At 58.5% G+C, this 51,622-nt stretch carries 75 protein-coding genes (2 of these 75 cut by a window edge); 30 read left to right on the top strand and 45 right to left on the bottom strand.

Annotation, left to right across the window (positions count from 1 at the left end; genetic code table 11):
• The 4 genes in view from AC3WOY_RS28775 to AC3WOY_RS28760 are tightly spaced (each overlapping or abutting the next) and all read left to right on the top strand, a layout consistent with a single transcriptional unit that may run on beyond the window.
• Positions 1-346: the 3' portion of a PRTRC system protein F gene (locus tag AC3WOY_RS28775; protein ID WP_492429985.1), read on the top strand. 809 nt of this gene lie to the left of the window's left edge; only the last 346 of its 1,155 coding nucleotides appear in the window; the start codon falls outside the window, past its left edge; the stop codon is at positions 344-346.
• A complete protein-coding gene (locus AC3WOY_RS28770) occupies positions 336-1,094 on the top strand; it encodes a PRTRC system protein B (RefSeq protein WP_492429984.1) in 759 nt (252 codons plus the stop codon). The genes AC3WOY_RS28775 and AC3WOY_RS28770 overlap by 11 nt, the downstream gene beginning before the upstream one ends.
• Positions 1,091-1,735 (top strand): PRTRC system protein A, encoded by a 645-nt coding sequence (locus tag AC3WOY_RS28765; protein ID WP_492429983.1) that lies wholly within the window; start codon positions 1,091-1,093, stop codon positions 1,733-1,735. The genes AC3WOY_RS28770 and AC3WOY_RS28765 overlap by 4 nt, the downstream gene beginning before the upstream one ends.
• Positions 1,732-2,586 (top strand): PRTRC system ThiF family protein, encoded by an 855-nt coding sequence (locus AC3WOY_RS28760; RefSeq protein ID WP_492429982.1) that lies wholly within the window; start codon positions 1,732-1,734, stop codon positions 2,584-2,586. The genes AC3WOY_RS28765 and AC3WOY_RS28760 overlap by 4 nt, the downstream gene beginning before the upstream one ends.
• A 171-nt stretch (positions 2,587-2,757) precedes the next feature.
• On the opposite strand, the gene AC3WOY_RS28755 is transcribed toward AC3WOY_RS28760, so the two are convergent.
• From AC3WOY_RS28755 to AC3WOY_RS28645, 23 genes are all read right to left on the bottom strand, one after another.
• A complete protein-coding gene (locus AC3WOY_RS28755) occupies positions 2,758-2,994 on the bottom strand; it encodes a hypothetical protein (RefSeq protein ID WP_492429981.1) in 237 nt (78 codons plus the stop codon).
• Positions 2,995-3,237: 243 nt separating this feature from the next.
• Positions 3,238-3,663 (bottom strand): surface-adhesin E family protein, encoded by a 426-nt coding sequence (locus AC3WOY_RS28750; protein ID WP_492429980.1) that lies wholly within the window; start codon positions 3,661-3,663, stop codon positions 3,238-3,240.
• 103 nt (positions 3,664-3,766) lie between these two features.
• Complete coding sequence (locus tag AC3WOY_RS28745) at positions 3,767-4,018, bottom strand: hypothetical protein (RefSeq protein WP_492429979.1); 252 nt, start codon at positions 4,016-4,018, stop codon at positions 3,767-3,769.
• A 7-nt stretch (positions 4,019-4,025) separates the two neighbouring features.
• Entirely contained in the window at positions 4,026-4,244 is a 219-nt protein-coding gene (locus tag AC3WOY_RS28740; RefSeq protein ID WP_492429978.1) for a hypothetical protein, read from the bottom strand.
• Positions 4,245-4,260: 16 nt separating this feature from the next.
• A complete protein-coding gene (locus tag AC3WOY_RS28735) occupies positions 4,261-4,479 on the bottom strand; it encodes a hypothetical protein (protein ID WP_492429977.1) in 219 nt (72 codons plus the stop codon).
• An 11-nt stretch (positions 4,480-4,490) separates the two neighbouring features.
• Positions 4,491-4,709 (bottom strand): hypothetical protein, encoded by a 219-nt coding sequence (locus AC3WOY_RS28730; RefSeq protein WP_492429975.1) that lies wholly within the window; start codon positions 4,707-4,709, stop codon positions 4,491-4,493.
• 270 nt (positions 4,710-4,979) lie between these two features.
• Positions 4,980-5,267, bottom strand: a complete 288-nt coding sequence (locus AC3WOY_RS28725; RefSeq protein ID WP_492429973.1) for a hypothetical protein — start codon at positions 5,265-5,267, stop codon at positions 4,980-4,982.
• Positions 5,268-5,285: 18 nt separating this feature from the next.
• Entirely contained in the window at positions 5,286-5,573 is a 288-nt protein-coding gene (locus AC3WOY_RS28720; protein WP_492429972.1) for a hypothetical protein, read from the bottom strand.
• 64 nt (positions 5,574-5,637) lie between these two features.
• Complete coding sequence (locus AC3WOY_RS28715; protein ID WP_492429971.1) at positions 5,638-5,934, bottom strand: hypothetical protein; 297 nt, start codon at positions 5,932-5,934, stop codon at positions 5,638-5,640.
• Between the two features lie 484 nt (positions 5,935-6,418).
• Positions 6,419-6,667, bottom strand: coding sequence for a hypothetical protein (locus AC3WOY_RS28710; RefSeq protein ID WP_492429970.1), 249 nt, complete (start codon positions 6,665-6,667; stop codon positions 6,419-6,421).
• Positions 6,668-6,962: 295 nt separating this feature from the next.
• Positions 6,963-7,352: a hypothetical protein gene (locus AC3WOY_RS28705; protein WP_492429969.1), complete on the bottom strand. Its 390-nt coding sequence runs from the start codon at positions 7,350-7,352 to the stop codon at positions 6,963-6,965.
• 15 nt (positions 7,353-7,367) lie between these two features.
• On the bottom strand, positions 7,368-7,676 hold the full coding sequence (locus AC3WOY_RS28700) for a hypothetical protein (RefSeq protein ID WP_492429967.1): 309 nt from the start codon (positions 7,674-7,676) through the stop codon (positions 7,368-7,370).
• Entirely contained in the window at positions 7,673-7,912 is a 240-nt protein-coding gene (locus AC3WOY_RS28695; RefSeq protein WP_492429966.1) for a hypothetical protein, read from the bottom strand. The genes AC3WOY_RS28700 and AC3WOY_RS28695 overlap by 4 nt, the downstream gene beginning before the upstream one ends.
• A 20-nt stretch (positions 7,913-7,932) precedes the next feature.
• Positions 7,933-8,397, bottom strand: a complete 465-nt coding sequence (locus AC3WOY_RS28690; RefSeq protein WP_492429965.1) for a hypothetical protein — start codon at positions 8,395-8,397, stop codon at positions 7,933-7,935.
• 68 nt (positions 8,398-8,465) lie between these two features.
• Positions 8,466-8,894 (bottom strand): DUF7673 family protein, encoded by a 429-nt coding sequence (locus AC3WOY_RS28685; protein WP_492429964.1) that lies wholly within the window; start codon positions 8,892-8,894, stop codon positions 8,466-8,468.
• 12 nt (positions 8,895-8,906) lie between these two features.
• Entirely contained in the window at positions 8,907-9,191 is a 285-nt protein-coding gene (locus AC3WOY_RS28680) for a hypothetical protein (RefSeq protein ID WP_492429963.1), read from the bottom strand.
• A gap of 26 nt (positions 9,192-9,217) precedes the next feature.
• Complete coding sequence (locus AC3WOY_RS28675; protein WP_492429962.1) at positions 9,218-9,535, bottom strand: hypothetical protein; 318 nt, start codon at positions 9,533-9,535, stop codon at positions 9,218-9,220.
• Between the two features lie 20 nt (positions 9,536-9,555).
• A complete protein-coding gene (locus AC3WOY_RS28670) occupies positions 9,556-9,945 on the bottom strand; it encodes a hypothetical protein (protein ID WP_492429961.1) in 390 nt (129 codons plus the stop codon).
• 10 nt (positions 9,946-9,955) lie between these two features.
• On the bottom strand, positions 9,956-10,234 hold the full coding sequence (locus tag AC3WOY_RS28665; protein WP_492429960.1) for a hypothetical protein: 279 nt from the start codon (positions 10,232-10,234) through the stop codon (positions 9,956-9,958).
• 11 nt (positions 10,235-10,245) lie between these two features.
• Positions 10,246-10,512, bottom strand: a complete 267-nt coding sequence (locus AC3WOY_RS28660) for a hypothetical protein (RefSeq protein ID WP_492429959.1) — start codon at positions 10,510-10,512, stop codon at positions 10,246-10,248.
• A gap of 11 nt (positions 10,513-10,523) precedes the next feature.
• Positions 10,524-10,874, bottom strand: a complete 351-nt coding sequence (locus AC3WOY_RS28655; RefSeq protein ID WP_492429958.1) for a type II toxin-antitoxin system ChpB family toxin — start codon at positions 10,872-10,874, stop codon at positions 10,524-10,526.
• The gene (locus AC3WOY_RS28650) at positions 10,868-11,119 is read right to left on the bottom strand and encodes an AbrB/MazE/SpoVT family DNA-binding domain-containing protein (RefSeq protein ID WP_492429957.1); all 252 of its coding nucleotides are present in this window, start codon (positions 11,117-11,119) and stop codon (positions 10,868-10,870) included. The genes AC3WOY_RS28655 and AC3WOY_RS28650 overlap by 7 nt, the downstream gene beginning before the upstream one ends.
• Positions 11,120-11,329: 210 nt before the next feature.
• The gene (locus AC3WOY_RS28645; RefSeq protein WP_492429956.1) at positions 11,330-11,773 is read right to left on the bottom strand and encodes a hypothetical protein; all 444 of its coding nucleotides are present in this window, start codon (positions 11,771-11,773) and stop codon (positions 11,330-11,332) included.
• A gap of 507 nt (positions 11,774-12,280) precedes the next feature.
• Between AC3WOY_RS28645 and AC3WOY_RS28640 the strand changes: the two genes are divergently transcribed.
• From AC3WOY_RS28640 to AC3WOY_RS28620, 5 genes are all read left to right on the top strand, one after another.
• Positions 12,281-12,619, top strand: coding sequence for a hypothetical protein (locus tag AC3WOY_RS28640; RefSeq protein ID WP_492429955.1), 339 nt, complete (start codon positions 12,281-12,283; stop codon positions 12,617-12,619).
• 9 nt (positions 12,620-12,628) lie between these two features.
• Positions 12,629-12,943 carry a hypothetical protein gene (locus AC3WOY_RS28635; RefSeq protein WP_492429954.1) on the top strand — a complete coding sequence of 105 codons (315 nt, stop codon included), beginning with the start codon at positions 12,629-12,631 and terminating at the stop codon, positions 12,941-12,943.
• Positions 12,933-13,280 carry a hypothetical protein gene (locus AC3WOY_RS28630; RefSeq protein ID WP_492429953.1) on the top strand — a complete coding sequence of 116 codons (348 nt, stop codon included), beginning with the start codon at positions 12,933-12,935 and terminating at the stop codon, positions 13,278-13,280. Before AC3WOY_RS28635 ends, AC3WOY_RS28630 begins: the two co-directional genes overlap by 11 nt.
• The gene (locus AC3WOY_RS28625; RefSeq protein ID WP_492429952.1) at positions 13,277-13,609 is read left to right on the top strand and encodes a hypothetical protein; all 333 of its coding nucleotides are present in this window, start codon (positions 13,277-13,279) and stop codon (positions 13,607-13,609) included. Before AC3WOY_RS28630 ends, AC3WOY_RS28625 begins: the two co-directional genes overlap by 4 nt.
• A gap of 70 nt (positions 13,610-13,679) precedes the next feature.
• Positions 13,680-14,309 carry an H-NS histone family protein gene (locus AC3WOY_RS28620; protein WP_492429951.1) on the top strand — a complete coding sequence of 210 codons (630 nt, stop codon included), beginning with the start codon at positions 13,680-13,682 and terminating at the stop codon, positions 14,307-14,309.
• Positions 14,310-14,352: 43 nt separating this feature from the next.
• On the opposite strand, the gene AC3WOY_RS28615 is transcribed toward AC3WOY_RS28620, so the two are convergent.
• Positions 14,353-14,838, bottom strand: a complete 486-nt coding sequence (locus AC3WOY_RS28615; RefSeq protein WP_492429950.1) for a 3'-5' exonuclease family protein — start codon at positions 14,836-14,838, stop codon at positions 14,353-14,355.
• Between the two features lie 238 nt (positions 14,839-15,076).
• Between AC3WOY_RS28615 and AC3WOY_RS28610 the strand changes: the two genes are divergently transcribed.
• The 3 genes from AC3WOY_RS28610 (at position 15,077) to AC3WOY_RS28600 (ending at position 21,280) form a co-directional block, all read left to right on the top strand.
• Entirely contained in the window at positions 15,077-20,032 is a 4,956-nt protein-coding gene (locus AC3WOY_RS28610; RefSeq protein WP_492429949.1) for a helicase-like domain-containing protein, read from the top strand.
• A gap of 51 nt (positions 20,033-20,083) precedes the next feature.
• Positions 20,084-20,824 (top strand): hypothetical protein, encoded by a 741-nt coding sequence (locus AC3WOY_RS28605; RefSeq protein WP_492429948.1) that lies wholly within the window; start codon positions 20,084-20,086, stop codon positions 20,822-20,824.
• 120 nt (positions 20,825-20,944) lie between these two features.
• Complete coding sequence (locus tag AC3WOY_RS28600; RefSeq protein WP_492429947.1) at positions 20,945-21,280, top strand: hypothetical protein; 336 nt, start codon at positions 20,945-20,947, stop codon at positions 21,278-21,280.
• Here the strand turns inward: AC3WOY_RS28600 and AC3WOY_RS28595 are convergent.
• Complete coding sequence (locus AC3WOY_RS28595; protein WP_492429946.1) at positions 21,277-21,885, bottom strand: hypothetical protein; 609 nt, start codon at positions 21,883-21,885, stop codon at positions 21,277-21,279. The genes AC3WOY_RS28600 and AC3WOY_RS28595 overlap by 4 nt on opposite strands.
• Positions 21,882-22,280: a hypothetical protein gene (locus tag AC3WOY_RS28590; RefSeq protein WP_492429945.1), complete on the bottom strand. Its 399-nt coding sequence runs from the start codon at positions 22,278-22,280 to the stop codon at positions 21,882-21,884. Before AC3WOY_RS28590 ends, AC3WOY_RS28595 begins: the two co-directional genes overlap by 4 nt.
• 110 nt (positions 22,281-22,390) lie before the next feature.
• Between AC3WOY_RS28590 and AC3WOY_RS28585 the strand changes: the two genes are divergently transcribed.
• From AC3WOY_RS28585 to AC3WOY_RS28560, 6 genes are all read left to right on the top strand, one after another.
• Positions 22,391-22,684, top strand: coding sequence for a hypothetical protein (locus AC3WOY_RS28585; RefSeq protein WP_492429944.1), 294 nt, complete (start codon positions 22,391-22,393; stop codon positions 22,682-22,684).
• A gap of 183 nt (positions 22,685-22,867) precedes the next feature.
• Positions 22,868-23,029, top strand: coding sequence for a hypothetical protein (locus AC3WOY_RS28580; RefSeq protein WP_492429943.1), 162 nt, complete (start codon positions 22,868-22,870; stop codon positions 23,027-23,029).
• Entirely contained in the window at positions 23,026-23,520 is a 495-nt protein-coding gene (locus tag AC3WOY_RS28575) for a hypothetical protein (protein WP_492429942.1), read from the top strand. Before AC3WOY_RS28580 ends, AC3WOY_RS28575 begins: the two co-directional genes overlap by 4 nt.
• Before the next feature lie 59 nt (positions 23,521-23,579).
• Positions 23,580-25,700, top strand: coding sequence for an ATP-dependent DNA helicase DinG (dinG, locus tag AC3WOY_RS28570; protein ID WP_492429941.1), 2,121 nt, complete (start codon positions 23,580-23,582; stop codon positions 25,698-25,700).
• 41 nt (positions 25,701-25,741) lie between these two features.
• Positions 25,742-26,371, top strand: a complete 630-nt coding sequence (locus AC3WOY_RS28565; protein ID WP_492429940.1) for an AP2/ERF family transcription factor — start codon at positions 25,742-25,744, stop codon at positions 26,369-26,371.
• Between the two features lie 32 nt (positions 26,372-26,403).
• Positions 26,404-26,829, top strand: a complete 426-nt coding sequence (locus AC3WOY_RS28560) for a hypothetical protein (protein ID WP_492429939.1) — start codon at positions 26,404-26,406, stop codon at positions 26,827-26,829.
• Positions 26,830-26,873: 44 nt separating this feature from the next.
• Here AC3WOY_RS28560 and AC3WOY_RS28555 read toward each other — a convergent pair whose 3' ends face one another.
• Positions 26,874-27,059 carry a hypothetical protein gene (locus tag AC3WOY_RS28555; protein WP_492429938.1) on the bottom strand — a complete coding sequence of 62 codons (186 nt, stop codon included), beginning with the start codon at positions 27,057-27,059 and terminating at the stop codon, positions 26,874-26,876.
• 146 nt (positions 27,060-27,205) lie between these two features.
• On the opposite strand from AC3WOY_RS28555, the gene AC3WOY_RS28550 reads away from it, so the two are divergent.
• Complete coding sequence (locus AC3WOY_RS28550) at positions 27,206-27,787, top strand: ankyrin repeat domain-containing protein (RefSeq protein WP_492429937.1); 582 nt, start codon at positions 27,206-27,208, stop codon at positions 27,785-27,787.
• 37 nt (positions 27,788-27,824) lie between these two features.
• Positions 27,825-28,082 carry a hypothetical protein gene (locus tag AC3WOY_RS28545; RefSeq protein WP_492429936.1) on the top strand — a complete coding sequence of 86 codons (258 nt, stop codon included), beginning with the start codon at positions 27,825-27,827 and terminating at the stop codon, positions 28,080-28,082.
• On the opposite strand, the gene AC3WOY_RS28540 is transcribed toward AC3WOY_RS28545, so the two are convergent.
• Genes AC3WOY_RS28540 through AC3WOY_RS28520 form a run of 5 tightly spaced genes read right to left on the bottom strand, consistent with a single transcriptional unit; the run spans position 28,079 to position 32,676 of the window.
• Complete coding sequence (locus AC3WOY_RS28540; protein ID WP_492429935.1) at positions 28,079-28,939, bottom strand: hypothetical protein; 861 nt, start codon at positions 28,937-28,939, stop codon at positions 28,079-28,081. The genes AC3WOY_RS28545 and AC3WOY_RS28540 overlap by 4 nt on opposite strands.
• Positions 28,926-29,897, bottom strand: a complete 972-nt coding sequence (locus tag AC3WOY_RS28535; protein WP_492429934.1) for a diguanylate cyclase domain-containing protein — start codon at positions 29,895-29,897, stop codon at positions 28,926-28,928. Before AC3WOY_RS28535 ends, AC3WOY_RS28540 begins: the two co-directional genes overlap by 14 nt.
• A complete protein-coding gene (locus AC3WOY_RS28530; RefSeq protein WP_492429933.1) occupies positions 29,890-30,975 on the bottom strand; it encodes an AI-2E family transporter in 1,086 nt (361 codons plus the stop codon). The genes AC3WOY_RS28535 and AC3WOY_RS28530 overlap by 8 nt, the downstream gene beginning before the upstream one ends.
• On the bottom strand, positions 30,960-31,766 hold the full coding sequence (locus tag AC3WOY_RS28525; protein WP_492429932.1) for a hypothetical protein: 807 nt from the start codon (positions 31,764-31,766) through the stop codon (positions 30,960-30,962). The genes AC3WOY_RS28530 and AC3WOY_RS28525 overlap by 16 nt, the downstream gene beginning before the upstream one ends.
• On the bottom strand, positions 31,756-32,676 hold the full coding sequence (locus AC3WOY_RS28520; protein ID WP_492429931.1) for a restriction endonuclease: 921 nt from the start codon (positions 32,674-32,676) through the stop codon (positions 31,756-31,758). The genes AC3WOY_RS28525 and AC3WOY_RS28520 overlap by 11 nt, the downstream gene beginning before the upstream one ends.
• A gap of 199 nt (positions 32,677-32,875) precedes the next feature.
• Here AC3WOY_RS28520 and AC3WOY_RS28515 point away from each other — a divergent pair, with 199 nt between their 5' ends.
• Positions 32,876-34,090 (top strand): hypothetical protein, encoded by a 1,215-nt coding sequence (locus AC3WOY_RS28515; protein WP_492429930.1) that lies wholly within the window; start codon positions 32,876-32,878, stop codon positions 34,088-34,090.
• 16 nt (positions 34,091-34,106) lie between these two features.
• Here the strand turns inward: AC3WOY_RS28515 and AC3WOY_RS28510 are convergent, their stop codons facing one another.
• Entirely contained in the window at positions 34,107-34,325 is a 219-nt protein-coding gene (locus tag AC3WOY_RS28510; protein WP_492429929.1) for a hypothetical protein, read from the bottom strand.
• A 136-nt stretch (positions 34,326-34,461) separates the two neighbouring features.
• On the opposite strand from AC3WOY_RS28510, the gene AC3WOY_RS28505 reads away from it, so the two are divergent.
• The 3 genes from AC3WOY_RS28505 (at position 34,462) to AC3WOY_RS28495 (ending at position 37,344) form a co-directional block, all read left to right on the top strand.
• A complete protein-coding gene (locus AC3WOY_RS28505) occupies positions 34,462-35,706 on the top strand; it encodes a DNA methyltransferase (protein WP_492429928.1) in 1,245 nt (414 codons plus the stop codon).
• Between the two features lie 80 nt (positions 35,707-35,786).
• Positions 35,787-36,437 (top strand): DUF2939 domain-containing protein, encoded by a 651-nt coding sequence (locus AC3WOY_RS28500; protein WP_492429926.1) that lies wholly within the window; start codon positions 35,787-35,789, stop codon positions 36,435-36,437.
• A gap of 166 nt (positions 36,438-36,603) precedes the next feature.
• A complete protein-coding gene (locus tag AC3WOY_RS28495; RefSeq protein WP_492429924.1) occupies positions 36,604-37,344 on the top strand; it encodes an HD-GYP domain-containing protein in 741 nt (246 codons plus the stop codon).
• Between the two features lie 114 nt (positions 37,345-37,458).
• Here the strand turns inward: AC3WOY_RS28495 and AC3WOY_RS28490 are convergent, their stop codons facing one another.
• Positions 37,459-38,220 (bottom strand): hypothetical protein, encoded by a 762-nt coding sequence (locus tag AC3WOY_RS28490; RefSeq protein WP_492429922.1) that lies wholly within the window; start codon positions 38,218-38,220, stop codon positions 37,459-37,461.
• Between the two features lie 172 nt (positions 38,221-38,392).
• Between AC3WOY_RS28490 and AC3WOY_RS28485 the strand changes: the two genes are divergently transcribed.
• A complete protein-coding gene (locus AC3WOY_RS28485) occupies positions 38,393-38,776 on the top strand; it encodes a hypothetical protein (RefSeq protein ID WP_492429920.1) in 384 nt (127 codons plus the stop codon).
• 48 nt (positions 38,777-38,824) lie between these two features.
• Here AC3WOY_RS28485 and AC3WOY_RS28480 read toward each other — a convergent pair whose 3' ends face one another.
• The 4 genes from AC3WOY_RS28480 to AC3WOY_RS28465 all read right to left on the bottom strand — a co-directional run bounded on the left by AC3WOY_RS28480 (position 38,825) and on the right by AC3WOY_RS28465 (position 43,498).
• Positions 38,825-40,555 (bottom strand): methyl-accepting chemotaxis protein, encoded by a 1,731-nt coding sequence (locus tag AC3WOY_RS28480; protein ID WP_492429918.1) that lies wholly within the window; start codon positions 40,553-40,555, stop codon positions 38,825-38,827.
• 164 nt (positions 40,556-40,719) lie between these two features.
• Entirely contained in the window at positions 40,720-42,417 is a 1,698-nt protein-coding gene (locus AC3WOY_RS28475) for a methyl-accepting chemotaxis protein (RefSeq protein ID WP_492429916.1), read from the bottom strand.
• Positions 42,418-42,481: 64 nt separating this feature from the next.
• Positions 42,482-42,934 (bottom strand): cache domain-containing protein, encoded by a 453-nt coding sequence (locus tag AC3WOY_RS28470; RefSeq protein ID WP_492429914.1) that lies wholly within the window; start codon positions 42,932-42,934, stop codon positions 42,482-42,484.
• A 72-nt stretch (positions 42,935-43,006) separates the two neighbouring features.
• Positions 43,007-43,498 (bottom strand): chemotaxis protein CheW, encoded by a 492-nt coding sequence (locus AC3WOY_RS28465; RefSeq protein ID WP_492429912.1) that lies wholly within the window; start codon positions 43,496-43,498, stop codon positions 43,007-43,009.
• Between the two features lie 17 nt (positions 43,499-43,515).
• Here AC3WOY_RS28465 and AC3WOY_RS28460 point away from each other — a divergent pair, with 17 nt between their 5' ends.
• Positions 43,516-44,178: a hypothetical protein gene (locus AC3WOY_RS28460; protein WP_492429910.1), complete on the top strand. Its 663-nt coding sequence runs from the start codon at positions 43,516-43,518 to the stop codon at positions 44,176-44,178.
• 2 nt (positions 44,179-44,180) lie between these two features.
• Here AC3WOY_RS28460 and AC3WOY_RS28455 read toward each other — a convergent pair whose 3' ends face one another.
• The gene (locus AC3WOY_RS28455; RefSeq protein WP_492429908.1) at positions 44,181-44,633 is read right to left on the bottom strand and encodes a hypothetical protein; all 453 of its coding nucleotides are present in this window, start codon (positions 44,631-44,633) and stop codon (positions 44,181-44,183) included.
• 174 nt (positions 44,634-44,807) lie between these two features.
• Between AC3WOY_RS28455 and AC3WOY_RS28450 the strand changes: the two genes are divergently transcribed.
• A complete protein-coding gene (locus AC3WOY_RS28450) occupies positions 44,808-46,193 on the top strand; it encodes a hypothetical protein (protein WP_492429906.1) in 1,386 nt (461 codons plus the stop codon).
• A gap of 151 nt (positions 46,194-46,344) precedes the next feature.
• Here the strand turns inward: AC3WOY_RS28450 and AC3WOY_RS28445 are convergent, their stop codons facing one another.
• The 6 genes from AC3WOY_RS28445 to AC3WOY_RS28420 all read right to left on the bottom strand — a co-directional run bounded on the left by AC3WOY_RS28445 (position 46,345) and on the right by AC3WOY_RS28420 (position 50,084).
• The gene (locus AC3WOY_RS28445) at positions 46,345-46,551 is read right to left on the bottom strand and encodes a hypothetical protein (RefSeq protein WP_492429904.1); all 207 of its coding nucleotides are present in this window, start codon (positions 46,549-46,551) and stop codon (positions 46,345-46,347) included.
• Between the two features lie 806 nt (positions 46,552-47,357).
• Entirely contained in the window at positions 47,358-47,594 is a 237-nt protein-coding gene (locus AC3WOY_RS28440; RefSeq protein ID WP_492429902.1) for a hypothetical protein, read from the bottom strand.
• 26 nt (positions 47,595-47,620) lie between these two features.
• Complete coding sequence (locus AC3WOY_RS28435) at positions 47,621-47,851, bottom strand: hypothetical protein (protein ID WP_492429901.1); 231 nt, start codon at positions 47,849-47,851, stop codon at positions 47,621-47,623.
• A gap of 53 nt (positions 47,852-47,904) precedes the next feature.
• Positions 47,905-48,084: a hypothetical protein gene (locus AC3WOY_RS28430; RefSeq protein ID WP_492429899.1), complete on the bottom strand. Its 180-nt coding sequence runs from the start codon at positions 48,082-48,084 to the stop codon at positions 47,905-47,907.
• Between the two features lie 30 nt (positions 48,085-48,114).
• Positions 48,115-48,426 (bottom strand): hypothetical protein, encoded by a 312-nt coding sequence (locus tag AC3WOY_RS28425; protein WP_492429897.1) that lies wholly within the window; start codon positions 48,424-48,426, stop codon positions 48,115-48,117.
• A gap of 68 nt (positions 48,427-48,494) precedes the next feature.
• A complete protein-coding gene (locus AC3WOY_RS28420; RefSeq protein WP_492429895.1) occupies positions 48,495-50,084 on the bottom strand; it encodes an MFS transporter in 1,590 nt (529 codons plus the stop codon).
• A 717-nt stretch (positions 50,085-50,801) separates the two neighbouring features.
• On the opposite strand from AC3WOY_RS28420, the gene AC3WOY_RS28415 reads away from it, so the two are divergent.
• The 3 genes in view from AC3WOY_RS28415 to AC3WOY_RS28405 are tightly spaced (at most 15 nt apart) and all read left to right on the top strand, a layout consistent with a single transcriptional unit that may run on beyond the window.
• Positions 50,802-50,939 (top strand): hypothetical protein, encoded by a 138-nt coding sequence (locus AC3WOY_RS28415; RefSeq protein WP_492429893.1) that lies wholly within the window; start codon positions 50,802-50,804, stop codon positions 50,937-50,939.
• A 10-nt stretch (positions 50,940-50,949) separates the two neighbouring features.
• The gene (locus tag AC3WOY_RS28410) at positions 50,950-51,450 is read left to right on the top strand and encodes a hypothetical protein (protein ID WP_492429891.1); all 501 of its coding nucleotides are present in this window, start codon (positions 50,950-50,952) and stop codon (positions 51,448-51,450) included.
• Between the two features lie 15 nt (positions 51,451-51,465).
• Positions 51,466-51,622: the beginning of a hypothetical protein gene (locus tag AC3WOY_RS28405; protein ID WP_492429889.1), read on the top strand. It continues 380 nt past the right edge of the window; the window shows 157 of its 537 coding nt (coding positions 1-157); it begins with the start codon at positions 51,466-51,468; the stop codon falls past the right edge of the window.

Here is a 51,622-nt window from a genome sequence, read left to right as displayed (position 1 = left end):
GCTGTTTTTCAAGATTCACGCTCGAATTGGAAAGCGTGAGTTCGATGTGTTTTCATCATTAGGACTGAACGAATCCACCGATGATTACCTGCAACAGATCGCCCCCGCGGTCTTTGTCCGGTGGAACAACGCTGATCCAGTCACCGATATTTTCGACGATATGGCGCAGGCATATCAGAACGGCGGCGAGGGGTACTACGAGGGTGCGATGGGCTTTGATTGCTTCGCGCTGGATGACCCCGAAGCGATCCGCGAATGGATGAAGAAAGCGGATCGCTACTTCACCGTCATCGGGATGCTGGATCAACTGCTGTCACTTATTGAGGGATACAACGATGATGAATAACACCAGTGCGGTTCTCGTATCGAACGTCGAGGAAACGACGCTCAAGCTGTCCAAGGCCATTCTGATCTACGAACCGGCCCATCGCAGCGACACGCAGGGCTATGCCACGGTACACGGTGTGCAGGCAAACGATGGCCGGTCGCGTCCGCAGTTGCTTCCCGGCGTTCCGCTGACTCGCGCGGCGCTGACCTCGGCGCTGATCGGACTGTCCGCGAAAGAGTCGTTCGGCTTTCTTCCTGAGAACGTGCTGGCCGTGAGCGATGACTATATCGTGTGGTGGTGTCGGCCTCACAACCGGAACGTGTGGTTCAACACGGACGAGCCCATTGGTGCGCGTTGCGGCAATACGCCGCATCCCGGCTTGGTGTTCGCGGCGACCGATCACGGCTGGTCGGTATTCGCCGTCAAGGGCGACTCGCGCCCCACACCGGAAACGGAACTGTTCCAAGCGCCCTACTTCAACGTATGGGCGGGCGGGAAGATTTGCACCGGCAACGTCCAGCTCCCGTCCCACGCTGGTTTGAAGGAGCGCATGGACGGCTACGAAAAGGCGTTCTTTGAGAGCTATTTCACGCATCCCAATGTGCGAACCAAGGGCGGGCTGACAAAGTACCGCACCGGCCCTTATGCGCTCTGGAAGGCGCTGCTGGACAAGAAGTTCAAGACGTTCCCCGAGCATACCCTCGTCCCAACCAAGATGACGGCGGGGAAACTGGTCGAGCAAGTGGCGAAAGGCGACAAGCAATGAAGTACGCACCCCTTGACCTGATGCTGCAAAAGGTCGTTCCGGCCCTGCCAGTGCCGCTGCACGGCGCGTTCGAGCCGCTGGCCGCAGATGGGCATCGCTTTCTGATCGCCGGTAACGGCACGTTCATTGAAGTCAAGCGCCCCTGGATGCACGCGATCTGGCAGGACGGCACGGCGGGCAGTGCTGCCAAGCCCTACGGCCATGTCCAGCAACGCGTCACACTGGCGTTCGGCACGATTCCAAGGTGGATCACGGATGAATTCGAGCTGCGGGCGAGGCAGGCCGGAAACGTGGAAATCGCCGCTTGCGTTATATGGAATACGCAGACCAAATCCTTAGAATTGAAGGCATGTGAAGCGATTTCTGCCAGCTCCGCCGAGATTGTGTACCGGCGTCCGGCGCTGGCCGCCCACGAGAGCCTCGTGATTGACCTCCACTCCCACGGCTACGGCGGCGCGTTTTTCAGTCGCAAGGACAATGCCGACGATTCGGGAGAGGTCAAGATTGCGGGGGTGATCGGCAACGTCAACGGACGCGTGACATGGAGGTTCCGCCTCTGCCTTATGGGGCTGTTCGTGGACGTGCCGTTTGACCCGCTGGCCGCAGAAGCGCTTCCTGCCGACATGGAGGAATCAGAATGAACAACAATGCCTATCGCCTTCCCGCACGGATGCTCCAACGAACAGTCAAGGTGCTGCTTGTTGGAGCGGGTGGGAACGGATCGCAACTGCTGCCGGGACTTGCTCGTTTGCACCAAACGATGATCGCGCTCGGACACCCCGGCGGCCTTGATGTAACCGTGGTGGACGGCGATACCGTGTCCGAATCCAACGTCGGTCGCCAGCTCTTTTACAGGACTGACATTGGCTTGTCCAAGGCGGTAGTGCTGACACACCGGGTCAATGCCTGCTACGGGCTGAACTGGAAAGCGCACCCCACCTACTTGACCAAATCTGATGCCAAGAGCATCGGCCAGTTCGATGTGGTGATCGGCTGCGTCGATACGCGCAAGGCTCGGCGTATCATCCACCACGGCGTTAACGAGTCGTTCAATCCCGTCATTTGGCTCGACCTCGGCAATGAGGCGTTTTCGGGGCAAGTGGTATTGGGCGAGAGCGAGGGCAAAAGTGCGCTCAAGAAGGAGTACCACCGTCCTCCGGTCATTACTGAGTTTTACCCTGACATTCTGGATGGGGTGCAGGATGCTACCGCCGAGAAGGACAGCGGCCCAAGCTGTTCGCTGGCAGAAGCGATCCAGAAGCAAGCCGCCTTCGTCAACCAAATGTGCGCAACCCACGCGTTGAACATGCTCAGTAACCTGTTCCGCTTCGGTGAAATCGACCACAGCGCGGTGTTCTTCAATGCCAAGTCCGGCCACTGCTCACCCCTGCCGGTCAATGTCACCGCATGGGCACGGTTCGGCATCCAGCGCGATCCCCTCCCGTCCGAGGACACGGCCAAGGAAGCGGAGGTGATGGGTGAGGCGGCGTGACGCCCCCCACTTCCCCACGTATTCCGGTCTAGCGCGGATCGCACGATCATTGCCGGGTCTCGCTTGCGCGAAGCCAATCAGCTTTTGAAGCTCCTGGAGGCTTGCATTTCTCCAGGCAACGCTTTCGCCAGAGCTGGAATGTCGATGTTGAGTAGGGGCATGGCCGTTTTCCTAGATCGAAATAATGTGTGCTGCACTCAACGCCAGGACGACAAAGCACGAGATGACGAACAGGGATGAAAACAGCCCTGCCAATGCCTTCTTTGCTACTCCATCGGCAAATGCCGCCGAAAACCCGATAAACCGCTTGCCATCCTTCTTCGCGAGTATCAAGTTGAGTACACCAAATGCCGCCATCATCATCACGGTGAGTGCCAGGGCGTACAAAATAAAGAGAACCGTGCCCATGCTTTTCCTATCATTTGCCCGAGGGTGGATCAGGGTAAAGGCGCTCGCAAGTATCGACGATCTTTACCATCCTCTCTCCAGCGGCAACCATTGTGTCGATACAATGGTCCCGGCTCCTTTGTTGCGCCACATGCTGCGGAGTCAACTTCTCCGGAGATTTCCCGCATCCCGTCGTAGAAATGGCAATACAGGCGAGAACCCCAAAAGTGATGAATCGCATTCTTTTCCTATCAAAATTGAGTCTTATTTTTGTTTCTTCTGACCAATGCGATAATTGCAGACGTATTTGAAAATTTGTTCACCAACTGAATCTGGCTCGACATTGCGAAAGTTTACATCTTGCAGTTTTTCTGAAAAAACAATCTGAGGCTTGCCATGACTATCTTTATCAGGGAATACAGTCATTGACGCAACACCGGAGGATTTTTCAGAGCATGAGTAGTATTCAAGTCTTTTGGCAGATCTGTACTCAATGGTTGATTCTGGAAAATGTTGCGGACCACCATAAATCCAGCGAGACCAAGCCTTTCGGTATTTTCCTTGTTCTGTGACAGAGGATGCGTCTATGTCAACTGTGACGTATGGAGAGAGACCCATTGCCACAACCTCCCAGTTGGCCGCCCAAGCGTTAGCTGCGAAAAGATAAAGCGCGATTGCTATTGGTTTCATATTTTTCCCCTCATCGTTGCCGATTGACCTGCATCACATTCCGGGGCGCATTGCCCGGCGCTCCAACCCACTCCACCGGCAGGTTGACGGCAGCATCCTTTTTCTACTTTTTATTGTGCAGAAGCGTGCCAGCTGTTTCAGGCCCAAAATGTACGACATCCCCAGAATCACCGTCCATATAGTTGAACGATAACCCAAAGGATTCGCTAGACCACCAGGCATCGACAAGCATTTCGTCGTGTGGCTCTGATGAATTGCGAACGCGAACTTTGCAGCGCTCTCCGAGTTGGGAGCGATACGCACGCAGTGCGGTTTCTGCAGCAGCATCAATTATCAGTACATATGCTGGATTCATTGTTTTCCTATGCCTGTTGGATAATGAAATGCGTCTTCGCGTAGACGCTGTTGCAGTCCCAAACCTCGATGCCTTTACGGAAGAAGTGGGCGATCCCGTTCTTTACCGTCATCTTCGACTGCGGGAAAACGGCGTTGTGTCCGTTCATGATTGCCTGCATCTCATCCTTCTCCCGGCAAGTTGCCCAATACTCGCCGTCTGGAAGATGCTCTTGCTTGGTTCGCATCGCGTTTTTCGGTCTGTTAAGGATTCATCTTGAATTGACGCACCCAGCCGATGATTTCATCCAGTTGGGCATCATCAAGCTGCTTGCAATTTGCAAAGATGGACGCCGCAACGTTGTTTCGCATGGCTTCAGTAGTTGAGCCAACTCCTTCTTTCCCGTCCATGCCGGGTTTGCCTTCATCAGTAAGAACCCGGCGACCGTAGCGATCAACAAATTGATTGGCTGTAATTCGCATTCTGATTTCCTTTACTTGGTGCCGGTTCTACGTCGCATGCGGGTCGGTGCCGAGACTGCTAACTCTTTCAACTCCGGCCTGCGCTCGATCGCCGCCTTCAAAACATCCGCGGCTAGGGACTCAAGCGGCGACAAAGAGCTGAATCCAGATGACTGCATGACAAGCTTCCTTGCTGCGAGCCGAATCAGATCTGGCAGATCCTCATCCGGTATGTCGATCGTAATCTGCATCGTTTTCCCTAGCTTTGTGTCACTGCAAATCCGGAATGGGTAAGATCGACGGTAATGCTGCTTTCTACGCGATCCTTCCCCACATACTTTCTTGCCCAGGCCCGGCGTTGCTCGGGCGTCCTCTTCTCGCAAGTGCGCTCATGTCGCCGCTTCCATACCTTGCAGAGACCTTGCATGTCCCTGTTGAAGATAGTGAACAGCCGGTACTCTGCGCCGCAATGCTTGCAGGTCGCATAGCCGGTATTGTTAATCCCCATGAACGCGTTTTCCTCAGTTACCTGGAATAAAAAGGGCCACACCTTGCAGAAGTGCCGCTATCGACGCCGCTGTTGCTCCCCATTTGTTCCAACGTGATTGCTCAATTCCTGTCGCAAACGGGTCAATCTCGCCAATCGCAGAATCAACGACGGTAATCTGTGCATCAATCATTCCGCTAGCATCCACAGTCTCTGTTGGGCGAACGACTACGACCGACGCCTTGTACCAGAGGAACGCGGCAGCAATTGCCGCGATTGCAGCGATAGTGTTTAATGCTCCTTTGATGGCCTGAGGTGTCATTCTTCATTTCCTTGGATGTCACTGATTCAACTTTTCAATTTCGATCAGGCCGTTCTGCGCCCATGTCCTGAATGCCTTGGCTGACGCCTTCGCCTTCTCGAAGTTTTCCAAATCCTCAAGTGGCGTCATCTGTTCCATGATCTGCAAAATTACGGTACCAACGTCGACGTAGGAATCCAGCAATTTGCGACGCATAGACATGAATGTGATTTTCAGGTCATCTGACATTGGCGACTGGAGATCGGCATTCTTTTTCCATGTCTCTAAAAGTCTTTGTACTTCTGCCGCATTGAATTCGACTTGCATATGATTTTTCCTTGTCAGTTGAGGCCAAGCACCGTGCGAATCTCGTGCTGCTTTTCCTTTCCGGCTAATCGTCTTTGGATAAGCCGGTCATCATGATGTACCAGCCGCCAATATCACCCTCAACTCCGTAACGCCCGCAGATTCGTTTAAGGAAGCCTTCTTTTGCAGCCTCACTTACAAGGATCAGTTGGTTTTCTGCCCCATGAGCGGAGACGATTAGCTTTCCATTATTTGCCCGAACGCATTTGTAGCCTGCGAATTCAGTTTCCGTATCAACTGCTTGGTACAACGCATAAACGTCTTCGTGGCCGCTTGGCTCTGCTTCGTCAAGCCATTCATCAAATTCAAATGTCGTAGCCATGTTTTTCCTCGGTTTTAGAACCATTTCAGTAACACAGATGCGACCAACATCGCCGCGCAAACAAATACAGATGGCCGCAAGAAAATCAAAAGCCAATTGCGCATATCTGGTGGAAGCTGCTCATGCCGTCGCTTAAAGACCATCGAACCTGTACGCACCGTGGCTTTTCCTATCCTTTCGACGCGTCTTCCTCAGGGTGAAGGTCGCGTAGAGCAGCAAGAGTCAATAGTCCGAGGATAGAGAAAATTGGAAGTATGATCCCCCATGCTCCGGACCTCCCTTTTGCTCTTGCGTACGCCCAGAAGGCGTACCAGTAAGCCGTCATACATACCACCAGTACAGAGATGACGAGGATGTCGCCGTTATCCCAAATGTTTCCTTGTCCTCTGGAGCCGACAAAGCCCAGCAATCCGACGCTGGCGAGCCAAATTCCGGCGGCAATGTTTGCTTTTCTCTTATATGAGGCGAGCATTGGCCTCTCCCATCATTCAGCTAGGTTGAATAGAGACCGCGCCTTATCTGCGATGCGAGCGGCGACTGGCGCCAATTGCTCCGCCGTCGTTTTAGGGCCGACCTTTGAAACAACGCCGGACCAATTACAACCGTCGGCATCAGGCTCGGCTAACAGATACTGAACTGACAAGCTCGAACCTTCGCAATCTTCGACTTTTTGAACTTCTTGCGTGAGCCACTTGTTGAGTTCTTCGCGGGGCACTGCTTTACGATTCGCCATGCTGTTTTCCTTCACAATTGACTCATGAATGCAGTTTCAGTTATCCAGAAAATTCCTTCCATGGATCCTGTAACGGGGATTGCCACTCTTTGCCATCTGCGCCGAGCAATAACTCTATTGTCCATTTGTCGCCATGAAAATTGGTTACTCCCCAGTGGGAACCCACGACGTAAAGCTGCGGTAGAACCCATGTATAGAATATGTCGATATCTCCGTGTACACCGGCTTTAAACAGGCGCCGAGCAAGATCGAGAGGTAACATCACGTACTCGTAGCGCTCCCGATTTCCTTTGCCTTATGCGTGATTCTCTTGGGCACCGCCTTTTCGCAGACCGTGTACCACATGAATGAACTGCATTTCACGAACATCTGCCGGCGTCTGCTGAAGCGCAATCAATGTGTCCATCATTGGGATCGGCACAGAACTTTCCGAAAACTGCGCTGATGCCTTTACGGCGTCCCAAATTGGTACGAGTCGTTTAGGATCAAGCAAACATTCCTCGATCAAGCTGTTCGTGGCGTCTGATCCTTCCAGGTCGATTAGCGTCAAGACTGCTTCAAGAATGAGCGTAGCCCAGCGACGATGATGCTCAACAGGTTCGGCTGCTGCAATCTGCTCGGCCTTTTTGGCAATGTCGCTTCGCGCCCAAAACGTAGGAGTCAGTGTGACCAAACTTGCTTTCATTGTTTTCCTTCCCGTTCAGTGCGCGGCGTCGGCCAACGGCTTCATCACGCGCACAAGCTGGTAAGCCCACTTTGCGCCGTAGTCGATGGAACCCATAGCGTAGCGCTCAGCAGCCGTTACTTCGTCCATGCTGGGCGCGTGCAGCCCCATCTTTTGAGCCTGGTTGGCGCATTCACGAAATACGGCATTCCGCTCTGCTTTCATCCATTCGTCCGCGCCTCGGCTCTTGCGTTTTGCGGCTTCAGCTTGGAACGCCAGGTAGATGCTTTTGGCCGGCTCGTGGCGAGGCTCAAATATATCGCGCATGTCGTTTTCCTTGGTCACTGGACCTGCTGGCTGAGCAGTTTCTGGAGCTGAGCGACAAGCTCTTCGTCCTCCGGGCCAGCCTTGGGGTTGAAATAGATCACGACTCCACCGTCCTTCTGAATGCGCGCTGCCTCAGCTTGACAGAGGGCAGCCCACGTAGCAGATGAACCAACTGGCATTGAAATAGCGGCCCAATGTCCGGCGAACTCGCCGGATTCAATTTGAGGGTGATATTGGGGCTTGAAACTAAGCATGGCGGTATTTACTCGAAAACTCAGAGCTGATAGGCGACATTGACACCAAGAACTTGCTCCGCCGCGTTCGCTCGGCAAACGACGACTAGCTCAGGAACAGGTGCGTTTTTTGATTTCGCACGCGCCAAGTCGAATAGACGACCCTTATATTCAAATTGGCCGGCATCACCAGCAAACGTCAAATCGCACAGGACTCCTTCAGGCAGTGACTTTGGCTGATCGGTGCTTTTCGTCTGTAATAGCGGTTGAATGCGCGAGAAATTCTCTTTGTAAAATTCGTCGGCACGCATTTCAGTTTCCGCTTTCTTGGGGTAATCAAGAAGAACCTGCTCTACCTCTGCGGAGAGACAGGTATGGATGCCGTCTTGACCGAAAACTGCTGCATCAGTTTTCGCCCACCCTTCGAGTACAGCCGAATTCACAGCCTTATTGAATTCTTGATAGCTTGCCGCACCAATCGCTTTGTATACCGTTTGCTTTGTCATTCAATAACTCCCGTTAATCAATAATGCTACCCGCCAGGGCTGAACGTAAGTGCCTGATTTCCTTCCCGTTATTCAGCACGACGCCAGTTAAGGCCATAGTGATCTTTGAAACCCCAATCAGCAGCCAGTTGCTCCCAAATTTTGCCGCCGTTCTCGAAGTAGTTATGAACTTCCTTGAGCGGCTGCGAATCCATCTTCAGCACGGCTATGCAGTCATCGAACACCTCGAAGTCAAGGCGACGAAGATCGGTCATGTCAAATGGAAAACGATCACCGTTGTAGAGATTCAGGAGAAACCGCGCCACTACGCTGGACTGGCCGGTATCGCGCTGCGCGATGGGTAGCAAGCGGCGCAATGCGGCTTCGCCCTCCAGCCGGATCGCGGGTAGTTCACTGATGCGCTGATCGCGTTCACGAGCGCGTGCTTCCATCGCTGCTCGCATTTTGGCTTGTGCTTCAGGGTCCGGTTTGCGCAAAGGCGTGGGTTTGTGTTCCATAATCGTTTTCCTTTAGCTTTTCGTGCCTGTTCCGGGATCGAGACCGCGCCGCTTCAATTCGGCCACAACTTCTCTGTCGCGCCGCATCATCAGCTCTCGCCACTCGTTGCGGCTCATTGTTCCCCGGTCTTCAAATTTCTGGCGATCCAGCGGCGATCTAGCAAACGCCGAATCGAGCTGCTCTTTACTCCAATAGGAAAGCTTCAACTGGCGGTCGTCGCTGAGATACCACTTGATGCCCTCGTAGGCGCCGAAACATCCGAGTGCGACAAGTGCAACTATCAGTACATCGTCCATCTGCTTATCCTTGACTCTGTAACGGGTTAGGCAATCCGCCAGATGCGGAACCCCTGCGTCGTTTCCTTGATTACAAACTCCCAATTGGACGGAACCCGTCCATCGAGTGTTTGCGCCTTGTAGATCGCAGCATACGCACGTTTTTCATCGCACCATTCCGGCACTGCCATACTGTCGCCCACGCTCATGGACCCGAACGGCCAGATGATTCTTTGGCCGACATTCGGCCCCTTCGGCTTTCTTGGCGGGTCGGGCGGAAGCGGAATGTCGCTTTCGATCTTGGGCGTGAAACTCTTTGCCTTGCGAAGATTGCGGGCGGTCGGGAGCGTAGCTGGCGTTTCCACTTTCGGCGATTTCCTTTGCCTTATGCGTGATTCTCTTGGGCACCGCCTTTTCGCAGACCGTGTACCACATGAATGAACTGCATTTCACGAACATCTGCCGGCGTCTGCTGAAGCGCAATCAATGCGTCCATCATTGGGATCGGCACAGAACTTTCCGAAAACTGCGCTGATGCCTTTACGGCGTCCCAAATTGGTACGAGTCGTTTAGGATCAAGCAAACATTCCTCGACCAAGCTGTTCGTGGCGTCTGATCCTTCCAGGTCGATTAGCGTCAAGACTGCTTCAAGAATGAGCGTAGCCCAGCGACGATGATGCTCAACAGGTTCGGCTGCTGCAATCTGCTCGGCCTTTTTGGCAATGTCGCTTCGCGCCCAAAACGTAGGAGTCAGTGTGACCAAACTTGCTTTCATTGTTTTCCTCTTACTCCTTGTTGAAGGCACCGACCCTGCGGCCTTCACTGAGTAGATGCTTGGATTCATCCAGATAGCTGACGGATGTCTCCGAATAAATCGTGCCATCGCCGGAAAGATCAGGGGCATTAATCCCGACCTCGCGCAATTCTTGTGCTATCAAGATTGCTGCATTCTGCGCCGGGGTATTGGACGCCATTGTTTTGGCCGTCTTCACATCATCTCCGACGAACCGCAGACTCAACCCTCCGTCCGCCTGATCTTCGATTTCAATCACAATCATTGCCATGACGAATTCCTTTACAAGTCCGCCGGCCGATCGACCGGAGGTAAATCTTCCTCATCCAGGGAGGTCCAGGTTCGGACAACTTTCACAGGCTGGTCTTCGTCGTCGGTATCTCTGCACAGCTGAATTTGCCAATCCCAATTTACACGACCTGCCGCAAGTACCGTTTGCTGTACGGTCGCCGCCCGAGTGCCGCGCTGAATCACCACACGTTCGCCGTCGCCTCCAGGCTGGCAAATCAGGCCGGTAAAGAACTCATCGGGTTTAAGGCGAAAGGCCACGGGCGTTTTCCTTAGTTCAAAATCGCTTGCAGACGCGCAAGCGCATCCTCAACCACAAAGTCCGGTGCAACTTCCACCCTCTTCGCGCCGCGCGCTTCCAAGTCCATCGAGCGGATCATATTGACCAGCGCAACGCCTTGTGTCTCAGTCCCACTGCCTGCGAGCGGCACGGCGAAGCCTGCATATCGGGCAAAGTCACCGCCTTGGGTAATCGGTGCAACCAGTGCCACGCCAAGAGCATTGAACACAGCAGGCGACAAGACCAATGCCGGGCGAAAATCCCCTTGCTGCTCCCGTCCGGTCACTGGGTTAAGGCTCACTCGCACAATATCGCCACGATCAAACTTTATGCGCCTCACCATGCTTCGTTACCTACCGGCTTCGCGTCATCCCAGCCTTCCAAATCTTTTGGCGGCGGCGCATTCTGGTCACACTGCGCAATCAGTGCAGCAAGCGAATACGAAACTCGTTTCGGCTTGAGCATGACGCCGCCCTCGCGCACTTCAACGGCCAGCTTGTCGCCTGCGCTGACATTGAGCTGATCCAGTAGACCGGACGGCAGGCGAATCGCGGCACTATTGCCCCATTTCTGAATCGACAGTTCCATTTCAGCACTCCTTTAATGTGTCTACATTGTAGATACGGCGAGCATGCCTGTCAAGCGATTGTGTCTACAGTGTAGATACACTGAATGCGACTTGATTGCTTCTTATTCAGTGGCATTTACTCAGGAAATGGCGCAGAACCAGACTGAGAGCCGCGCCAATATTAAGGTTCTCGGAAAAGGGCGCGCTGCGATGGAGCCGTTAGACTACCGCTAACTGCACAATGCCGGCACCAGGAAGGCGGGCGTAACACCGCCATGTTCAAAGGCGTAGCCCGGAACAATCCCCTTGGGCGAGAACAGCACGTTCGCCAGTCCTACTGCTTCAACGCACCGCGCCTGCACGTGAGCCTCTGCGGCCAGCACAGTCGGACAGTCCACTCCACGCGGGCTGGTAATGATGCCAGCGTACGCCACCTGGCCTTGCTTGTAATCGAGGCCGAACATCGCTTTCGCGAACTTCAGGTACTGCGGCTGGTAACGCATTGGCATGCCTTGCGTGTTTTCCCGGTTCCCGCCGATCTGGCCGATGTAGACGTGATGGCTCTCGCCGACCACATAGATGAATTGCCTGGTGTGCCGGTTGGCTTCCCACAGTGCGTGGAAGGAGCTGTACTGAACCCAGGTGATCAAGGCAGTGATGATTTCGGTGTGCATGGTAAATCCTTTCGCAGACGGGGCAGCCCGTTGCTGCAAGTCATAGAGATCCCGGACCGGGCGTCGCGGCGCGCGGGCGAGCAAGAGCCTGTCCAAACGGACATGCTCGATCGTTAAAGCGGGGCAATGTCAGGTAGGTGTCATGGCAGCCTCTTATGCAATATCGATTGACGGATGTACTGTTGAAGAACCCTTGGTGAAGGTTATCTTCCCGTGCCCCTGCGGCCTGCTGCCGCTGCTGCCGCACCCACAAGAGCCACTTGGGGTGCTAAGGACGCAGTACTCAATCCATCTCGCTCGCAGCGGGTAAGGCGCGAGGTCATCGATATCGTTGGCTGTGTGCTCTGTCTTCACGATGCTGATTATTCAACCAGGTCGTGCGCCCGTCAATCCTGTTGTTGTCAGACCGTTACATCAGCGTCCTCCCCTCCCTCCCCGGCCGAAATTTGAAATTGCAGACGCGATCGGTATGGTGGTCATCGCCGTAACTGATTTTGAATTTGCCGTATGACTGCTAGAACCATCGCAACATTGATCAACCTGAAGACCGGAAAGACCCGCGCTGTCCGCACCGATGGTGCCATCCTGTCTCGACCGCCATTTGGCGATCTATGGGAAGTATCGGGCAGGGTGCCGGACGATTTGAACCCAACGGAGTACGTTGAACGCCGGCGAGCGACCGGATGGGTGGACTTCAAGCGGGGAATGATCCCGGCCTTGAGCGATGTCATGCAGCAGATCGAGCAACGATTCGCGCGGGCGACGGACGGCTGTACCGGCATTGCTCCTGACGGGCTGTGCAAGCACGGTTTCCCGGCGTGGCCGCGCGTCCTCAACTGCGCATAGGAAGGGAATATGCTGACCATCCACGTTCGCTACAACAATCGCCAGTTCCCGGAGCACTGCTCCGTGTGTGGCGAATTGCACCAAACGCAAGTAGGGTTCGTCGGCTTTGCCGGTGCCACCAGGGCGGCGGTTTGCGACTGCTGTATCGAGTCCGCTAACCTGATGTTCCATCGCAGAATGAAGTCGTTGTGGCGCGAGGTCGAAGACCTTCCTTTCCACGCCATTACAGGCAAGAGCCTGCTTACCCTTGTCTCCCCAAAGTTGCGCCTGCTTGGGCCGCTCAGTGGCGAGTGTCGCGTAGCTGAGGTGCTCCATGAAGTGTAAATGCGGAGAGTCGTTCTTCTGTTCCGTCACGCGACGCAGGCGCTCGGCCTGGGCGACGCCTTCCTGCCTTTCGACCTCCGAATGGACCCTTGCCGCCGCGCTTGTCGCTGCAGCACGCGGCGGTGCGTCGGCGTTTGTCTCGTTCCTTTACTCGCTGGCCCGTTATTCGAGGGAAGCACTGTGTCAGCGGGTGCTCGGCTATCCCGAAGCCCTCGTCTATCTGCAAAGCGAACGCTGGATTCGGGAGACGTTTTATCCCGGCTTCATGAAGCATCAGCTGCCGCAACTGGAGAAGGCGCTTTCGTCACACCTGGCGCAACTGGAGGGAACACCGTGACAACGAACGCGGCTGCAAGAAAAGGTGACTTGATTGTGGTGAAGGTGACTCATAAAGCGTTCTACCTCAAAGGCGGTACTCAGGTTTACGAGGACTTCCGCATAGGTGCGGTTTCAAGCGTGAGCCGCACGGAACCGGGAAGAATTGCCGCATGGACCTTGAATGGAGGACCGCATAAAGGCAGTCCGCAAGCCAGCTGGGTAGTCAGCCAGGAGCGGGTGGATGTCGACGCGGCATTGGCCGCAGTATCGAAAACGGCTAACAGCTTCGCGACGCTGCAACAGGCAGCGGACTTTCTTTCGCCGTTCAAGCGCATCGCCGCGGCGTGACTGCGTTTTGACCGCTACAGCCAAATAGTGTTATTTTTTGGTTTCTTAATTGTCAAAAGGAATATCCGTAATGGCTACGTACCGCCAGATTCAAGAAAGCTACGCCAAACTTGAGAAGGAAGCACAGAAGTTGCGTGCTGCTGCACTAAAGGCCATTCCGCAAATTCGCAAGCAGATCGAAAGATTCGGGTTGACCGCAGAGGACCTCGGATTTGGCGCCTCTGTCAAGAAGACCGATCCGGTACCGGCCACCGCGCCAGCACCGAAAACCGGCGCGAAGGGTAAAGCCGCCAAGAAAGCGGCCGGCATGGCAAAACCCGCTCCCAAGTATCAGGATCCGAAATCGGGCGCTACCTGGTCCGGCATGGGCAAGCCGCCGAGCTGGATTCGTGAGGCAAAGGACCGCGACGCGTTCCTGATTGCCGGAGGAAGCGGTGCGACGGCTGCTGCAGCGAAGCCGCAGAAGGCCAAGGCATCCAGCAAGAAGGTTGCCAAGGCACGTGCGCCGGCGAAAGCGCCAGCTAAAGGCAAAGCCAAGGCTGCGCCTAAAAAGGCTGGTGCAGTGAAGGCGAAGCCGGTTAAAACCACGGCAAAGAAGGCATCGGGGACGACAGCGAAGCCGGTAGCCCCATCCAAGAAAGGCGAAAAGAAGGCCGTGCCTGCCGTACCGGCGACGCTCGACGCGGGCACGCCTAGCTGATCTGTACGCTCCTACATTCGAGGCCGCCCGCGAGCGGCCTTTTTCATTTGTCTTGGGCAGTTGACACAGGGCGGGGCTGTTTGTGCGCAGGCATTTGAGCGGCCCGGGCTGAAATGTGTTGATCAAGCCGCATCAGTGCACGCGCATCCTCGAGCGCATTATGCGGTGTTGTCGACACCTTCGACACTGGCGGCAGATCCAGCTTGAGTACCATCGTCAAGTCAGGCACCTTGAGACAGCGGCCATTACCGAGCAGTAGTGCGCGCGCCAGGTGCACGATATCTTCCGGCCAATCCGCGATGATTTCGACCTTGTCGTAGCGTCGCAGGAATTCAGCAAGGCCCACCTGCAGTTCGGGCAATGTCACCGGCTCTTTGTTCAGGTGTGGCAGAACGTTCTGGGTCACCCAGGGGATCGGGTCGGCACACCCGACCGTCTCATACCACTCGCTACCGTCCTCGGTGACGATCCCCATGGCGATCAGGTCTCCCCCGAATCCATTGAACTCGCAATCCAACCATGCACGCATGAATCCTCTCTTTCACATCATTGCCTGACCTGCCGGCATGCAATGGAAAGCATATAGGGATTTGCGCGGAAGTCCATTCCCCACATTGCTGCGGTAGCGCCGCGACGCGGAAACGGCGCGAGCTTCACCAGCAAAAACCGAGTGGTTAGGACGCTGTTCCAGCATCGTGCCGTAATTGGAAAGTACACCATTCAAAGAGTAACTTGGGTGCAATTGAGTGAAAACACCCGAGGCAAAAATGCGTGTTCGCAAGACCTTCCCCGCAGATACCACAGGCTGGCTTCCCGGCTTTGAAATCGAGCTCGACGTAGGTACCGTCGCCCTCACGCCGATGGCAGAAGCGATCAATGACGCTTACCCGCCGGCGCCTATCGAACCCGAGCAGGCCGCTGAGCCGGTAGCACTGGGATTCCAAATCGATGCCAGCGTGCCGCTGGGTGGGGTATCGGCGAAAGAGATGGCACGTCGCAATATCGCCGCGATCCGCATGCTGCGCGAAATCGAGGCGGAAGGCCGCCCGGCAACCGAGGCCGAAAAGCGCATCCTGGTCCTTTACGCAGGCTGGGGCGGCGTCGCGGATATTTTCGTCAATCGCTGGGGCGACCCGGATAACTGGAAACCGCTATATGAAGAACTAGCAGGTCTGCTGACCGAAGACGAGCTCGACAGCGCGCGCGCATCGGTCAACAACTCCCACTACACGGACCCGTTGATTATTACGCACCTCTACAAGGTGCTGGCGCGACTCGGCTTCAATGGCGGTCGCATCCTTGAGCCGTCGGCCGGTATCGGGCATTTCCTTGGCTGTATGCCCTCCGATATGCAGGCAAGATCGCGTATTACCGCAGTCGAGATCGATTCCATCTCGGGCAGGATCGCCAAGCTCCTGTATCCAGGCGCGGATTTGCGCATTGACGGATTCGAGAAGGTACGCCTGCCGAACAACTATTACGACCTGGCCGTGTCGAACGTTCCGTTCGGCGACTACTCGGTATCCGATGCGGAATACGACAAATTCAAGTTCCTGATCCACGACTACTTTTTCGCCAAGGCCCTTGATAAGGTGCGCCCGGGCGGTATGGTCGCCTTCATCACCAGCATCGGCACGCTGGATAAACACCGCTCTGCCCTGCGCGCGCACCTGTCGCAACGTGCGGAACTGGTAGGCGCATTGCGGCTGCCGAAATGCGCGTTCAAGGGGATGGCGCGAACAGAGGTGGTGACCGACGCCATTTTCCTGCGCAAGCTGCATCCCGGCGAGATTGCATCGGACACTTCGTGGCTCAATGTCGAAACGACGAAGATTGGCGAGGGTTTCCACGCCAACGCGGTCGCCATGAACCACTATTTCATCTCGCGCCCGGAAATGGTCCTTGGCGAGATGCGCTACCGCTATAACCCGCGCGGCCACAACCTTGAAGTGGTGCTCCCAGAAGGCGAGACGCTTGAATCTCGGTTGGCCGGAGCCGTTGAACAGTTCCCGGCCGGCGCGTACGTCCCGGTCAACGACGCCACCAGCGACGAGCAGGCAGACGCGAACAGCGCCATCCTGGCGCCGGATTACGTCAAGCCGAATGCCTTTGTGGTGCAGAACGGGGTTCTCTACGTTCGCGCATCCGACGCCCTTATTCCGGTCACGGGTTTGAAAGCGGCGACCGAAGAGCGTGTGCGCGGCCTCATTGTCGTGCGCGACGCCATCAGGGCTGTTCTGGCAGCCCAAATCGACGGTACCGAAGACGATGCCGTTGAGACCTTGCGCGCCGATCTCAATACCGCCTACGATGCCTTCGTGGCCAAGAACGGTCCCATCAGCGACAAAACGAACCGCCGCGCGTTCTTCGGCGACCCCGACCTGCCGCTGCTGCTGTCTCTTGAAAATTACGACGAAGAAACGAAAACGGCGACCAAGGCCGAAGTGTTTTCGGTTCGTACCGTCAACGTGCCGCGCCGGATCGAATCCGCTGCCAATCCCGGTGAGGCACTGATCTATTCGCTCAATGAGCGCGGCCGGGTCGACCTCGGGTACATGGCCCGTCTGTTGGGCGGGTCGGCGCTGGAGCTGGCGGAGGAACTTGCCGGGGAAAGCCTGATTTTCCGCAACCCCGAATCCCGCCGGTGGGAGACCGCCGAGGAATACCTTTCCGGCAACGTGCGGGAAAAGCTGCTGGCCGCCGAAGCCGCCGCAGAGCTCGAACCGGCCTACGCCCCGAACGTTGCGGCGCTACGCGAGGTTCAGCCTGCAGACATTCCAGCTGCCGAGATCGATGCCCGTCTGGGCGCGTCCTGGATTCCGCCGTCGGACATCGAAGCGTTCATGGCCTATCTGTTGGAGGACAAGAACGCCCGCGTGCGCTTCTCTGCCCTGGTCGGCGCATGGTCCGTGGACTCCAACGGCTGGGGGCACCAGTTCGCCATCAACAATACACAGTCCTACGGCACGGCGTATGCACCGGCAACGAAGTTGCTGGAGGATGCATTGAACATGCGCCTGACCACGATCTATTTCGAGGATGACGACGGCAAGCGGCACGTCGATGTGGTCGAGACCGCAGCAGCGCGCGAAAAGCAGGAACGCATCAAGAACGCCTTCCGTACATGGCTTTGGGAAGACGACGCACGCCGGCACCGTCTTGTGCGTCTTTACAATGATCAGTTCAACAATATCCGCGTGCGCCACTATGACGGGTCGCGCCTGGTCCTGCCGGGGATCAATGCGATTATTACCCTCAACCCGCATCAGAAGGATGCCATATGGCGCGGGATCGTCGGCGGCAACCTGTTGCTTGCACACGCTGTCGGCGCGGGAAAAACGATGGTCATGTGCGCGATCGCCATGGAGCAGCGTCGCCTTGGCCTTGCCAGAAAGCCCCTGATTGCGGTGCCGAACCACATGCTGGAGCAGTTCTCCCGCGAGTTCCTTGCGCTGTACCCGATGGCGAACATCCTGGTCGCGAGCAAGGACGACTTCGAGGGCGATAAGCGCAAGCTGCTGGTCTCGCGCATTGCGACGGGCGACTGGGATGCCGTGATCGTTACCCATTCGACCTTCGAGAAGATTCCGATGTCGGCGGAAGCCATCGAACAGCAGATCGGCTGGGAGATTGCCGAGCTGGAGGCGGCGATCCTGATGGAGAGCAGCGGAGATGGCAGCCGCAAGCTCGTCAAGCAGCTCGAATCGGCCAAGAAACGCCTGCGCGCGCGCCTTGAAAAGATGGTCAAGGCGTCGAAGAAGGATGGGGTTGTGACCTTCGAAGAACTTGGCGTGGATTCGTTGCTGGTCGACGAGGCGCACCTTTTCAAGAACTTGTTCTACGTCACGAAGATGACCCGTGTTGCTGGCCTCCCGAACAGCAATTCCCAGCGTGCTTTCGACATGTACCTGAAATGCCAGTACATTTCGCGCCAGGCCAATTACAAGCGCGGCGTCGTGTTCGCCACCGCAACCCCGATCAGCAACTCGATGGCGGAAATGTTCACGATGCAGCGTTACCTCCAGTCGCTGATGCTCGAATCGCGCGGCGTGGCAAGCTTTGACTCGTGGGCGGCGAACTTCGGCGAGACGGTGACGGCACTGGAAATCGCGCCGGACGGCAGCGGCTACCGGTTGAACACGCGCTTTGCCCGTTTCTGCAACCTGCCGGAATTGATGCAGATGTTCCGCTCCGTCGCCGATATCCGCATGGCAGAAGATCTGGACCTGCCCGTGCCGACGATCGAGGGCGGCCGCCCGAGTGCCGTCGTTGCGCAGCCGTCGACCCTGCTAAGCGCCTACGTGGAAGAATTGGTCGAACGCGCCGAGGCATTGAAGCGCGGCGGCGTCGATCCGCGCGATGACAACATGTTGAAGATCACCAATGACGGCCGCAAGGCGGCGCTCGACATGCGTCTGATCGATCCCTGCTTCGCCGATGACGAGAACAGCAAGGCAAACAAGGCGGTCGATAACATCGTGCGGATCTATACGGAATACGCCGAGCAGCGTGCAACGCAGCTCGTGTTCTGCGATCTCTCGACCCCGACCAAGGACGGTACGTTCTCGGTCTATAACGATTGCCGTGAGAAGCTGGTACGTCGCGGCATTCCGCTCGCCGAAATCGCGTTCATCCACGACTATGAGACCGATGCGCAGAAGGCCAGTTTGTTCCGCGCGGTGCGCGATGGGAAAGTGCGCGTGTTGTTTGGCTCGACAGCGAAGATGGGGATCGGCACCAACGTGCAAACCCGCCTGCGTGCCATTCATCACCTTGATTCGCCGTGGCGTCCGGCCGACATCGAACAGCGTGACGGACGCGGCCAGCGCCAGGGCAATATGTTTGAAGAGATTGCAATCTATCGCTACATCACGGAGCGTAGCTTCGACGCCTTCATGTGGCAAACATTGGAGAGCAAAATTCGCTTCATCAGGCAGGTAATGAAGGGGGATTCCGCGCTGCGGACGATGGAAGATGCGGATGGGACGTCGCTATCCTATGCGGAAATCAAGGCACTGGCAAGCGGCAATCCGATGGTGATGGAGAAGTATGGTATCGACGCCGATGTGGCCAAGTATTCTCTGCTGAAGACGGCCTATCTCGACAACCTCTATCGCCTCAAGGACGAGATCGCGTCGATACCGCCCGTGCTGGACATGCTTCGCAAGCGGATTGACCGCGTTGGCGCCGACATGGCGGCAGTGCAGGACGTCTCCGGAGACAAGTTCTCGATTCGCCTACAGGGACGTGTGCTGAAAGACCGTTCCACTGCACTCGCAGAACTGGCCGATATGATCCGCCGTGCACGTAAGCATTCCAAGCTCGACGGCCGCAACAGGCGTGAGTATGTCGGCGAATTTGCCGGTCTCAAGCTGGCCATCGACACCACCGCCGGCGGCAAGCATGCGCCTGAAGTTGTGCTGGTGGGCGAGCACCATTATGCGATTACCGCAGACCGCAATACCGTGGGCACGATCATTCAGGTGTTGGAATACCGGGCCGCCAACCTCGCCGGCGTCCGTGAAGCGATGCAGAAGGACGTAGCGCACAAGGAGTCCCGACTTGAGGTGTTGCGCCGGGAGGCTGAGCGCCCGTTCGAGTACGAGGAGCGCCTGCAACACCTTGTTGCGCGCCAGGCGGAGATCAACGATCTGCTCGACTTGAACAAAGATCAGGGCCCGATCATGGATGAGACCGAAGAGGAAGAACTGGTGGCGGCGTAACGGTCCCGTCAGGTGCGTCGGAGATACTGCAACTTTGCATGAAAGGATGTCATGAGTTACCACTCCCCCATTGAAGCGCTGTCACAGTCGCTTTACGCGGCATGCTATGCGGACCTGCCGGTCATCCGGTACCGGGACCGCGACTGGCAGGCGCACCGCAGGCATATGGACAGTCTGAATCGCGAGGAGCGCGCGGCGCTGGTCGCCAAGGAATCGGCAACCGGACAGGTGCAGGGACCGTTCATCGACCGCGAGCGCCGTCCGGAGCCCCGCGACTGCGAGGTGGAGATGTTCCTGCAGACCTGGTCCTCCACCGCTTTGGGTTTTGGCGGCGTCGGCGGTCAGGCGATTACCAGCGCCTATACCGTGATCGTGCACTGCCCCCAGGCGCTGGCCAGCGCCGTGTACTTCGGCGGCAGGCTCGCGTACCTGGTGCCGTCGCACACGCCGCACGCAGCGCGCTTTGCCACCGATATCGTTGGCCACAGCCTTGTGGCATGCGCGGAGGCCGGCGCGGCGTACGGGGCAGTCAAGTCAGCGGGCAGTATCGAGCCCGCCCCTGCGCCGCAGGTGCTCGCCCAGCGTTTGGGCGTAACGATCGGAAGCGACGAATGGAGCGCATTTTCGCGGTTTGTTGAGTGCTTGAATGGCAACATTGACTGCGATGTTGGCAAAGACCTGATGCTGCGCATTGCAGAACTGGGGCTGGTGCAGCGAAAATCAGGTAATTCGTACGGGATAACGGCAGTCGGACGCGCCTTGCTGCGCGCCGGCGACGTCGCGCAAGCCTAGTCGGCCCGTTATTCCACCTTATGCGGCCAGTGGCCGCCGATGCTTTCGGAAGGGGTTGTGGTGATTGAAGGATTTGCAATAACGAGTATTCATAACGATATCCAGACCATGTGCAGTCACATGGAGCGGTTTATCGCGGCAGAAGAGGCCGGAGACGAGCCGAACGTCCTGGCCGAAGTCGCGAAAGTGTCGCTGTGGCGCCGCAAGATTGAAGACAGCTTTGATCAGATCCGCAACGCCACCGAAACCAAGGACGAAGGCCTGCCATGGGGCCAGATTTGCAACGCCAGCGTCCAGTTCGCGTCAATGACGCGCCAATTCTCCGGGGATGCCTTGGGGTTTCCGGCGGTCGCGGAGTGCCGCGATTTCCTGCCGCTGTTGCGGTCGTTCATGCCGGACCGGTTCCGCGAAATCATGGAGCTGGAGGCGCTGGCCGCGCAGCAGGCGGCTCCCTAGCCTGACTGGCTGCCCGCGCGGCTCATCTCGAGCAGCAGCTTGCGCACTTCAAGGGTGACCAGTCCGATGTAACCCGGTGAATCGAGGTCGACGCCGGGATGGATCGCCCGCAAGCGTTCCTTGGCCTGCTCCCGTAGTTTCGCCATCTCGGCAGCAGGAAGATCTGGCTGGGGTCTCCCAGCCATCGCGGCGCCCGGCCGCGCGAACGCTGCCGTTCCCCGTACCGCACGCTCGTCTTGCAGCCGTAACGCCGTTGCGCGCACTGCGCCTTCCCGCACTTGCCGCGCGCGTTCGACGTCATCGTGCTCGGTCTCCAGCATCGCCACCAGCGCCGCAGTGTTGTTCACAAGCGCCTCGCGCTCCTCCGCGCTTAGCAGGCGACCTTCGGACGAACCGAATCGCGGCGTTGAGGCGACGGCCGGCAAGTCGCCATACAACCGCTTGAAACACTCCGACCCGACAACCTTGATCGCGCCGTCATCGTGAATCACATGGATGCGCTTGTAGACGGCGTGACCGCACCCTTGAGCCTGGCATAACACGCGATCGGCCTTTGGCACTTCGAGCACGGTGATGAGATAGACGCTGGGTTTTTCAGCTGTCATGGTGCCTCGCTACCCTTGCCGAAAACGCGGGAGAGCGCACGGAATACACGCCGTGCGAACGGCTGCTCGTTCGCCGACCAGGTGCGCCACGTCCTGTCCTGCATGCCGCTCAGCGTTTTGTTGTCGTAGAGGCGGTACAGGTAGCGTGTGAGCAGACGGCAGGCATGACACACCCCTACTGCCTCTAGTACGCTCATGCGCGCCGAATGGGCGACCACGCTGCCGCGCACCTGATCATCCGGCAGCTCTTTGCCGCAGCATTTGCATTCACCCTTGAAGTCCTCCCACAGCGCCCCGTTTGCGAAACGGACAGGCATTTGGGCCGCAATGGGTTGCATTGCCAGCAGCTCCCGGTCACGGGCGGTCAATGGATGGCTTTTCGCGGCGTTCGTCATGCCCGCAATGGTAGCAGTTGGGGTGACTGTCCTCCATATGGGGCGGGTGCCCTAATTGGAAAATCGCCGCCCCGCCCCGTATGCTGAAAGTACTGTTTTAGGAGATCTGAATGAGCACCAATGCAAATCAGGGAAGGTACCTTGCCGCTGTCGTCTTTGGCGAGTCGCAGGCAACGCAAATCGCCGAGGGCCGCATTACCCGCGAGGTGGTAGGTGCGATGGTAGAGCGCCGTTTCCCGACGGCGGAAGAGCGCGACGCATACCTGCTCGGTGTCAATGACGCCAACGGGAACCAGAACTACTACCCGCTCGATGAAGCAGAACACGCTCGTATCTGCGAGAAGCGAGCGACTATGCAGCGTCGCGTACGCGTGCCGGCGGCAATGACGGCAGCAACGGCGTAGCGCAACCCCCGCGTGGGAAGGTAACATCTGCGTCTTCCCACGCTACTTCGTCTATCCCACGCCATGCGCCTTTTCACTGCCGCCCTCCTCGCCCTTCTCGCTAGCTCTACGGCGCAGGCGCAGGAACCCTTTGCCGCAACCCAACCATGTTCCGTGGAGGTTCCCGCCGGTGTGCAGGAAGTGTTGAACCGTCAATGTGCCGACGTTGCATGCTACGAGCGGCAAGTGCTCGAACTGAAGATGATGGTGATGACCTTCTCGGTGACAAGCGAAACATACAAGCAGGTGATCGATGCCCTCACCTCCCGCCCGGCGAATCCGTCCGGGCCTGCAACGGACCTATGACCTTTCTCAACCTTGCGCCCTGCTCTTCCCCCAGTATTCCTTGCCAGGAATGCGGCTCCCCTGCATTGGTCAGTGAGGACGATGCGGGCGGCAGTTATCGCGAAGTGATGTGCCTCTGCTGCGGTTTGACGGAATGGCTGCCGATGCGCGCAGCAGAAGGATCCGCAACGATCAGTGAGAAGGCCGACGGCGTGCTCTGGACCGGGTATCCCAACGGATCTGTTGTTGCGGCGCCTGTGAACCTGCCCTGCGACCTGGCGCAGGAAGCCTTTGACTCGCCGCAGTGGGCGTATGTCGTACACCGCGATCCGGCGGACAACGGTTTCTTGACCCAGCTCCTGCTCGGCAATCCTCCGTCTCACGACCACTGTGTCGCCAAACTATTAGAGGCCAACAGTGAGGGCGCGTTTCGACCTGAGTGGAGACCAGCTGGCGTTGGTCCGCTAGGCGTACTACGCAGAAGCAACGTGCCCTCCACGATCCACCGGTAATTGGAATAACGGGATCAAGTTTGTGAAACTGTCCAGTAACAAATCGAACTGGACAGATCATGAGCCTCGACGACGCCCTCAAGAATGAAATCCGCGGACTGCTGAAGAAGGTCAAGGCAGCAACCCCGGATTACCAGGTGCGTCCGGCCCAGCACCAGATGATAGCCGCTGTCGCCAATACCCTTGCCCGGATTGGTGACCCCGATCAGAAAGCGATCCTGGTGTGCGAGGCCGGTACCGGAACAGGCAAGACCAATGGCTACCTGATACCCGCCCTGCCGATCGCGCGCGCGCTCAAGAAGAAGATCGTCATTTCTTCGGCCACCATCGCGCTGCAGGAGCAAATCGTCAACCGGGACCTGCCGGCGATCGCGTCCATCTACGACAAGAATCTCACCTACGCCATGGTTAAAGGACGGGGGCGCTACGCTTGTCGCAACCGGCTTGAGCTCGCGGCGGGCATGGCGCCGTTGGATGCAGCAGCAGAAGACGGCCTCTGGGATGAGCCGCCAAGCGCCGAAGACCTCGAGTTGCTGAGGGACATGGCGTCAAAACTCCGCAAGGGAACGTGGTCCGGCGATCGCGATGAATACGCCGATCCCATCCCCGAACGCCTTTGGGTACAAGCGCGCAACGATCACCACGCCTGTATCGGCCGGTCCTGTCCGAACATGGGGACATGTGCCTTCTACGTCGCCCGAGGCAAGGCAAAAACAGCCGACGTACTGGTGGCCAACCACGACCTCGTGCTGGCCAACCTGCGTGCCGAGCAAGGTTCAATCCTCGGGGATCCTGCCGACTGCATCTACATTGCAGATGAGGCGCACCACCTCGCTCCGAAGGGCATCGAGCAGTTTGCCGCCGAGCACCATGTTCTGGCGCCGAAGCGTTGGTTGCGACGGCTCGCCGCCACTGCGACCCGGGAAGCAGAGCAATTCGAGGACGCCGATCTTGGCCGCAACGTGGCGGAACATGCAACCAACCTTGAGCGCAGCCTCGATACCCTCGCGCACTTGCTCGAGCAGCTTCCGTCATTTGCCAAAGCGTCCCACGCCGACGTCGCTGACGGTGCGGTGCACCAGTTCCGCAATGGGACGCTGCCGGATCCGGTTGCAGAAGCAGGCCGATCTGTTGCGGGGTTTGCTAAATCCTTGTTCGAAGCGACGATACATTTGCACGAGCAACTCCTCGAGAACGCCCAGGGCAAGCCGGAGAGCGCCACCCGCCAACTCATGCTGTCTCAGCTTGGGCTGGCCTTGAGCCGAATCGAGACGATCAGCAATGTGTGGACGCTGATGCTGATGGATCGTCCCGCAAATGTCCCGCCTGTCGCCAAGTGGGTAGAGCTGGTGGCGCGCAAAGGCAAGATCGAGTTCGTGGTATCGGCTTCGCCGGTGAGCGCGGCAAAGGTGTTGTCGCGTCTGGTGTTTGACCGGTTCGCCGCCGTAATCATGACGTCGGCAACGCTGACCGCACTCGGCAATTTCGATCTTTTCAACATGAGGACCGGCCTCGGCGCTTACCGGGGGGTTGATTATCTGCAGCTACGCGCCAACTTCGACTATGCCAACCAGGCGCAGCTTGTGGTGCCGCAGCTCAAGAGCAATCCGAAGGATGCCGACGAGCATACGCGGGAGCTGGTCAGCATGCTTCCCGACCTGATCGATTCGACCAGCGGTGTTGGCACGCTCGTGCTGTTCTCCTCCAAGAAACAGATGCAGGAGGTACTGCGGGGGATGCCCGCTGCCCTGCAGCCAATGATCCTCGCACAGGACGAGACACCCAAGGCGCAGATCCTGCATGTGCACGCTGCCCGGATCAAGCAGGGGTGGTCATCGGTCATCTTCGGGTTGGCCAGCTTCGGCGAAGGCGTCGACCTGCCCGGCGCCCTGTGTCAGCACGTGATCATTGCGAAGCTGCCGTTTGCGCCCCCTGATAACCCGGTCGACCGCGCGCTTGCGGACTGGATCGAGTCCCGCGGCGGCAGGCCTTTCGACCAGGTCACCGTGCCGGAGGCGTCGGTAAAGCTTATCCAGAACGCTGGACGCCTGCTCAGGCGCGAAACCGATACCGGAAAAATCACCATTCTCGACAAGCGCATCGCGACTACGAGCTACGGCAAGAAGATGTTGAACGCGCTGCCTCCGTTCTCTCAATCCATATTTGGAAAAGCGGCTTGACGCCTGAGAGACTATACGCATACAAAAAGGAGTAAAACACCATGGACCAGAACCATCTCTACATCCAACGCATGGACGACCATTCGAAAGGCTACTCGGTGCGCGTCCCGAAGCCGGCCGGCGGACTGGTGTCGGCATATTTCAGTGACGCGGCCCACGGGTCGAAGGAAAACGCTGAGGCAAAGGCAATTGCGTTTCGCGATCGTGAGTACATGAAGATCTTCGGCGTGCCCGTCAGCTCCGGGCGCTACGTGAAGCGGATCCAGTCCAACAACAACACCGGCGAAGTGGGCGTCTACAAGATGACCCAGAAATACAAGCGCAAACTCAAGAACGGCGAAGTGCGTGAAGACGGGCGCGATTATTACGTGGCCGCCTGGTGCAGCGAGCCGGGCAAGATCGTGCGTCGCAAGTTCTCCGTGTCCAAGTACGGCGAAGAGGAAGCGCTGCGCCTGGCGTCTGAGTGCCGCCAGAAGGCGGTGGGAGACCTGCTCGGTCTGGCTGTCGACGACGTCAAGAAGATGGAGCGCAAGGTGAAGCGTGCGATCTCGTCCAAGTCGATCCCGTGTGCCGCCGCAGTGGAACCGGCGACCGTCATCGAGCTGCCTGAGGTGGTCGGGGTCGAGGTAGTGGCCGCCAGCAGTTTCCCTGCGGCTTGCCTCCCGGCATAATATCGCCCCCGATTGCAAAGCGTTCGACATCCATGCGCGCCCGATTCTTCGACCAGTTCAACCACATGACCATGATTCTTGGTCCTGACGATCCGCGCGCAACCGTTCGGATCGGTAAGGACTGTAAGGTCGAGGTCATGCGCGGTCTGGAGGGGGCGCTGTATTCGTTGGGGATCTTCGGCGGCAAGCCGCGGTTCCTCCTCAAATTCAACAAGACGCAGGCCGACGCGCTTAACGCCGCCTGGTTCCGCCGCTATCGAAGCACGCCAGACGCCATGATTTTGCCATTCGGCGGAGGTGGGATGGTACTGCGTACCCTGTTCGACTTAGCCGACCTTGAGCTCGTTGGGATGGACGACGAGCGGTTCGAAGAACTGGGCCAATTGACAGCCTATCTGGTCGAGCAGTTCCATGCCGCGACGGGCCGCTATAACGCCGACGACGAAATCGCGGCATAAATTCCCGGCCCCCTGCCCGCGCCGCGCACTCCACGAAGTCCGACTTACCAGTCGCTGAATTCCTCGCAGCGCAGTGATGCTTCCTCCCTTGCGTTTTCGATTGCCCGCCGCGCCTGCACGCGCTGCTGCTGTCTTTTGGCGTGCTCCGATGGAGACATCGGCGGAGCCGTCATCATGTCCTTGAGGTCGCTGACGCTGTTGTCGTGATCTTTTTGAAGACGTGAAGGCATGGAAGTGATCCTTAGTGTGTAACGGAATTTGAAGCTAGCGGCCCGGGAGTTGGGTCGTCGGAATTTGAACTCGCCGCGCGCAGCGCATAGAGTGTGCTCATCCGGTCGCGCAGGGTCACCCGCCGGCCGTCATCAAGGAGAACCGAATGCTTACCCCGTCCACAGGCACCACCAGGCACAAGCCTTTTGTGCGCCCGATCGGCCGCGATCTTGGCGCCGAGGGCAAACCCGGGAGTGTGATTGACGAATTCTTCGAAGCGCTCAAAGAGGGCGACTTCGACATGGCACGCCGCTTCATCTGGCGCGACCGGCGACTGACGATCGCCGAGGGGGTGGACGGATGGAACGCCCTGTTTTTTGCAGTTCACCACGATGACAGCGCCGCCGTGACCGAGCTGGTGCTGCTCGGGTGCGACATCAACCACCAGGCCGACGACGGCGCGACGCCGCTGATTCACGCGAGCCGGGTCGGTCATGTCGGCAGCGTGGCGGCCCTGTACCAGTTCGACTACCTGGACGTCGACGCCCAGACGGTGGACGGCATGACTGCCCTGACTTGTGCGCTGGGGCGCGGGTTTTCGCACATCGCGCGAATGCACCTCGACCGCCACGCCAGTGTCGTTCTCGGCGCCGGCGACACGACTCCGCTGGAGCTGGCTCGTTCGGTTGACAGCCTGCATCGTGATATTCTCGACCGTATCCAGGCGCGGTACCAGAAGCTTCACTAAGGGACTGCCCGTCACCGTTCTCAAGAAGGATATCGAAATGGCTTCAAGCGGAAAATCGTTGCTCGCGTTCGCTGCAGGACTGGCGGCATCCATGCCCCACCCGGAAAACCGTACCGCGCAAAGCGCCGGACCGCTCATCAGCGGCGACGAGGCGGCGAAGTTGCTCGGCGTGCCAAAACTCGCAATGGGGCAGCTGGTGTTCGAAGGAAAGCTCAACATGCCGCAGTTCGATCAGTTTTCCGAGTCTCAGGTCCGCGCGTTGATCGGCAACCCATGCCTGTCGCGCCTGTCCTAGCGCCGCTTTGCCGGTTCACGAGAGAGCAAGGTGTCCAGCGTGCGCAGCCGTGCAAGCCCGTGATTGGCGATCACCTTTGCTGCGACCTCTGCTGGTAACGCCGCGACACACGCTTCACACAATGGACCTGCTTCCTTTAGCAGCCCCTCTTCAGGCAGGGGCTCCAGCCCGTCGCCGGCCGAAATCGGCACCGTCATCTCGCACAAGGTAAGTACGTCCCAGGCGTCGGTACCCAGGCGGGGCTGGCCAGTCGTCAGATGGGTGCTGGAGGTGCGGTATTTGATCTCCGCCGACGCACTTCCGCCGTATTTTGCTGTCCGCCAACCAATCACGTTCACTGTATTCGGGTCGATCACCTCCGGTGTCAGCCGGCGCCGGCTCTCGGCGATCGCGGCGGACGCCTCCTGATTGAGGGCAGTGACGGCAATCGGCCCGCTGGAGAAGTAACCGTGCGTCGTCTCCCCGGTGGGGTAAGCCACGTCTATCCCGTACTCCTGCACGGTCACGCGCGCCGCCCATAGATAGAGGGATACGAAATCGATCGTTTCCTTTGCTGACGGGGGGGCATGACCGGCGTCCGGATGAATGATCAACTCCTCGATGTCCTTGTCCTTGTGCGTCTTGGCGGTCAAGAAGACCTTGCCGGAATGCGCGTGCAGGAGGATACGGGTGGTTTTCCGGCCGTCTTTGATGACCTGCACGTGCAGGACCGTCGACTTGGCCGGGCGCCCCTCAATGAAGCAGCGGGTCAGGTCCTTGTGCGACACGTAGGTGTCGACGGCTGGCTGCTGCTCTTCCCACTGCTCGATCGTGCGGAGGATGCCTTCGGGCGGTACGTAAGTTTCATTCTTTGCCATTGTTCACCTGTCGGGAGGCCCTCTCCGGATCTTTCACATCGCATTGCGCTTCTTCCGCGGGGGTACCAAGGTCGCGGTGGAACACGAATTTGTTCTTGCCCGTCCGTTTGGCGGCATACATGGCTTCATCGGCTTTGCGCAGCAGTGTCTCCGGTGTAAGCGCGTCGTCGGGGTACAGGGCGATGCCGATACTGGCGCCCACCCTGACGGCGCCGCTGTCGAGCGTGACGGGCTCCATCATCCTTTCGAGGATCTTGGTGGCGATGACCGTTGCGCCGTTCCCGCCGTCGACGTTGTCGAGCAAGATCGCGAACTCGTCGCCGGCGAGGCGAGAAACAGTGTCGGAGGCGCGCACGCCGCGCTTCAGGCGGGTGGCAATCTCGATCAGCAGCGTGTCGCCCGCGTGGTGGCCATACGTGTCGTTGACTGCCTTGAAGCCATCGAGGTCCAGGAACATGAGCGCACAGGTGCTGCCACTGCGTTTGGATTGGGCCACGGTATGCGCGACGACGCTATTGAACATCGCGCGGTTGGCCAGCCCGGTCAGGGGGTCATGGTTTGCCTGATGGCTCATCATGGCCAACTGGGTCTTGTGTTTGCTGATGTCGTGCAAGCTGACCAGGAAGTTCGACGGTCGACCTGCCGTGTCCACCAAGGGCGTGATTACGCATTCGACGGGAACGGTTTCCTGCTCGCCGCGGAATTCGAGCAGCTCCCCCATCCACGTATTGCCATAGAACACCGTCTTCCATAGCGTGCGAAAGAACTCCTTGCGATGGCCGTCGGGCCGCAGAAAGCGTGGAGTGTTGCCGACCAACTCGGTTTCGGGCACGCCCGCAAAGCGCTCGTAAGCGCGATTGATCCATACCACCTTTGCGCCTTTGTCGATGATGAGCATCGGGTTTGCCGCGTGGGTGAGCGCATGGGCGAGGAAGAAGCTTTTTTCTTGTTTATCCATTGATTTCCCGGATGGGGGAAACGGAAGTGGTCGCAGGCCTGCCGTTGACGGCAGCGGCTTTAGACGCGCGCCACACCTCGAGCATGACAGCGATGACGATCGGACCGAGGAACAGCCCGAGCAGTCCGAAGGTATTGACGCCGCCGATAATGCCCACCATGACCCAAAAGAAAGGAATTTTTGTCGTACCGCCAATCAGTGCTGGCCTGGCGATACTGTCGAATACGCCGAGGACCACCAAACCCCACACGAGCAGTCCGGCTGCCGCGATGGAGCTGTTGTCGATGGCGACGAAGGCACAGAGTCCGACGTGGAGCAGTATCGAGATCCCCGGGAGCACCGTGGCGGCGCCGATGATGGTGGCGATCAATAACGGTGACGGCAGGCCGACGAGCCAGTATGACGCCCCGAGCAGGACGCCTTCCACAATGCCGAGCAGCACCATGCCGTTCATGACCGCGTGCGTGGCGCTATTCGTGCACGCCACATAGGTGCTCCACTGCCGGCCGATGTACAGGTTGCCGATCCGCTGGATCTCGGAGGCGACCAGCTCGCCGTCACGGTAGAGGAAAAACAGGGTGAACAACGTGATCAGGAACGTCGTTACCCCGTCCGCCGCGCGCAGCCCAATATTGGCGACCGCGCCAAGGTAGGCGTCGAGCTGCAGCCGCTCAATCACTGCAATGAGGCCATCCGGACGCCCAAGCGTGTGCGTCCACTGTTCGGTAATCCAGCTGCCCACGATCGGCAATTCGGCCAGAAACTCGGGCGGCTGGAATCCGCCGCCTGCGCTCAGCCTCGCCGCGTAACCCGTCACCGCCGGCGCCACGTCTGCCAGCGCCACGGCCGCGTACGCGATGGGCAGGACCAGGGCGACGGCCATCATGCACGTGAATGCGGCAGCCAGCGCGTTGCGGCTGCTCGCCCGGAACAGGTGGCAGAAACGTTTGAAGATCGGCCAGGACGAGATGGCGATCACGGCCGCCCAAGCCATTGGGGCTAACATGCCGCGCGCGACCCACAGCGCCAGGCCAATGGCGAAGATCAGGAAGGCGTATCGAATTACTGCGGGGGACAAGATTCAGCCTCCTCATTGCATTGATTCAGCACGTAGGCGTTCACCCGGCGCGAGCCGCCCGGCTTTTTGTCGCAGACCTTGATTTCGCCTTCAGCCTTCAGTGTGCTGAGGTAGGAGTACAGGTTGTCCATAGTCAGCGACGGCATCTGCAGCGCGCGCTTGATGTCCAGCGCTGTCACTGGTTCGTCGGACTTCGCAATGATCTGCAGGATTCGATCGCGGATCGTGTCGACGACCATGCCGTCACGTACGACGCTCCCCTGCTTGCGCCGGCGCTGCATCTCAGGGGTGAGCTTGAAGGCATCGACGCGTTCACGGTTGCCCTGTTTCACCGGACTCGGGTTCGGGATCGATCCCTTGAGCATGATGGGCTGGGCGGCCTGCGCGCATCGGTTGCATACCCGGCGTACCGTATAGGCCGACACAGACGGATAATCCTTCTGGACGGCTGCCGTGATGTCCATGACGCTTGTGTAGGCCTTTTTTTCGCGCAACACCGTAATGATTGCCCCGGCAATGCCACGCGCGTTCGCCCGGATGCCGGCTTCCGTCAACTCGTCCGCCTGCGAGGCGGCAACAGAAGGATTTTCGTGATGCAGGACGTCACGGAAAATCGACTTTACCTTCGTGCGGACCCGCGCCCTGGCTTGCTTGTCCAGGCTGTGGTAGGCGCTGCACAGCTCCGGGCCCACCCAAAGCGCCAGCAGGCCGGATGCCGAAGGCGTCCGGTGAGCGTCCTGTATCACTGACACCGCGGCATCTCCTGCCGGGTCGACGAATTCATTCTGCATCGGAGGACTGTTTCGACGCCGCGATCACCTCCTTCGGCAGCACGAAGGTCGGGTTGTACTGTCCGGCCGGGCGCGGCGTCAGTACCGACGACTTCGCCCGGCGAGGCCCGCTTGCCCCGCTGTTCTGAATCCCATCGCCGAATTGAGCTGGCGCGCGGCTGACCGGGGTGCTCCCGGCATACTGTTCAACGCCGTCCGGGGCAGTCGTTCCCGCTTGGGCCAGGTCTTCGCGCTTGAGGAAGGCAAGAACCGCTTTTTTCCCGACCAGTTGGACGCCGTTCTTCTCCGCGTACTTCACCGCGCGCTTACCGAATCCACCAACGGTGACATACAGAGCGCCGGTCGCCTTTTCGACCTTTGCCGCCTTGGCCAGTGCTTCCACTTCGGGTTCATGGATCTCATAGACCTGATAGTCGGAGAAGCGCACGGCGATTCTGGCGTCGCCGCGCTCTGCAAGCACGTCTACCACGGAGTTGCGTTTGGACGGCTTGCTGATGCGGTACCCGTCTTGCTCGAGCGACTCCACGACGAGCGAGCCGAACCGGTCGCGCTTCATGCCGAAATACTCGTCTGTGCCGTCGTCACCACCGAGCGCGCCGTTGCGCTGGGCTTCCTTCACCGCTGAGAACGCTGTCATCAGCATGAATGTGGACGTGAAGGCAGCATTGATGATGTTGACGACCGCGTTCTTGTGAAGGATGTCGTCGAGCATTCGCATGAACGCACCGTCTTCCGGCGCTGCCAGGCTGATCTGGGGATAGTAGAACGTGAAAAAAAGGTAACTCATGGCCGCCAGCGTCATCCCGATCCACCATGGAACCTTGGCCGAAAACGCGGCGAAGCGCCGCAGGTAGGTGTGGAATTTGAGAAGCTCTTGTTCGGCGTTGGATTTTCTCGTTGTGTTTGCCATGAGGATGTTCGAATGCGGTTGCGGCGTGACGCGAACGTTTCGTCGCCTGGTGCCTGACTATAGCGAAAATCCTTGCACAGATGACCCACCTAATCCTGCCCTTTCGGGCACCTTACGGGTTTTTTAGTGACATCGGCACAAGTGACGGGCGGCCGCTCGTAATTGGAACGCGGGGGAGCATATTGGTAAAACGAGTGGTATGGACACCACCTGGACAAACCACTTCGAGGCGGCGCGTATCGCGTCGGGCCGCAAACACCACTGGGCGCTGCCCACGCAGATCAAGCGGGCACCGACTTGCGCACTCGCCGAGACATCGCTGGTTGACGTCTACCGCTCCGGCGTGTCGACAGTCACCGACCTACGGGGATTCATGATGGCGCGCGTGCCGGTTGGCGTCACTGCCGTCCATATCGCCTGCAATAAGGGATCGGTGGAGAGAAAAGCCCTAAGCCCAGCCGTGCGCAAGCTGGCGGCCGAGTATCTCGACCAAGGCGGAAAGCTGTTCGTCGATTCCGGCGCTGTCGGCGCCTTCAGAAACGGCGTGCACATCGATTTCGCGCAGGACGTTTTTCCGGTGTACCGCGAGTTGGTCGCGAGCACCCGCAACCCGCAAAACCTGTTGCTGGTGATGCCCGACGTGCTGGGTGATCAGGAGGCGTCGTTGGCGCTTCAGGAGCGCTTCAGCGACGAGATTCGAGGATTCCTTACTGCAGGCGCTCAGGTCATGATGCCGATTCAACGCGGCCCCCTGCTTCCCTCCCAAGTGTTCGAGCGTCAAGTTGACATGCTGGGCACCGACGCCTTCGCAGTGGGCGTGCCCAGCATCCCATCATCTGAGGCGGCAATGACCAGCGACGAACTGGACGATCTGATGCTCCGCCATCCAAAGCATGTCCATCTGCTCGGCGTGGCCGGGAACGCCAAAGCCTTTGGCGAGCGGTATGGGCTGATACGCGGCTGTTCTGGTCATACGCTGATTACCTGCGACGCCTGCCGATTGCTCGCGCATGTTGGACACGGGCGCCGACTGACCGACCGCTGCCATAACCGTGCGGAAGATATCGCCCTGTACGCGGCAAACGACCTGACCGGGGACAACCCCCTCATCCCCTTCGCCGTTTATAAGGGGTGCGTCGCCGAGGAGCCGGGCTTCCTGACCGAGAGCGAAGTGCGGAAAGTCGCGATGCTCATCAACCTGGACGCCGAGGCAACGGAAGCGTGGGTGCTGGCGGCAAAGCACGGGTCGTTATTGGACGAGTACGCCAAGCTTGACCCTGACGAGGAGTGGCTCGATGACGTGCTCACGCCGGTTTTGTTTCAGGCCCTGTACTTGCCAAAGATGAAATCGCTCGTGTTCCCTGCGGCGCGTTCCTCGGAGATCGCGAAGCTCACCCGTGAAGGCGTGCTGTAACCGGTACCGCACGGCGTTAATCTTCGTCGATGTCCGGCAGGAGGCGCTTGGCCAGAAAGAACGCCAGCCAGGCCAGTCCAAGCGACGAAATCCAGAACGTGAAGGACTGGATCTCGCCCAACAGGACGAAAAGCACGATGATCCCGGCCATGTAAATGAAGAAAACCACGGTCATCCGGTGACTCTCACGCTCGGCGCGCAGTTTCCCCTTCAGCCTCTCTTTTTCGTAATCCATGTGCTTTCCCTGCATGTGGAGTGCGTATTTTATGCGGTCTTTCCCGCCGTCCCCATCCGCGCGCTGCCTAGCGAGTGGTTTGCTGGTCACGGAGCTCCTAATTTGCTTGCCGGATTTGCGAAGGTAAGCTGAAGCTATGAACGCAAACCATTCCCCCCTGCCTGCGCAGCTGGACCTGTTCTCTGAAGTGCTCCACTCGTACTCTGCTGAGAACCGCGGCACGCTGGCTAATGAAGAATTGTATCGCCGCATCGGCGAGCGGATCGGGTTGTCCGAAGAGGCGTTGAAGGAACGGGTGCCGATTGGCCGCGCGCAGCAGCCGCATAACCTGATCACAAGGCGCGTGCGGTGGATACAGCAATCGCTCAAGCACTCGGGCATCCTGGAGCGCGTGGAAGGCGAACGGGGCGTGTGGCGGCTCACCCAGCCAGTCGCTGAGGACCTGCACAAGATCAACTCCGGGGTCGCGGTCGTCGGATTTTCGACCGAACTGGGGATCGCCATTCTCGGCAGTTGTGAGACCGTGTTCTCGGCGATCGATGCGCCGATCACGTTGTGCCTGACATCGCCGCCGTATTGTCTTGCCAAGCCGCGCAAGTATGGCAATCCGCCCGAATCTGAGTACGTTGACTGGGTGTGTCGGTGTCTGGAACCTGTCGTTCGCAACCTCGTCGACGGCGGCAGCATTGCCCTGAATATCAGTCAAGATGTCTTTGTAAGCGGTACGCCTGCACGCTCCATGTATATCGAACGGCTCATGCTCGCGCTCCACGATCGGCTCGGTCTCCAATTGATGGACCGCCTCGTGTGGCACAACCCGGCCCGCCCGCCGGGGCCGATACAGTGGGCGAGCATTCACCGCTATCAACTCAACCAGTCGTGGGAGCCGGTGCTGTGGTTGAGCAATAACCCGTCCAAGGTAAAGTCGGACAACCGGCGCGTACTTCAGGCGCACACCGAACGGCATCTGAAACTCATTAAGCAAGGCGGCGAGCTGCGGGAAGGGAATTACTCGGACGGCGCTTACCGGCGCGCGCCGGGCGCATTTGGCAACGAGACGCCGGGACGCATTCCGCGCAATGTGCTGAGCTTCGGGCATACATGTGCCGACCAGAGAGAGTACAAGCGCCAGGCGCGTGCGGCGGGGCTAACTCCTCACGGCGCTCCCATGCCGCTGAGCCTCGCGTCGTTCCTTGTCGAGTTCCTTACTGAACCGGGAGACGTCGTTGCAGATCCGTTTGCAGGGTCGTTCACCTCGCTTGTCGCCGCCGAACGTCTTGGCCGGCGCTGGATGGGCACGGAGGTGATGGTGGAGTACCTGCTAGGTGCGGCCAGTCGTTTCACAGATGCCAAGGGCTTTGAGATGGCGCTGGCAGCGTGAACGGGCGACAACAGCGAGTACTCCGGATTAGCAGTAGTTCGAAGGCCGTGCGGTAAAATTCCGCATCAACAGAGGAAATCATGACAGACAAAGACGCACAGGGTACCGCGACGAACTTATCAACGCTGTTTGTCGCCGGCATTGTCGCGCTCGCCGTGCTTGCGGTTATTTCGATGGTCGGTGTGTTTGTTTACGCGCCCTATTACAGCTTCGCGCAAATTCAGCAGGCCGCGGAGGGCAACGACCAGCAGCGGTTCGAGGAATATGTGGACGTGGCGGCAATTCGCGCCTCGCTGAAAGAAGAGCTCAAGGAGGCAATGTCCGCGCAGATCGGGACAGCCGAGGCGATCACGCCCGAGATGCTCAACCTGATCGCCGACCAATATGTGGCGCCGATGCTCGAGCAAGCCATCACGGCGCCCAATATCATGCGGCTGCTGACTGGAGCGATCCCCTTCCACGGCACGCGCCGCACGGCCCACGCGGCTGAGGTGCTGACCGGGAAGGAGTCGGGGCCAGTCATCGAAAAGGGCTACGACGGGTTCAATCGCTTCGTGGTTCGCGCCAAAGAAGCGAGCGGTTCGGCAGAAGTGCTGTTCATCCTGGTGCGTGATGGACTCGGGTGGCAACTGGACGAAGTCCGAATCCCGTCCCTCCTGAAGGAGCTCCAGCAGCAATCCATGCCAGCAAACGCGGGCGCGGCCACGGGAGTTGCGGCACCACCGAAGTGAGCGCGGCAGGCTCAAAGGCAAGGCGGAATCTCCATGCCGCCTTTTTTATTTGCGGTAATTTGAAATCGGGCCGGCAAATAAATACCATTTTTGACGTAAGGGTTTTGCCTTATGTCATTAAATCAATTAAATTGCTGCTACGAAATATCCACTGATTGTGACCCCGATGCTGCTGCCCCAATCCACCATCCCCTTCGCTATTGAGAAGATGGGGATCGACGAGGTTTCGACTATGTTTCGGTCCATGCTTTCGCATGTCGAGGCACGGTTCGGACACAAAGCCGTCTCCGATCTCATTCGCGATGTCGTCGCGGAGAACCTGAGACATCATCCCGACGACTTTCACGGGATCGTGGAATGTGTCTTCGAGATTTGCCGTGCTCGCGACGCCTATACTGCGCAACATCAGAAGCGCGTAAGCCATATTGCACGGGGGATCGGGGAGCGGCTGGCATTGCCCGCCCATGACATCATCGGCATCACGCTTGCCGCAGCGGTGCACGACCTCGGGAAGATCCGCGTTCCCCACGAAATCCTGTCCAAGCCGAGCGCGATCACGGCCGCTGAACGCATGCTGCTGCAGGAACATGCGGCCTTGGGACATGACCTGATGGCGCCGATCAAGTTTCCCTGGCCAGTCGCCAAGGTGGCGTTACAGCACCACGAGAAAATTGACGGGACCGGCTACCCCAACAATCTGAAGGGCGACGACATCCTGCTCGAATCGCGGATCGTTGCCGTGGCCGACGCCGTCGAGGCCATCGGGAGTCACCGCCCGTACCGGCCCAGTCTGGGAATTGACTTTGCGCTCGAGGAGGCAGCTCGGCTATCCGGAAGCGCATTTGACCCCATCGTCGTGAAGGCATGCACGGCCTGGTGCAACGACAATCGGGACTTTCTGACCTAACCGTTCAAGACCGGCGAGCACGCATTACCGTGCTCGTAGCGCCTCCTCACGACTGCAGCGAACCGAATACAGTGCCCCATTGGGCTTGCTGCACCTTCATCCCCGCATCATTCATCAGAATGGCAGCTTGTCGCTGCCCAATGGCATGTGCGGCACCTCGAGCTGCAGGCGCTCCACCGCCCATTTGGCTGGATAAGGCGTAATTGCTTCCCGGCCACGCTCGCGGTCGCTTTTCCACATGCTCATGTTCATGCTGAAAATGGCTGCAATGTTGTGGCAGAGGTGGTTCCATGCGCCAGGTCCGTGCGGCGCGACGAGCCGGACCGCGACGCCGTCCTCGGCCACCGGCGCCTGCTGCCCCGCCGGCGGATACCACGGGTGGATCGGGTGCCAGAAGACGAAGGCGCGGAGATAGCAGGCAAAGTAATGGGAATACTTCAGCCCACGAAATACGGGGGCCAGCCAGCAGTAGTCGATGAATACCGTGATCCCACTGAGTTCTTCACTGGCGGTGCAGTCTCCAACGGTGCGAAACAGAAGCAGACCATCCGGGCGCATTTTGCGGCGCTCGGGGCGTGTCCAGAAGGCCAGGACGCGGGTGTTCGGAAAGGTGTTCGCCCGGATCTGGTCGGCAGCTTCGAGATCCCCCTCGAACTCGATGGCGGCTATCGACTTCGCTGCGCTCCAGTCGGCAGGATCCACTTCTGCGTGCGTCGGGTGATCAGGGCCGGTGGGATAGGTGAACGCAAAGCCGATGAGGTCACGGCGAGAGTGCTGGTCGGGACACACCCACGGACCGGCCGGGAGAAAGGTCTCCATATATTCCTGCTTCGCCCGTTGCGGGCGGCCGGAAAATCGAAGAATGCTTGCTGTCATCAGGTGTTGCCTTTGCTGCTTCGTCGTTCCTGCAATATGCGGTTCATCGTGCCCATCATAGGGCATGAACTTGCGCGCGTCGAATACTGTTAGAGGGGTCGGGCAGGAATTCGATTTCGCGGTATCGGGGGTTTAGCATGAAATGCATACCAACCAAACACATGAATGCGCCATGACAAACCCTCGGGTCATTCGCCACCTGCTGCGGCACCCAGGCAAGCTGATGCAATTTGAAGCATCGGGCAGGCTGCCTCGCACCTTCACCCCGACGTCACCGTTGATCGAGTTGCTGGAGGCGCTCTCGCCGCGCGAGCGTGCCGCAATACGTGGCGTGACGCTCTGTCATGCATTGGGCTACGCGGGCGGCTTCACGTTCGCTACCGCGGAGCAGCTTCTGCGGTACCTGCGTCCAGCAGACGAGATGATCGAGGGAGAGTGCTGGCCTGCAGAGTCGCGTCGGTTAAAGCAGTTTCGCGGCCCCTTGAAGCTACAAGTACTGCTTGAGGCTAGTGCCTCCCATCCGGAAGGCCTGCTGCAGAAGTACCCTCGCCTCTAATCTCGCTGCTCGGATGTGCGGCCAGCTCCTGCCGGCCGCGACTGGCGTTTAAAACTCTTCCCACTCCGACATGACGGGCGTGCCGTTGCCGACCATGCGAGCCCGAGGCTCAGCGCGTGGCGCGGCTAGAGGCACGCGGCGGGCAGTGGCGACGCGTGCGACCGCTGCAGGTGCGGTCCGTGCGGGCACGGTGAGAGCCGGACGCGCCGCCGGTTGTGCAGTAGCAACGGATCCGTGCATGCGGAAGGCTTCAACTGTTGTGGCAAGGCGCTGGGCCTGCGTTCGAAGCGACTCTGCCGCTGCCGACGCTTCTTCCACTAGGGATGCATTTTGCTGCGTGGTGCTGTCCATATCTTCGATCGCTCGGTTCACCTGTTCGATGCCGGCGCTCTGCTCACGGCTGGCAGATGCCAGTTCACCCATCAACGCGGACACACGACGCACGCTTGCCACTACTTCATCAATCGTTGCGCCGGCCTCCTGCACCAGCGTGCTGCCTGCGGCCACCTCACTGACCGAATTGTCGATCAATGCCTTGATCTCTCTTGCCGCCGCCGAGGAGCGTTGGGCTAGAGCGCGGACCTCCGATGCGACAACCGCGAATCCCCGTCCCTGTTCGCCTGCGCGCGCTGCTTCGACCGCTGCATTAAGCGCCAGGATATTGGTCTGGAAGGCGATGCCGTCGATGACACTGATGATCCCCGCAATCTCGCTGGCCGACTGGTTGATCGATCCCATACGCTGGACAACCTGCGACACTACCTCGCCGCCTCTTTCCGCGATCTGCGTTGCGTCGGTAGCGACCAGGTTCGCCTGTTGCGCTGTTTCTGCGCTGGTTCGGACAGTAGCGGTGATTTCCTGCATCGAGGACGCGGTTTCCTCGAGCGAGCCCGCCTGCTGCTCGGTGCGATGGGACAAGTCCTGGTTTCCTGCTGCAATCTGCGTCGACGCCGTCGCAATGGTGTCGCTCGTGAAACGGATCTCCCCCAGGATGCGAATGAGGTTGGCGTTCATCGTCTGAAGCGAGATCATGAGGCGTCCGGTTTCGGTTTGATCGCCCGGGTCAGCTACCATCTGACCGGTCAGGTCTCCACCGGAGATGCGCTCCGCAATGGCAATGGCGGCATCGATTGGACGGACGATCGAACGCGTGATAGCCACGCCGATAATAAGAAGCACCGCGGCGGCAACGATGGTGAACGCCACCAGTTTGATATGCGCAGCCGAGATGGTCGCGGCGCTGTCGTCTTTGATGGTCCGTTGGTTCGCCTCAATCGCTTCACTGAGCGCCGCCATTTCGGTTTCGACCGCTTTGAAGCGTTTGAGGAAATCCGGGAGCTGCGCCTCGGCGGCTTTCATATCCGATCCCGCAAGCGAGACGATCGCCTTTGCCGACTCGATGTAGCTTGTAACTGCCGGAGACACAGCGTCGACCTTCGCCTTCACAACCTGGTCGTTTGAGTGTTCCTTGGCTTCAGCCAGCGCGTCCTGCAGCTCTTTGGCGTGTTCGGCGAGATCCGCCTTGATCCCTGCTTGCGCTGCCGTGTCCGCGCGATACCCTGCAACGAAGGCCGCAAGCACATCGCCCCTTAACGCGTCGTGATGCATGTCTGAACTAAGTTGATCGGCGTGGGCAGCAGCGCTCTGCTCCATTTCCTGAATCGTTGCTTCAAGCTCGGATGAGGTCACATAGGCCTCCGTTCCAAGAATGCCGACTAGCCCGAGTCCAGTCATGCAAAGCGCAACGAGCTTCGCTTTAATCGTCAGTTGTAAAGCCATGTTTACCTTTCGTTTTTGTTTTTAGTGGAATCGTGAAGCGCTTACCCCGTTGCAAGTTATGTGCCAAATTGCAACAGTCTGTAAGGGGTTTACAGCGAGTCGCGCATTCAGCAATACCAAGTGGAGAAGAAAAACCCCTCGAATTCGAGGGGCTGTCTGTGAGGTCAGAACTCTTCCCAGCCATCGTTGGCTGGCGCCACTGGGACGCCGTTTGCTACCCTGCGTAACGGACGAACGACCGGGGCGCTGCGCTGCTTCAACACCGGCGGGGCAAGCGGCGCCGCGTTGACCGGCGCTTCCACCTGGTGGGCGATATCGTCGGTGCCTGTTCGGAATACGCGCACGGTTTGCTGCAGCTTTAAGGCCTGGTCGCGCAAGGAGTCGGCAGCCGCGGCAGCTTCCTCAACGAGTGCTGCGTTTTGCTGCGTCACCTGGTCCATTTGCTCGACCGCCAGATTCACCTGTCCGATGCCATCGCTCTGCTCGCGGCTTGCCGCCGTGATCTCGGCAATGATGTCGGTGACCTTTCTCACACTTGCCACCACTTCATCCATCGTTGCACCGGCCTGCTCGACGAGCGCGCTGCCTGCCGCCACTTCATCGACCGAAGCAGAAATGAGCTGCTTGATTTCCTTGGCTGCTGTGGCCGAACGTTGCGCGAGGTTGCGCACCTCGGATGCCACCACTGCAAACCCCCGCCCTTGCTCGCCGGCGCGTGCTGCTTCAACCGCTGCGTTCAGCGCAAGGATATTGGTTTGGAAGGCGATGCCGTCAATCACGCCGATGATGTCGGCGATTTGGCGTGCAGACTGGTTGATCGCACCCATACGGTCAACCACCTGTGCAACCACTTCGCCACCGCGCGTGGCGACCTCCGAGGCTTGTGCTGCCAGCGTGTTTGCTTCCTTGGCATGTTCTGCGTTTTGCTTCACCGTCGAGGTCAATTCCTGCATGGACGACGCGGTCTCTTCGAGCGAACTTGCCTGATGCTCCGTGCGGCTGGAAAGGTCGAGGTTGCCGGATGCAATCTGGCATGAGGCCGTGGCGATTGTATCCGTGGCGCGGTGCACTTCGCTCACGGTTTGCAGCAACGCCGAGTTCATGTCCTTCAACGCCTGCATAAGTTGCCCGGTTTCGTCCCGCGACTCAACGTGAATGTCGGTCGTAAGGTCGCCGTCGGCCACGCGTCGCGCCAGCTCAACGGCTTTTTTCATTTGGGAAGTGATGCTGTGGGCGACGAACCACGCGAGCGCCGCGCCGATCGCGACTGCAAGCAGCGACATGAACAGCGTCACGTTGCGGGCAAAGGCGTTTGCCTCCGCTGCGTCCGTGTTTGCGCCTGCCGCTTTACTGGTGATCGTCGAGATCAGTTCTTCGATCAAATCCATGATCTTTTTCTGCAACGGCTGCACTTCATTGATCGTCATCGCGATCGCGGCCTCCGTTTCAAAGGCCTTGGACAAGGCGGCTGCCTTCTTTTGCGCTTCGATCGCGTTGTTGCGGGCCGCCGTGATTTTGTCCAGCAACGCCTTTTCGTCCGGGGTTGCCATGGACGAGATTTTGTCGAAGAGCACGCCGTACTGTGCTCGCGCCTCCGCCAGCTTCTGATTCTCGGCGCCAATCGCCACCGGATCGGTCAGGAGCGCGATGTTGCGGCCGTGTACGATCGCGACCATGATGACCTGGCGCAGGTTGTAGAGGGTGTCGACCTTGACGTCCGTGACTTTAACGTTGTGATCGAAATTACGCTGTATTTTTGCCATGCTGCCGATGTTGAGCACAGCCATGATGGCGACAAGGGCCAGGACGATGCCAAACCCGATGGCAAGTCGGGTTCCGATTCTAAGGTTTTGGAACTTCATTTTGCGCTCCGTCTATTTGAGGGCCGCGGCGGCGCGTGACCTGGCCGCGACCCGGCACGCCTGATTACTTGTAGATGCCTACACCGACTAGGGTGTCGTCATCGATCTTTTCAACATACGTGGACTTCGGCTCAACGACCTTCTGCGGGTTGGGCCACTTGTAGTCGAACCAGCCGCCGCCCTTCTTCGCGGTGTCGATCAGCCCGCGGACGATGTACTTGCCGTCGGCGTCCTGAATGTCGTACAGATTGCGGCCGACCAGCTTTGCGTTCGCGCCGTGTGCCTTGTTGTTGCCCTTCATGTCGTAAGCCATCACGTACAGATCGCGATCGACAAACTGGCCCTTCGGGTCGCTGAACTCCGCAAACGCTTTTTCCTTTCCGTTCGCCTTGGCGTAAGCGACGGCCTTCTTCACCATTGCCGTTGCTTCTGCAGCGGTGCCCTTCTCCGCCGCCACTGCCATACCGCTAAATGCCACGGTTCCAAACACCATCAAGCTTGCAATCATTTTTTTCATTGTTATTTCCCCATGCTGGTTATTTGATAGTGGCCTGCGCCACCTCTGGTACTACAACTACGGTCCGGCGGTTTAAGCCGCCAGGCGTTCGTGTCCCGTAAGCGTGTCAGCGCCGACCAACTCGGCGACGTCAACGAGAATCAGCAACCGCGATTCAAGCGACGCCACGCCGACCAGGTAGGCAGAATCGACGGCAGTGCCGAGCTCCGGCGGATCCTTGATCTGTGCATCCGACATCGAGATGACATCGGACACGCCATCAACAACGATGCCGACCGTGCGGCCTGCGATCATGAGGATGATGACGACGGTAAACTGGTCGTACGTCGGCTCGCTGATGCCGAATTTGATACGGAGGTCGATGATCGGCACGATCGTGCCGCGAAGATTGATCACGCCCTTCAGATGTTCAGGGGCGTTCGCGATGCGGGTAACGGCGTCGTAGCCGCGGATTTCGCCGACCTTCTCGATCGGCAGGGCGTATTCTTCCCTGCCAAGCCGGAAGGCCAGATACTCGGATGTGCGCAAACCTTCTTCTGTATTCGCTGGTGATGCTGTTGTCATAGCCGGTGCAGTGCTCATTGAATCGTTTGACGGTGCGCCGTCCTATTCAAACGGCGCTCATGGCTCACACCGAAAATCCTACGCATCACTCCGAGATATTCAAATTCCGAACTTCGGGTTGGGGAGCGTTCATCATTCAACAAACGCTTCAGATCCCAGCATGGGCGATCGCATTTAAGCACGGCGATATGCAAGGCAAAACAGTCCTTTTGCGCCCAAAAGGGAAACTCTTGCGTTTTCCCTGCGACAACCGTTTGCCCTTTTCAAGGATTGAAAAAGCACTGCAGCGCCAGTGCTTGTTGCGGTGCCGTTTTCTTAACTGCTGGACGGTTATTCTCAGATTTGGTGGTCGCCTGATCTGGATCAACGAAAATGCAAACGGTTGGCAAGCCGAAGGTATGAGCGGGGGAGCGTGGATGACGGCGAGATTCATAATGAGCGCAAGACGACGAGCTTTACGCCCCATGAGCCAGGACCTGCGCTTTTACTCCGACTACTACGAGGATTACCTTTCCGCCGAGCAGATGAAGACCGCGTTGCGGCTCTACTTCCGATGGTGCGAAAAGAACGCTGCGCGTCCTCAGGACTTCAAGCAATTGACGTTACGGGCGTTGGCGGGCAACTCACACCTGGTGAGCCATGTTACCTACCACGCCAGAATTGAAGGGTTTTCGATGTGAGCTTACTGCGGGGGCTTGCCTTCGCGGGCGAGCTTTGCGCCGATGACGTAGTGGATCACCTTACGGGGCGTTGGCGAGTCGTCGCGGGTAAGGATAAGGCGAAGCTGCTTATTGCTGGGGAAGTAGGTCAGCGTTCCGTCAAATTTCGTGTTGAACGCCTGGTAGTTGCAACCGTTGACGCGCACCTTGAGGCTGAAGTCGTTGGCCGACATCGTCGGCTTGTATTCCCCCACGAACGAGCAGTTATTCTCGGAGCTGGCGCCCACGACACGGCGCCGCTCGTCGATCACCAGTGACAATTCGATGTTGTTGTTGACGTGCGCGGTCGACCCGCCTGCGGCAGCTTGATAGACAGCCGTTCCAGTCCAGGAGCCGAGCAGGATCTCGCCGGCCGGGTTCGCGATGGCGACAGCCGGCAAGGCGCAAGCAAGAACAACCGCAATTTTCGACTTCAATAACACTGCATGACCTCGGTTTTGATGGGGCGGCGTGCGTATTACAGCATTTCGGTCCCGCCAGTTCCATTTTCTCACTATTGTGGTCCGAATACACGCCTGGCGCAGCCAAGACCCGCGGCTCGCCGGTTTTACCGCTAAACTTGCGGTATTACATCCATTTTAGAGAACTTGATGGGAACAGCGATAGATCACGGCGAATTTGGGGTGCCAAAAGAAGTGGCGCATCAACTGGTCACTGACATCCCCGCCGAATGCAAGCAGCTGGATTTGAGCGAGGCGCGACAGCTGCTTGAGCAGCACAAGGACATGCTCATGCAGGACGGCCGGTACCGGAAGGTCGCCAACTACGTTGACAATGCCGAGATGCGTCTACGGCTACGCCTGTTCTCCTACATCCAGGAGAATCCGGGCCTGACCAGCGGAGCGAACATGAAGCGGCTCCATTCCCACGCGCAGAAAGTCGCCAAGGAAGTCATGAAGGAGGCGGTCGACAAGGTAGCGGATGCCGCGAAGCTCGCGGCGCGGTCGATCGGGTTCGCCGCAAAGGTTGCAGAGGCGGAGCGGTCCCACGGATTCCCGCTCGTCTCGTCGGTCGACGCCTCCGAAATCCTCGGCATCCACCTCGGCGACATGCGCGAGGTCCTGAAGCGGGAAATGGACAAGGGCGGCATCAAGGGCGTCTATATCGCCAAGACAGATACCCATGCCGGGATGTGGTTCTGGGACCGCAACGTCATTGAGGACTGGTCCCACAGTAACGCCATCCCCCGTTCACTGCTTTCGTATCGGGAATACAGCCGGGAGGTGGCGCGCGAGATGTTCCGCTCCGGGAAGTCGTTCGCCAAGATCCAGAAGGAGATCGGGGTCCATACCAAGACGCTGTTTTGGTGGCTCAAGGACATCTATACGAAGCCGACGGCCGCGGAAGAGCCTCGCACCCGGCGGTTCAGCCATATTGACGAGAACCATGTCACGGTGCTCGAGCAATCCAGGCTGATCAATCCGGTCACCGAGGACGAGGACACCAAGGCCGAGGCAATGGTGGTGGAGGATCGCGCGAGGGCGCAGAACAAGAAGCTGCAGGGAGCCGCCGGCATCTTCCCCGCGCTGGACGACGGTGCGCCTACCCAGCTCATTACGCTGGACGATGGCAAGGCATGCTCGTTCTTCGAGTTCATTCATTTGATCCACGTTCACGGAATGCTACGCGACGACGGGCATATGGGACTTGTCGGCACCTACGTGCACGATCTTCTGGCGGTAAAGTCGTGGTTTGGCGTCTTGAGCACGAAGCGCGTTGAGTTCTATGTGCAGTGCGATGACCGATACCATGACGGGGATCAATGTATCGACTACTGGAGCAAGGCGCTTCGTGTGCCGGTCGATCAGATTCAACTCATTCCGATCAGCACACGGACAAAGGACGTGCACGCGAAGATTCCCTACGGAGTGTTCGTCGTGCGAATCGCCGACCTGCCCCTGTCAGAACTGATGAAGCGCTGGATTGAGAAGTACGACAGCGGAAAGTACGTAAAACCGCAGAGTAAAACAATGTAACGTGCCCAAAGGGGGCGTCTTACGAAAACACCGACGCAAACTTTTTGAGTATAGTGAGGTCGTTGTCTCCAAGATCTCATTCCTCTCAAGAGATCATCCTTTAGAGGCCTCCTTCCCCGGGGGCCTCTTCTTTTTTTCCCATCCCACCGTCTTAGATTCCACTTAGTACGACTGCACATCCAAGCATAATCACGATCAGGACCGTGAGCAGTACTTGCTTGCGGCTTGCCTGCGCGACACCGTTACGCAGATGCTTGTCGATGAACGCCGGAAGGGCCGCTACGCGGTGAGAGGCAACCAGGAAGACGAGGAGGAATAGCGCGAGGACGCCGAGCAGGATTTTGGTGACTAGAGACATTGGCAGAGCCCTTTTTATTCAGATGCCGCAATAGGGATCTACTGGACACTCCGCGAATATCCACTAGATCCCCATTGCAACTCTCCGTAAGGAGAGTGCAAGGGGTGCCGTTGTTACGTTTGGCCCAGGCTCAGGCTGTTGATTCAACGCCCAAACGTAGGGGCTGTAACGGACTGGTCTTCAACAAACCAGCGCACAAGGGTTGGGATACCGGCAAGTGCAAAACAACGTGATTTTTTATTTCCTTAGTGCAGAAAGCTGCACATGACCCAGAGGAAAAACCGATGATTCCAGAGCACGACAAAGGCAATGACTCACACGAGGTGAATTAAGTCTTTGGGAAGTGCTTGCGGCACTCAGAGCGATCCACACGAGGTGGATAAGCATTGTCTGAGGCTATCCCTTCGGTTGGAGGGAGTTTTGAAATTACCGGACATCGCCGGGTGTTGGAGAACCTGAATAGGTTCAACCGCAACACAATACCTTCAAAACAAGAGGTGGCATCTGCGAAGCCAAACGGGTCAGCGACCAGCTCACAGGGACGTCGCGCGTGCGACTAACGGATCAGTGAGAACCGGGCATGAGTTTTTGTGGCGTACACAAGGTACGCTGAAGTCCTGCCAAGGACTCATAGACAGCCGATAGCAAAAGCTAACGAAACACTGTCACCTTCACCGCGATGGTGGTGTGATGCACAAGGCAAATCACAAAAAGGTACTGGAATACTAGCACGGCGGCGCCGCAAGAAAAGGGTGCAAAGTGACCCTAAAGGGCACCGCTCATTAGGTTTTTTGATGAAGAGCGGCCTACTGGCAGGCGGCGATGGCCGGAGTCAGGCTTTCGAGGACGGAGACGGCGTCGGCAAGGCTGCCGGCCTTCCCCTTGACGTCGCCTTTGCAGGTGCAGGCGAGGTACTGCCCATTGCCGCCCATCACTTCGCCAATCCGCATCGGCATGTGCCCGAACGCGCTCGCCTTGCGGATCATCCAGCGGCCGGACGCGATCTTCTCGGCGAAGACGTTAGGACGGAGCTCCCGGCCCAAAAAGAGGCTACCGAAATAGCCGGGCTTCACCGGCCACCTCGCCCAGCGCGAACGCGAAGCGGACGTGGCTGCGAGGCCGCATGGTCGAGTTCGATCATCACCGAGAGAATGAGCAGCAAACCGCCGCTGAACGTGACTGGAAGCGACTCCATCAGGCCGCCGGCGATCATGAGCAGCCACGCTGTTGCAAAGAGCGCCAGGCGCAGGGACGCACGGGCGGATGCGGGTGCCGGAGTGCGGGAATTGCTGTTGATCATGCTTTTCTCCTTAGTGGTGTACCTAGCGTAGCAAATCGCTCCTGAGATTCCATTTACCGCCCGCAGGGCGGGCCGCCAACGCGGCGTAATGGAGTCGTTCCGATCGCCACCAGGATCTCGTAGCGGTCATGGCCGTAGTACTCGGTCGTCTGCGCCGTCAGCACCTCTTTCGCCGTGGGCGGCATCAGCAGCGTGGGCACCACGACGTACGAGCGTCCCGTGGCGCTGGTCAACGTATGGTGCTCGCGCAGCGGCTTCGTGTCTCAGTTCTTCACCATGTGGTTGATGATTAAGCTGACTCCACGCATCTCTGCCTGCACCGTCTCGTTATCGGCGGCGGGCTCCCCGGGAGTGGGGCCAACGAGCACGACGATCTCGGGCCTGCCGCGCGTATGCTGGCCAACGGTGTACACGAACGCATCGTCCGGATTACGGTACAGCGCGCTGCCGGCGTGGGCCGTACATTGGGCGCCATTGCAGATGTCACATGCGCCTTCAGAAATGCCAAACAGGAAGACACCGAATTGCTGGATGTCGGCCGCGATACGGCGGCGCATCTCGTCGTTTAGGCTCATCGCCACCTCGAGGAAGTTAATCTTGTACCTACCCTACCAGCTCCTTTTTTGGAATCAATTTCCCGAAACTACGCGCTCTGCAAACGGGTCATGCGGACAAGCAGCACTGCCGTCAGGGGCAAAAGCACTGCCAGCGCCAGTTGCGTGAGCATGAGGTCGCCCAGCTGCGAGTAGTCAGCGGGGGTGACGACGACGCCCGCTTTCTTGACCTCGCGCGAGACGGTGTACGCCTCGTTGAGCCACTTGCTGCCAATCTGTGACAGCGCCAGGGCAAGATTGGCGAACGAGGACATCACCGCGAAAAACGTCGCTTTCAGATTCTCAGGAGCGCTTGCGGCGATCCATGCCAGCATGGGCACTAGCGCGATCTGTGTCAGGGGCGATTCCATGGCTGTGTCAACGAGCGCGATCTCCCGCGCTCCGACGATCCCGTTCGTGACGCTTGCCGTCCAGACGTGGAAGTCATAGTACATGCCCACAATTGGGGCCGAGAGAAGTGCCCCGACCACGGTAAGCGTCAGGATCACCTGGAGCAGCGACTTCGACGCCATGTAACTGCGGAAGATAAACAGTGAGAGGAGCGTCACGCCGCTACCGACCAACGACAGGATGGACAGGAACTGCTGGTCAAAGCCGAGCTGGTCGATCATCCACCAGGTCACGCCCGGCCCGCTGCCGGGGACTGCGCGAAACACGAATACGAGGATGGCGGTACCGAGCGGGATGTTGCGCGCCCTGTCGTCGAGTTCCTGGCAGATGCGCCAGATCAGGAATGCGACGATGGCAAAAGACCCCGCGAAGACCAGCTCCTGGCTGTCAGGATGGTTGCTCATGCCCATAGACACCGAAAAAAGTACAAACGCAAGGCTGCCGCCCAGAATCCACCAGTTCGGCGGGGGTGTTACCCCGCTACGGTCGAGGATCGCTGCTATCTCGGCTGTTGACCGTCCTAGTGCGACGAGCCGGGAGCGCTCCCGCAACTTCAACGCGCTGGCCCCAAGTACACCGGTAATCGATACCAGCGGGATCGCCATGGCAATCAGGTAGATGTTGCGATAGATGGCCAAGGTCTTTTCTGCGGGAAGCCCTTTGACATCGGCAAACATGAACAGGTTGATGCAGGCGACAAGAATGCCACCGCCGATGATGGCGACGCGGCCCAGTACCTGCATGGTGGTGTGCATGGCCTTGCGGGTTCGCTCATCCAGCGGTAGCCCTGCCTCATCCACACTGGGTACCGCCTCCACCGTCATCGCGTCGGCCACTGCGTCCTGCACCACGTACCCCAGCGGGGCAAGGACGACGCTTAGTACGTACCACGCCTTGACCGACATGACTGCCGCCATGGCTTCCTTGTCACCGATGAGCCCGAGCATGATCGCCAGGCTGGCGCCGATGATCGCCGCACCAAGGTAGACGAAGGCGGCTTTCCAGCGCCACAGGAGGTCGATCAGGTGGCCGACCGGCATCTTCAATGCCCACGGCAGGCCAATCCAGAAGCCGAGACTTGCAAGGAACGCGGCGGGAAGGTCGAGATGCTCCTTTACGAAGAACACCCCGACCACGCCGGTAATGCCTGATACACCGGCGGCCAGGTACACCATCAGGGGCGGTAAATAGGAGAGGCGGAAGTGTTTCAACAGCCCGGTAACGGTCAAAGCGTGCTCCTTCGGCATGACGGGTCAGCAGGCATGGTACTGGAGATACTTGTCACGCAGACAGGCGTAAGGTGACCGAAATGGGCAGTTTTCATGCATCTGCGCCGCACCGGCGACCGGCCTATAATGGTTGTAAAAGAATAATGACGGGCAAGGATCATGCTGAGCGACACATATTGGTGGCTGCTTGCAAAAGGACGCGACATGGCGGCGATGGTGCCTGTTGTGCTTCGCCATGTCTGGCGCTCCCCCCACACGGTTTCCGCGGTGTGGGCGACCAAGCGGTTCGCCACAGATACCCGTTTGTCCGAGCGTCGTATCCGACGCGCTATCCAGACGTTGCGCAAGGAGTCAGGTCGGTCGGCATCCGTGCCCAGCCTTCAATATGCCGGCATGGTCGGCTCGCGACTTCGCAGCTCTGTGCAATGCCCTCACTGTGGCGGCGCGGGCTGCCTGGTGACTGAACACGGCTCCTTGCACATGATCTCCAAATGCGACCACTGCAGCGGCCGCGGCCACTTGCATCAAGACTACTAACCCCCTCCTCCCTCCCCTGTTCCGCCTGCCACGCCGGTAGCGGCTCGGCTCGCCTGTCCCTCTTTCGTCTCGCCTTTTCTTTTCGAGAAATAGAGCACGCGGTAATTTGAATTGAGCATCTGCGCTCGGTAATCTGGGTATGTATTCAAGGAAAACCTTCGCAGGAATGGAGAGCGGCAAATGAAATGCTTTGTACTTCGCGGCGTGAAATCTTTCGTGTTGGCAGCCGTGGTAGGCATCTGTCCTATTGCTGTTCCTGCGGATCTTCTTCCCGAGAGCGCGACGACCACCGGCGCCGCCGCAAACATCAATTACTAAGGGAGCGACCATGCAAGTCGAACTGAAGAACATCAAGCACTTCGAGTCCATGTCACAGGAAACGAACTGTTTTACTGCCACCGTTTATGTCGACGGGAAGAAAGCCTGCACGGTGTCCAACGAAGGCCACGGCGGCAGCAATATGTGGAGTGACTGGAAGATCCGCGACAGAATTACTGCGAACTTCAAACCGCTCGGTCCGGTGATTACCGATATCGCTGACCCGACAACCGCTTCCGGCAAATTCGAGATGGAGCGCGACGCTGACACGGTCGTGGATGGACTGTTGACCGATTGGCTGGTTGCTAACGATCTGAAGAAGGCGATGCGCAATCGGGTGCTGTATATCAAGGAAGATGGCGCGATCTACGAAACCAAGCGCCTCGACGCGGCGACGCACCAGCGCTACCTCGCCATGCCTGACTTGGCCGCGAAACTCAAGGCCACCAAGGTGCTAAACCAACTGCCCTTCGAGGAAGCCCTCGAAATCTACAAGAAGACTGCATCCTAACGACACGGAGCCACCATGAATCCAAAGACTAGCGCACTGTTCGACATGCTCAAAGCTGCTTATCCGCAGAAGGAATGGGACCTCGTGCCCTACAAGGCGTATGACCACGAGCGTCACGCCATTACCTTCAGCCACAACGGCACATCGATCCACAACCCCCTGCGTGGCGAAA

The sequence above is a fragment of the Noviherbaspirillum sp. FW303-A3 genome (assembly GCF_058788695.1).
This window is presented reverse-complemented; position numbering and strand designations above follow the sequence as displayed.

Coding starts and splice junctions, on each gene's coding strand:
- AC3WOY_RS28770 (WP_492429984.1), top strand. CDS start 336: ATGATGAATAACACCAGTGCGGTTCTCGTATCGAACGTCGAGGAAACG.
- AC3WOY_RS28765 (WP_492429983.1), top strand. CDS start 1,091: ATGAAGTACGCACCCCTTGACCTGATGCTGCAAAAGGTCGTTCCGGCC.
- AC3WOY_RS28760 (WP_492429982.1), top strand. CDS start 1,732: ATGAACAACAATGCCTATCGCCTTCCCGCACGGATGCTCCAACGAACA.
- AC3WOY_RS28755 (WP_492429981.1), bottom strand. CDS start 2,994: ATGGGCACGGTTCTCTTTATTTTGTACGCCCTGGCACTCACCGTGATG.
- AC3WOY_RS28750 (WP_492429980.1), bottom strand. CDS start 3,663: ATGAAACCAATAGCAATCGCGCTTTATCTTTTCGCAGCTAACGCTTGG.
- AC3WOY_RS28745 (WP_492429979.1), bottom strand. CDS start 4,018: ATGAATCCAGCATATGTACTGATAATTGATGCTGCTGCAGAAACCGCA.
- AC3WOY_RS28740 (WP_492429978.1), bottom strand. CDS start 4,244: ATGCGAACCAAGCAAGAGCATCTTCCAGACGGCGAGTATTGGGCAACT.
- AC3WOY_RS28735 (WP_492429977.1), bottom strand. CDS start 4,479: ATGCGAATTACAGCCAATCAATTTGTTGATCGCTACGGTCGCCGGGTT.
- AC3WOY_RS28730 (WP_492429975.1), bottom strand. CDS start 4,709: ATGCAGATTACGATCGACATACCGGATGAGGATCTGCCAGATCTGATT.
- AC3WOY_RS28725 (WP_492429973.1), bottom strand. CDS start 5,267: ATGACACCTCAGGCCATCAAAGGAGCATTAAACACTATCGCTGCAATC.
- AC3WOY_RS28720 (WP_492429972.1), bottom strand. CDS start 5,573: ATGCAAGTCGAATTCAATGCGGCAGAAGTACAAAGACTTTTAGAGACA.
- AC3WOY_RS28715 (WP_492429971.1), bottom strand. CDS start 5,934: ATGGCTACGACATTTGAATTTGATGAATGGCTTGACGAAGCAGAGCCA.
- AC3WOY_RS28710 (WP_492429970.1), bottom strand. CDS start 6,667: ATGGCGAATCGTAAAGCAGTGCCCCGCGAAGAACTCAACAAGTGGCTC.
- AC3WOY_RS28705 (WP_492429969.1), bottom strand. CDS start 7,352: ATGAAAGCAAGTTTGGTCACACTGACTCCTACGTTTTGGGCGCGAAGC.
- AC3WOY_RS28695 (WP_492429966.1), bottom strand. CDS start 7,912: ATGCTTAGTTTCAAGCCCCAATATCACCCTCAAATTGAATCCGGCGAG.
- AC3WOY_RS28690 (WP_492429965.1), bottom strand. CDS start 8,397: ATGACAAAGCAAACGGTATACAAAGCGATTGGTGCGGCAAGCTATCAA.
- AC3WOY_RS28685 (WP_492429964.1), bottom strand. CDS start 8,894: ATGGAACACAAACCCACGCCTTTGCGCAAACCGGACCCTGAAGCACAA.
- AC3WOY_RS28680 (WP_492429963.1), bottom strand. CDS start 9,191: ATGGACGATGTACTGATAGTTGCACTTGTCGCACTCGGATGTTTCGGC.
- AC3WOY_RS28670 (WP_492429961.1), bottom strand. CDS start 9,945: ATGAAAGCAAGTTTGGTCACACTGACTCCTACGTTTTGGGCGCGAAGC.
- AC3WOY_RS28665 (WP_492429960.1), bottom strand. CDS start 10,234: ATGGCAATGATTGTGATTGAAATCGAAGATCAGGCGGACGGAGGGTTG.
- AC3WOY_RS28655 (WP_492429958.1), bottom strand. CDS start 10,874: ATGGTGAGGCGCATAAAGTTTGATCGTGGCGATATTGTGCGAGTGAGC.
- AC3WOY_RS28650 (WP_492429957.1), bottom strand. CDS start 11,119: ATGGAACTGTCGATTCAGAAATGGGGCAATAGTGCCGCGATTCGCCTG.
- AC3WOY_RS28645 (WP_492429956.1), bottom strand. CDS start 11,773: ATGCACACCGAAATCATCACTGCCTTGATCACCTGGGTTCAGTACAGC.
- AC3WOY_RS28640 (WP_492429955.1), top strand. CDS start 12,281: ATGACTGCTAGAACCATCGCAACATTGATCAACCTGAAGACCGGAAAG.
- AC3WOY_RS28635 (WP_492429954.1), top strand. CDS start 12,629: ATGCTGACCATCCACGTTCGCTACAACAATCGCCAGTTCCCGGAGCAC.
- AC3WOY_RS28630 (WP_492429953.1), top strand. CDS start 12,933: ATGAAGTGTAAATGCGGAGAGTCGTTCTTCTGTTCCGTCACGCGACGC.
- AC3WOY_RS28620 (WP_492429951.1), top strand. CDS start 13,680: ATGGCTACGTACCGCCAGATTCAAGAAAGCTACGCCAAACTTGAGAAG.
- AC3WOY_RS28615 (WP_492429950.1), bottom strand. CDS start 14,838: ATGCGTGCATGGTTGGATTGCGAGTTCAATGGATTCGGGGGAGACCTG.
- AC3WOY_RS28610 (WP_492429949.1), top strand. CDS start 15,077: ATGCGTGTTCGCAAGACCTTCCCCGCAGATACCACAGGCTGGCTTCCC.
- AC3WOY_RS28605 (WP_492429948.1), top strand. CDS start 20,084: ATGAGTTACCACTCCCCCATTGAAGCGCTGTCACAGTCGCTTTACGCG.
- AC3WOY_RS28600 (WP_492429947.1), top strand. CDS start 20,945: ATGGAGCGGTTTATCGCGGCAGAAGAGGCCGGAGACGAGCCGAACGTC.
- AC3WOY_RS28595 (WP_492429946.1), bottom strand. CDS start 21,885: ATGACAGCTGAAAAACCCAGCGTCTATCTCATCACCGTGCTCGAAGTG.
- AC3WOY_RS28590 (WP_492429945.1), bottom strand. CDS start 22,280: ATGACGAACGCCGCGAAAAGCCATCCATTGACCGCCCGTGACCGGGAG.
- AC3WOY_RS28585 (WP_492429944.1), top strand. CDS start 22,391: ATGAGCACCAATGCAAATCAGGGAAGGTACCTTGCCGCTGTCGTCTTT.
- AC3WOY_RS28575 (WP_492429942.1), top strand. CDS start 23,026: ATGACCTTTCTCAACCTTGCGCCCTGCTCTTCCCCCAGTATTCCTTGC.
- dinG (WP_492429941.1), top strand. CDS start 23,580: ATGAGCCTCGACGACGCCCTCAAGAATGAAATCCGCGGACTGCTGAAG.
- AC3WOY_RS28565 (WP_492429940.1), top strand. CDS start 25,742: ATGGACCAGAACCATCTCTACATCCAACGCATGGACGACCATTCGAAA.
- AC3WOY_RS28560 (WP_492429939.1), top strand. CDS start 26,404: ATGCGCGCCCGATTCTTCGACCAGTTCAACCACATGACCATGATTCTT.
- AC3WOY_RS28555 (WP_492429938.1), bottom strand. CDS start 27,059: ATGCCTTCACGTCTTCAAAAAGATCACGACAACAGCGTCAGCGACCTC.
- AC3WOY_RS28550 (WP_492429937.1), top strand. CDS start 27,206: ATGCTTACCCCGTCCACAGGCACCACCAGGCACAAGCCTTTTGTGCGC.
- AC3WOY_RS28545 (WP_492429936.1), top strand. CDS start 27,825: ATGGCTTCAAGCGGAAAATCGTTGCTCGCGTTCGCTGCAGGACTGGCG.
- AC3WOY_RS28540 (WP_492429935.1), bottom strand. CDS start 28,939: ATGGCAAAGAATGAAACTTACGTACCGCCCGAAGGCATCCTCCGCACG.
- AC3WOY_RS28535 (WP_492429934.1), bottom strand. CDS start 29,897: ATGGATAAACAAGAAAAAAGCTTCTTCCTCGCCCATGCGCTCACCCAC.
- AC3WOY_RS28525 (WP_492429932.1), bottom strand. CDS start 31,766: ATGCAGAATGAATTCGTCGACCCGGCAGGAGATGCCGCGGTGTCAGTG.
- AC3WOY_RS28520 (WP_492429931.1), bottom strand. CDS start 32,676: ATGGCAAACACAACGAGAAAATCCAACGCCGAACAAGAGCTTCTCAAA.
- AC3WOY_RS28515 (WP_492429930.1), top strand. CDS start 32,876: ATGGACACCACCTGGACAAACCACTTCGAGGCGGCGCGTATCGCGTCG.
- AC3WOY_RS28510 (WP_492429929.1), bottom strand. CDS start 34,325: ATGGATTACGAAAAAGAGAGGCTGAAGGGGAAACTGCGCGCCGAGCGT.
- AC3WOY_RS28505 (WP_492429928.1), top strand. CDS start 34,462: ATGAACGCAAACCATTCCCCCCTGCCTGCGCAGCTGGACCTGTTCTCT.
- AC3WOY_RS28500 (WP_492429926.1), top strand. CDS start 35,787: ATGACAGACAAAGACGCACAGGGTACCGCGACGAACTTATCAACGCTG.
- AC3WOY_RS28495 (WP_492429924.1), top strand. CDS start 36,604: ATGCTGCTGCCCCAATCCACCATCCCCTTCGCTATTGAGAAGATGGGG.
- AC3WOY_RS28490 (WP_492429922.1), bottom strand. CDS start 38,220: ATGACAGCAAGCATTCTTCGATTTTCCGGCCGCCCGCAACGGGCGAAG.
- AC3WOY_RS28485 (WP_492429920.1), top strand. CDS start 38,393: ATGACAAACCCTCGGGTCATTCGCCACCTGCTGCGGCACCCAGGCAAG.
- AC3WOY_RS28480 (WP_492429918.1), bottom strand. CDS start 40,555: ATGGCTTTACAACTGACGATTAAAGCGAAGCTCGTTGCGCTTTGCATG.
- AC3WOY_RS28475 (WP_492429916.1), bottom strand. CDS start 42,417: ATGAAGTTCCAAAACCTTAGAATCGGAACCCGACTTGCCATCGGGTTT.
- AC3WOY_RS28470 (WP_492429914.1), bottom strand. CDS start 42,934: ATGAAAAAAATGATTGCAAGCTTGATGGTGTTTGGAACCGTGGCATTT.
- AC3WOY_RS28465 (WP_492429912.1), bottom strand. CDS start 43,498: ATGACAACAGCATCACCAGCGAATACAGAAGAAGGTTTGCGCACATCC.
- AC3WOY_RS28450 (WP_492429906.1), top strand. CDS start 44,808: ATGGGAACAGCGATAGATCACGGCGAATTTGGGGTGCCAAAAGAAGTG.
- AC3WOY_RS28445 (WP_492429904.1), bottom strand. CDS start 46,551: ATGTCTCTAGTCACCAAAATCCTGCTCGGCGTCCTCGCGCTATTCCTC.
- AC3WOY_RS28435 (WP_492429901.1), bottom strand. CDS start 47,851: ATGATCAACAGCAATTCCCGCACTCCGGCACCCGCATCCGCCCGTGCG.
- AC3WOY_RS28425 (WP_492429897.1), bottom strand. CDS start 48,426: ATGAGCCTAAACGACGAGATGCGCCGCCGTATCGCGGCCGACATCCAG.
- AC3WOY_RS28415 (WP_492429893.1), top strand. CDS start 50,802: ATGAAATGCTTTGTACTTCGCGGCGTGAAATCTTTCGTGTTGGCAGCC.
- AC3WOY_RS28410 (WP_492429891.1), top strand. CDS start 50,950: ATGCAAGTCGAACTGAAGAACATCAAGCACTTCGAGTCCATGTCACAG.